52 protein-coding genes, 2 tRNA genes, 2 pseudogenes, 1 riboswitch and 1 other annotated feature (2 of these 58 running past the window's edge) are annotated in these 57671 nt (G+C 48.0%); of the genes and pseudogenes, 48 read left to right on the top strand and 8 right to left on the bottom strand.

Translation table 11 applies throughout. The features are described from left to right. From araB to cstA, 9 genes and pseudogenes are all read left to right on the top strand, one after another. Window positions 1–834 carry the end of a ribulokinase gene (gene araB / locus ACW5MY_RS13165; protein ID WP_013353130.1) on the top strand. It extends 852 nt beyond the left edge of the window, so only the last 834 of its 1686 coding nucleotides appear in the window; the start codon falls outside the window, past its left edge; it ends in the stop codon at window positions 832–834. Next, entirely contained in the window at window positions 827–1516 is a 690-nt protein-coding gene (gene araD, locus ACW5MY_RS13160; protein ID WP_013353129.1) for an L-ribulose-5-phosphate 4-epimerase, read from the top strand. Before araB ends, araD begins: the two co-directional genes overlap by 8 nt. Continuing rightward, window positions 1494–2300 carry an HAD-IIA family hydrolase gene (locus ACW5MY_RS13155; protein WP_373419132.1) on the top strand — a complete coding sequence of 269 codons (807 nt, stop codon included), beginning with the start codon at window positions 1494–1496 and terminating at the stop codon, window positions 2298–2300. Before araD ends, ACW5MY_RS13155 begins: the two co-directional genes overlap by 23 nt. Further along, complete coding sequence (locus ACW5MY_RS13150) at window positions 2297–3481, top strand: sn-glycerol-1-phosphate dehydrogenase (RefSeq protein WP_289393812.1); 1185 nt, start codon at window positions 2297–2299, stop codon at window positions 3479–3481. The genes ACW5MY_RS13155 and ACW5MY_RS13150 overlap by 4 nt, the downstream gene beginning before the upstream one ends. Window positions 3482–3511: 30 nt before the next feature. Beyond that, window positions 3512–4807: an ABC transporter substrate-binding protein gene (locus tag ACW5MY_RS13145; RefSeq protein ID WP_013353126.1), complete on the top strand. Its 1296-nt coding sequence runs from the start codon at window positions 3512–3514 to the stop codon at window positions 4805–4807. A 39-nt stretch (window positions 4808–4846) separates the two neighbouring features. After that, window positions 4847–5788 carry a carbohydrate ABC transporter permease gene (locus tag ACW5MY_RS13140; RefSeq protein ID WP_013353125.1) on the top strand — a complete coding sequence of 314 codons (942 nt, stop codon included), beginning with the start codon at window positions 4847–4849 and terminating at the stop codon, window positions 5786–5788. 18 nt (window positions 5789–5806) lie between these two features. Then, window positions 5807–6634: a carbohydrate ABC transporter permease gene (locus tag ACW5MY_RS13135; protein WP_434534076.1), complete on the top strand. Its 828-nt coding sequence runs from the start codon at window positions 5807–5809 to the stop codon at window positions 6632–6634. A gap of 16 nt (window positions 6635–6650) precedes the next feature. Next, window positions 6651–8150: pseudogene (gene arfA / locus ACW5MY_RS13130) on the top strand (arabinosylfuranosidase ArfA). A gap of 110 nt (window positions 8151–8260) precedes the next feature. Then, the gene (gene cstA, locus ACW5MY_RS13125; RefSeq protein WP_013353122.1) at window positions 8261–10057 is read left to right on the top strand and encodes a carbon starvation protein CstA; all 1797 of its coding nucleotides are present in this window, start codon (window positions 8261–8263) and stop codon (window positions 10055–10057) included. A 68-nt stretch (window positions 10058–10125) separates the two neighbouring features. Here the strand turns inward: cstA and ACW5MY_RS13120 are convergent, their stop codons facing one another. The 4 genes from ACW5MY_RS13120 to sspI all read right to left on the bottom strand — a co-directional run bounded on the left by ACW5MY_RS13120 (window position 10126) and on the right by sspI (window position 14324). Beyond that, window positions 10126–11454: a (Fe-S)-binding protein gene (locus ACW5MY_RS13120; protein ID WP_289393809.1), complete on the bottom strand. Its 1329-nt coding sequence runs from the start codon at window positions 11452–11454 to the stop codon at window positions 10126–10128. Beyond that, window positions 11451–12863, bottom strand: coding sequence for a glycolate oxidase subunit GlcD (gene glcD, locus ACW5MY_RS13115; protein WP_013353120.1), 1413 nt, complete (start codon window positions 12861–12863; stop codon window positions 11451–11453). Before glcD ends, ACW5MY_RS13120 begins: the two co-directional genes overlap by 4 nt. 99 nt (window positions 12864–12962) lie before the next feature. Next, a complete protein-coding gene (locus tag ACW5MY_RS13110) occupies window positions 12963–14048 on the bottom strand; it encodes a CdaR family transcriptional regulator (protein WP_013353119.1) in 1086 nt (361 codons plus the stop codon). Window positions 14049–14108: 60 nt separating this feature from the next. Continuing rightward, the gene (gene sspI, locus ACW5MY_RS13105; RefSeq protein WP_013353118.1) at window positions 14109–14324 is read right to left on the bottom strand and encodes a small acid-soluble spore protein SspI; all 216 of its coding nucleotides are present in this window, start codon (window positions 14322–14324) and stop codon (window positions 14109–14111) included. 120 nt (window positions 14325–14444) lie between these two features. Here sspI and ACW5MY_RS13100 point away from each other — a divergent pair, with 120 nt between their 5' ends. The 3 genes from ACW5MY_RS13100 to pheT all read left to right on the top strand — a co-directional run bounded on the left by ACW5MY_RS13100 (window position 14445) and on the right by pheT (window position 19014). Next, the gene (locus ACW5MY_RS13100) at window positions 14445–15191 is read left to right on the top strand and encodes a TrmH family RNA methyltransferase (RefSeq protein WP_289393807.1); all 747 of its coding nucleotides are present in this window, start codon (window positions 14445–14447) and stop codon (window positions 15189–15191) included. 360 nt (window positions 15192–15551) lie between these two features. Then, window positions 15552–16586 (top strand): phenylalanine--tRNA ligase subunit alpha, encoded by a 1035-nt coding sequence (pheS, locus tag ACW5MY_RS13095; RefSeq protein WP_014470804.1) that lies wholly within the window; start codon window positions 15552–15554, stop codon window positions 16584–16586. Window positions 16587–16599: 13 nt separating this feature from the next. Next, on the top strand, window positions 16600–19014 hold the full coding sequence (pheT, locus tag ACW5MY_RS13090) for a phenylalanine--tRNA ligase subunit beta (protein WP_289393806.1): 2415 nt from the start codon (window positions 16600–16602) through the stop codon (window positions 19012–19014). A 39-nt stretch (window positions 19015–19053) separates the two neighbouring features. Here pheT and rnhC read toward each other — a convergent pair whose 3' ends face one another. Continuing rightward, window positions 19054–19995, bottom strand: a complete 942-nt coding sequence (gene rnhC, locus ACW5MY_RS13085; RefSeq protein WP_013353114.1) for a ribonuclease HIII — start codon at window positions 19993–19995, stop codon at window positions 19054–19056. 133 nt (window positions 19996–20128) lie between these two features. On the opposite strand from rnhC, the gene zapA reads away from it, so the two are divergent. The 5 genes from zapA (at window position 20129) to ACW5MY_RS13060 (ending at window position 25544) form a co-directional block, all read left to right on the top strand. Then, the gene (zapA, locus tag ACW5MY_RS13080; RefSeq protein ID WP_003152533.1) at window positions 20129–20386 is read left to right on the top strand and encodes a cell division protein ZapA; all 258 of its coding nucleotides are present in this window, start codon (window positions 20129–20131) and stop codon (window positions 20384–20386) included. A 7-nt stretch (window positions 20387–20393) separates the two neighbouring features. Continuing rightward, a complete protein-coding gene (locus tag ACW5MY_RS13075) occupies window positions 20394–20927 on the top strand; it encodes a CvpA family protein (protein WP_013353113.1) in 534 nt (177 codons plus the stop codon). A gap of 105 nt (window positions 20928–21032) precedes the next feature. Beyond that, window positions 21033–22745, top strand: coding sequence for a DNA polymerase/3'-5' exonuclease PolX (gene polX / locus ACW5MY_RS13070; protein WP_038463272.1), 1713 nt, complete (start codon window positions 21033–21035; stop codon window positions 22743–22745). A 20-nt stretch (window positions 22746–22765) separates the two neighbouring features. Next, window positions 22766–25123 carry an endonuclease MutS2 gene (locus tag ACW5MY_RS13065; protein WP_061573714.1) on the top strand — a complete coding sequence of 786 codons (2358 nt, stop codon included), beginning with the start codon at window positions 22766–22768 and terminating at the stop codon, window positions 25121–25123. A gap of 16 nt (window positions 25124–25139) precedes the next feature. Then, a complete protein-coding gene (locus ACW5MY_RS13060) occupies window positions 25140–25544 on the top strand; it encodes a DUF350 domain-containing protein (protein ID WP_003152541.1) in 405 nt (134 codons plus the stop codon). A gap of 138 nt (window positions 25545–25682) precedes the next feature. Here the strand turns inward: ACW5MY_RS13060 and ACW5MY_RS13055 are convergent, their stop codons facing one another. Beyond that, window positions 25683–26360, bottom strand: coding sequence for a DUF2711 family protein (locus tag ACW5MY_RS13055; RefSeq protein WP_041481662.1), 678 nt, complete (start codon window positions 26358–26360; stop codon window positions 25683–25685). A 105-nt stretch (window positions 26361–26465) separates the two neighbouring features. Here ACW5MY_RS13055 and ACW5MY_RS13050 point away from each other — a divergent pair, with 105 nt between their 5' ends. The 9 genes and pseudogenes from ACW5MY_RS13050 (at window position 26466) to ACW5MY_RS13010 (ending at window position 37101) form a co-directional block, all read left to right on the top strand. Next, window positions 26466–28154, top strand: coding sequence for an AMP-binding protein (locus ACW5MY_RS13050; RefSeq protein WP_013353109.1), 1689 nt, complete (start codon window positions 26466–26468; stop codon window positions 28152–28154). Window positions 28155–28244: 90 nt separating this feature from the next. Next, a complete protein-coding gene (locus ACW5MY_RS13045; protein WP_014470798.1) occupies window positions 28245–28829 on the top strand; it encodes a TetR/AcrR family transcriptional regulator in 585 nt (194 codons plus the stop codon). A gap of 13 nt (window positions 28830–28842) precedes the next feature. Then, window positions 28843–29622 (top strand): enoyl-CoA hydratase, encoded by a 780-nt coding sequence (locus ACW5MY_RS13040; RefSeq protein ID WP_013353107.1) that lies wholly within the window; start codon window positions 28843–28845, stop codon window positions 29620–29622. Between the two features lie 13 nt (window positions 29623–29635). Then, a complete protein-coding gene (locus tag ACW5MY_RS13035) occupies window positions 29636–30409 on the top strand; it encodes an electron transfer flavoprotein subunit beta/FixA family protein (protein WP_013353106.1) in 774 nt (257 codons plus the stop codon). Between the two features lie 31 nt (window positions 30410–30440). After that, entirely contained in the window at window positions 30441–31418 is a 978-nt protein-coding gene (locus tag ACW5MY_RS13030; protein WP_014470796.1) for an electron transfer flavoprotein subunit alpha/FixB family protein, read from the top strand. A gap of 213 nt (window positions 31419–31631) precedes the next feature. After that, window positions 31632–33121, top strand: a pseudogene (locus ACW5MY_RS13025) (alpha-N-arabinofuranosidase). Window positions 33122–33272: 151 nt separating this feature from the next. Continuing rightward, on the top strand, window positions 33273–33587 hold the full coding sequence (gene trxA, locus ACW5MY_RS13020) for a thioredoxin (protein WP_003152560.1): 315 nt from the start codon (window positions 33273–33275) through the stop codon (window positions 33585–33587). Between the two features lie 145 nt (window positions 33588–33732). Continuing rightward, entirely contained in the window at window positions 33733–35505 is a 1773-nt protein-coding gene (uvrC, locus tag ACW5MY_RS13015; protein WP_013353103.1) for an excinuclease ABC subunit UvrC, read from the top strand. A 61-nt stretch (window positions 35506–35566) separates the two neighbouring features. Then, a riboswitch (Lysine riboswitch) is annotated at window positions 35567–35746 on the top strand. A 125-nt stretch (window positions 35747–35871) separates the two neighbouring features. Then, a complete protein-coding gene (locus tag ACW5MY_RS13010; protein WP_013353102.1) occupies window positions 35872–37101 on the top strand; it encodes an aspartate kinase in 1230 nt (409 codons plus the stop codon). Window positions 37102–37147: 46 nt separating this feature from the next. On the opposite strand, the gene ACW5MY_RS13005 is transcribed toward ACW5MY_RS13010, so the two are convergent. Further along, complete coding sequence (locus tag ACW5MY_RS13005; RefSeq protein WP_013353101.1) at window positions 37148–37594, bottom strand: YslB family protein; 447 nt, start codon at window positions 37592–37594, stop codon at window positions 37148–37150. 296 nt (window positions 37595–37890) lie between these two features. Between ACW5MY_RS13005 and sdhC the strand changes: the two genes are divergently transcribed. The 14 genes from sdhC (at window position 37891) to ACW5MY_RS12935 (ending at window position 47343) form a co-directional block, all read left to right on the top strand. Next, window positions 37891–38499 (top strand): succinate dehydrogenase cytochrome B558, encoded by a 609-nt coding sequence (sdhC, locus tag ACW5MY_RS13000; RefSeq protein WP_003152571.1) that lies wholly within the window; start codon window positions 37891–37893, stop codon window positions 38497–38499. A 33-nt stretch (window positions 38500–38532) separates the two neighbouring features. After that, a complete protein-coding gene (gene sdhA / locus ACW5MY_RS12995) occupies window positions 38533–40293 on the top strand; it encodes a succinate dehydrogenase flavoprotein subunit (protein ID WP_013353100.1) in 1761 nt (586 codons plus the stop codon). A gap of 2 nt (window positions 40294–40295) precedes the next feature. Further along, a complete protein-coding gene (sdhB, locus tag ACW5MY_RS12990; RefSeq protein ID WP_013353099.1) occupies window positions 40296–41054 on the top strand; it encodes a succinate dehydrogenase iron-sulfur subunit in 759 nt (252 codons plus the stop codon). A gap of 59 nt (window positions 41055–41113) precedes the next feature. After that, window positions 41114–41551: an acyl-CoA thioesterase gene (locus ACW5MY_RS12985; protein ID WP_013353098.1), complete on the top strand. Its 438-nt coding sequence runs from the start codon at window positions 41114–41116 to the stop codon at window positions 41549–41551. A 120-nt stretch (window positions 41552–41671) separates the two neighbouring features. After that, window positions 41672–41896: a spore germination transcription factor GerE gene (gene gerE, locus ACW5MY_RS12980; protein ID WP_003152579.1), complete on the top strand. Its 225-nt coding sequence runs from the start codon at window positions 41672–41674 to the stop codon at window positions 41894–41896. A 186-nt stretch (window positions 41897–42082) separates the two neighbouring features. Further along, window positions 42083–42523, top strand: a complete 441-nt coding sequence (locus tag ACW5MY_RS12975) for a MarR family winged helix-turn-helix transcriptional regulator (RefSeq protein ID WP_013353097.1) — start codon at window positions 42083–42085, stop codon at window positions 42521–42523. 7 nt (window positions 42524–42530) lie between these two features. Continuing rightward, entirely contained in the window at window positions 42531–43349 is an 819-nt protein-coding gene (racE, locus tag ACW5MY_RS12970; RefSeq protein ID WP_013353096.1) for a glutamate racemase, read from the top strand. Between the two features lie 105 nt (window positions 43350–43454). After that, entirely contained in the window at window positions 43455–44540 is a 1086-nt protein-coding gene (locus ACW5MY_RS12965; RefSeq protein WP_013353095.1) for a GerMN domain-containing protein, read from the top strand. A 109-nt stretch (window positions 44541–44649) separates the two neighbouring features. After that, the gene (rph, locus tag ACW5MY_RS12960) at window positions 44650–45387 is read left to right on the top strand and encodes a ribonuclease PH (RefSeq protein WP_289393788.1); all 738 of its coding nucleotides are present in this window, start codon (window positions 44650–44652) and stop codon (window positions 45385–45387) included. Window positions 45388–45399: 12 nt separating this feature from the next. After that, complete coding sequence (locus ACW5MY_RS12955) at window positions 45400–45996, top strand: XTP/dITP diphosphatase (RefSeq protein ID WP_088030569.1); 597 nt, start codon at window positions 45400–45402, stop codon at window positions 45994–45996. A gap of 16 nt (window positions 45997–46012) precedes the next feature. Next, window positions 46013–46522 (top strand): YfcE family phosphodiesterase, encoded by a 510-nt coding sequence (locus ACW5MY_RS12950; RefSeq protein WP_013353092.1) that lies wholly within the window; start codon window positions 46013–46015, stop codon window positions 46520–46522. Window positions 46523–46636: 114 nt separating this feature from the next. Continuing rightward, window positions 46637–46710 (top strand) — tRNA-Arg (locus tag ACW5MY_RS12945). 124 nt (window positions 46711–46834) lie between these two features. Next, window positions 46835–46908, top strand: a tRNA-Arg gene (locus ACW5MY_RS12940). Between the two features lie 249 nt (window positions 46909–47157). Further along, on the top strand, window positions 47158–47343 hold the full coding sequence (locus ACW5MY_RS12935) for a hypothetical protein (protein WP_013353091.1): 186 nt from the start codon (window positions 47158–47160) through the stop codon (window positions 47341–47343). 38 nt (window positions 47344–47381) lie between these two features. Here ACW5MY_RS12935 and ACW5MY_RS12930 read toward each other — a convergent pair whose 3' ends face one another. After that, window positions 47382–47732 (bottom strand): hypothetical protein, encoded by a 351-nt coding sequence (locus ACW5MY_RS12930; RefSeq protein WP_014472150.1) that lies wholly within the window; start codon window positions 47730–47732, stop codon window positions 47382–47384. Window positions 47733–48157: 425 nt separating this feature from the next. After that, window positions 48158–48409 (top strand) — a binding site (T-box leader). Between the two features lie 119 nt (window positions 48410–48528). Here ACW5MY_RS12930 and ilvB point away from each other — a divergent pair. The 8 genes from ilvB to ddcA form a co-directional block, all read left to right on the top strand. Beyond that, window positions 48529–50253, top strand: a complete 1725-nt coding sequence (ilvB, locus tag ACW5MY_RS12925; protein ID WP_289394465.1) for an acetolactate synthase large subunit — start codon at window positions 48529–48531, stop codon at window positions 50251–50253. Then, window positions 50250–50768: an acetolactate synthase small subunit gene (gene ilvN / locus ACW5MY_RS12920; protein WP_013353088.1), complete on the top strand. Its 519-nt coding sequence runs from the start codon at window positions 50250–50252 to the stop codon at window positions 50766–50768. Before ilvB ends, ilvN begins: the two co-directional genes overlap by 4 nt. A gap of 22 nt (window positions 50769–50790) precedes the next feature. Beyond that, window positions 50791–51819, top strand: a complete 1029-nt coding sequence (gene ilvC, locus ACW5MY_RS12915; protein WP_289393786.1) for a ketol-acid reductoisomerase — start codon at window positions 50791–50793, stop codon at window positions 51817–51819. After that, window positions 51806–53362: a 2-isopropylmalate synthase gene (locus ACW5MY_RS12910; RefSeq protein WP_014470787.1), complete on the top strand. Its 1557-nt coding sequence runs from the start codon at window positions 51806–51808 to the stop codon at window positions 53360–53362. The genes ilvC and ACW5MY_RS12910 overlap by 14 nt, the downstream gene beginning before the upstream one ends. A 20-nt stretch (window positions 53363–53382) precedes the next feature. Continuing rightward, window positions 53383–54480 carry a 3-isopropylmalate dehydrogenase gene (leuB, locus tag ACW5MY_RS12905; protein WP_462061616.1) on the top strand — a complete coding sequence of 366 codons (1098 nt, stop codon included), beginning with the start codon at window positions 53383–53385 and terminating at the stop codon, window positions 54478–54480. Between the two features lie 49 nt (window positions 54481–54529). Then, entirely contained in the window at window positions 54530–55948 is a 1419-nt protein-coding gene (gene leuC, locus ACW5MY_RS12900; protein WP_013353085.1) for a 3-isopropylmalate dehydratase large subunit, read from the top strand. 14 nt (window positions 55949–55962) lie between these two features. Beyond that, window positions 55963–56562, top strand: a complete 600-nt coding sequence (gene leuD, locus ACW5MY_RS12895) for a 3-isopropylmalate dehydratase small subunit (RefSeq protein ID WP_013353084.1) — start codon at window positions 55963–55965, stop codon at window positions 56560–56562. A 118-nt stretch (window positions 56563–56680) separates the two neighbouring features. Further along, window positions 56681–57671: the 5' portion of a DNA damage checkpoint antagonist DdcA gene (ddcA, locus tag ACW5MY_RS12890; RefSeq protein ID WP_013353083.1), read on the top strand. 14 nt of this gene lie beyond the right edge of the window; the window shows 991 of its 1005 coding nt (coding positions 1–991); its start codon is at window positions 56681–56683; its stop codon lies beyond the right edge, outside the window.

The raw sequence follows: 57671 nt of genomic DNA, 5'->3' as shown, positions 1-57671 counted from the left end.
GGGAAAATGCTGATGATCATGGGAACGTCCACCTGTCACGTGCTGCTTGGCGAGGAAGAACATATCGTCCCCGGTATGTGCGGAGTCGTAAATAACGGCATCTTGCCCGGATATGCGGGATATGAAGCGGGGCAGTCCTGTGTCGGCGACCACTTTGAATGGTTTGTCAAAACGTGTGTTCCGAGGGACTATGAGAAGGAAGCGGAGGATAAACACATAGACATTCACGAGCTTTTAAGCTTAAAAGCGGCTGAGCTTATTCCGGGGGAAAGCGGCCTTCTCGCGCTTGACTGGTGGAACGGAAACCGGTCAACCTTAGTGGACGCCGATTTGACGGGTATGATGCTTGGCATGACGCTGCACACGAAGCCGGAAGAAATCTACAGGGCATTGATTGAAGCGACGGCTTTCGGAACGAGGATGATTATCGAAACGTTCCGGGATAACGGTGTTCCGGTCGAAGAGCTTTACGCAGCCGGAGGAATCGCTGAAAAAAATCCTTTTATCATGCAGATTTATGCAGATATCACAAATATGGAGATTAAATTATCCGGGTCTCCGCAGGCGCCTGCACTGGGTTCCGCGATTTTCGGAGCGCTCGCTGCGGGACGGGAAAACGGAGGTTTCTCCAATATTGCTGAAGCCTGCGCACATATGGGGAAATTAAAAGACGCCTCTTATGTCCCGAATCGCGAAAGAGCTGAGATTTATGACAGCTTATATGCGGAATATAAAGAGCTCGTTCACTACTTCGGCAAAGAAAACAATGTCATGAAACGCCTGAAAGCCATTAAAAACCGTGAGTTCGTGAAAGGGGAGAGCCGCTATGCTTGAAGCGTTAAAAGAAGAAGTGCTCGCCGCCAATCTGAAGCTTGAGGAACATAACCTTGTCACGTTTACATGGGGAAATGTCAGCGGCATCGACCGAGAGAGCGGGAGAATCGTCATTAAACCGAGCGGTGTCGATTACAGTGAGCTGACCGCAGACAAACTGGTCGTCCTGAATGAGGACGGAGACATTCTGGAAGGCTCGCTGAAGCCGTCTTCTGACACGCCGACTCATCTTTATCTGTATAAAGCTTTTCCGGCTATCGGCGGAATCGTTCATACACATTCCCGCTGGGCGACGAGCTGGGCACAGTCAGGCAGGGACATTCCCGCGCTCGGAACGACTCACGCGGATTATTTTGAAAGCGCTATACCTTGCACGAGGGAAATGTATGAAGAAGAGATTGTAAAAGATTACGAATATCATACAGGCAAAGTCATAGCTGAAACCTTTCAAAATGAACCGTATGAACAAAATCCGGGTGTCCTCGTCCACAGTCACGGTCCGTTCTGCTGGGGAAAGGACGCGTTGAATGCCCTGCATAACGCCGTAGTGCTCGAAACAGTGGCGGAAATGGCCTACCATTCGCTCATGCTGAACAAACAGCTCAGTCCGATCGACAGAGTGCTGCATGATAAGCACTTTTACAGAAAACACGGGGCGAATGCTTATTATGGCCAAACTTGACGCATCCGGGTTTCTGATTGATTTAGACGGAACCGTATTCAGGGGGCAGGAGCTGATTGACGGCGCAGCAGAAGCCATTCACACCCTTCAGTCACTGGGCAAATCCGTTGTCTTTTTAAGCAACCGCGGCAATTTATCAAGGGCAATGTGCCGGAAGAAACTTCTCGGTGCCGGCATCCGGACGGATGAACGGAGCATCGTGCTGTCCTCCAGTGTGACGGCATCATTTTTAAAGAAGCATTATCCTTTGTCAAAGGTGTGGGTGTTAGGAGAGAAAGGGCTGACTGATGAACTCGCTTTAGCTGGTGTCGCCATGGCGCAAAAACCGCAGGCGGCAGACTGGCTTGTCATCTCCCTGCATGAAACCGTCACCTATGAGGATCTGAATCTCGCTTTTAAAGCAGCTTCCTCCGGCGCGCGCATCATCGCCACGAATCGGGACAGATCCTTTCCGAATGAAGGCGGCCATGCCATGGATGTCGCGGGAATGATCGGGGCCATTGAAGCATCTGCCGGAGCAAAAACGGAGCTTGTCATCGGCAAACCGTCTTGGCTGATGGCTGAAGCAGCATGTAAAGCGCTCGGGCTTCCTCCGGGAGAATGCGCCATTATCGGAGACAGTCTCGAATCAGATATCGCAATGGGCAGGCTGTACGGAATGAAAAGCGTACTGGTTCTGACTGGATCGGCCAAACTCGGGGAGCCCCGTCTTTATGAACCTGACATCGTACTCGGTTCTATTAAAGATCTGACAGAATTAGCGAAGGAGGGAATCCTTTTATGAAACTTTCTCCGGCGGACATTCAATCCGAGTTTGACAGAGAAGGGGGCAGCCGCTCGCCTATTCAAATAGAAGATATCGTGATCGGAGCGACTGCAAAAGAAGAACTTCTCAGATTTCTGCAAAAAAAATGCTGGAAACATCCGGTGATCGTCTGTGATCGGAACACTTACGAGGCAGCGGGACGGGTGCTTGCTGACGAATTGAAGGCCGGCGGGGTTAAAGCGGCAAAGCTCATCATTCCGGAGCATGAAGCCGGGACCGCTGCGGCTGATGAGAGGACACTGGTCTATACGCTGATCAATATCGCGGAAGAGACGGATGTAATCATTGCGGCCGGTTCAGGGACGATTCACGATATTACACGGTTTGCCGCCTATCAGCGCGGTTTGCCGTTTATATCATTCCCCACCGCTCCGTCAGTCGACGGTTTTACATCGGCGGGAGCGCCGCTCATATTAAACGGAATCAAAACGACGATTCAAACGAAAGCGCCGATCGCCCTCTTTGCGGATACGAATCTTTTAAAAGACGCGCCCCGTTCAATGACAGCCGCGGGATTCGGCGACATGCTCGGAAAAATAACATCGCTGGCAGATTGGGAGATATCCCGCAGGCTTGCAGATGAGCCATACTCAGAAGCAGGGGCGAAGCTTGTGAAAGACGCGCTTTGGCAGTGCATTGATCACCGCGCTGGCATTGCCGCGGGGACAGAGACCGGCATTGAGATACTGATGGAAGCGCTGATCGTTTCGGGCCTTGTCATGCTTGCCCTTGATCACTCCCGTCCCGCCTCAGGAGGAGAGCATCACATCTCGCATTGGATTGAGATGGAAATGCTGAAGACAAAACAGCCTCCGATTCTCCACGGTGCGAAGGTGGGATGCGCCTGCGCGGTGCTGAGTGATATTTACAAAGAACTGGCTTGTCACGAAAAGCTTGCAGAACTGCCGCCGAACTTTCGCAAGGCGATTCAATCAGCATATGAGGGGCTTCCTGACGGCAAAACAATTGCCGGGTGTCTCACATCTGCGGGAGGTCCAGCCTGTTTCGATGAAATCGGTGTCAAGAAGGAACTTGTCTGCGACGCGCTTAAGCATGCGCACACACTGAGAGACCGTTATACCGGTTTGACCATCATAAATGAACATGCAGCGCTCTTTGCACATCATTTGCTTCAATAGCCGCGCGGCCTAAAGTGGAGGGGGGATGACATGAAAAAAACGACCGCTGTATGTTTGGTGGTGATGATGCTCTTATTGTTTACCGCCGGCTGTTCAAAAGAACGGGCTGCCGGCCGGCCGGGAGAAACGGAGCTGACTTTTTGGACGTTTAACGGACTGCACGAACAGTTCTATCAGGAAATGGTCAAAGAATGGAATCAAAAATACCCGGAGCGCAAAATTAAGCTGAATACCGTTGTTTATCCTTATGGACAAATGCATGATAATCTATCTGTTTCGCTGATCGCGGGTGAGGGGCTTCCCGATATAGCTGACGTGGAATTAAGCCGGTTCTCGAACTTTCTGAAAGGAAAGGATATCCCGCTTGCCGATCTGACTCCGCTGATTGAAAAAGACCGCGATAAGTTTGTGGAGGCGCGTCTTGCCCTATACAGCAAAAACGGCAAATTGTACGGCCTTGATACACATGTGGGGACGACCGTCATGTTTTACAACATGGATATCATGAAAAAAGCGGGCGTTGATCCTGCCTCCATTAAGACATGGGAGGATTACCGGCGGGCAGGGAAAAAAGTGCGCGAAATTACGGGAAAACCGATGGGAACGGTTGAAACAAATGACTCCGCCACATTCCTTTCCATGATTTCGCAGCAGGGATCAGGCTACTTCAGCAAAAACGGCAAATTGATTCTGAACAGTAAAACGAATATAGACACATTGAATTACTTAAAGGACATGGTAAATGATAAAACCCTTCTGCCGGCTCCCGGCGGCGGCCATCACAGCGAAGAATACTACGGTTTTATGAATCAGAGCGGGGCGGCGTCAGTGCTGATGCCCATTTGGTACATGGGGCGGTTTATCGATTATATGCCTGACTTAAAAGGGAAAATGGCGATTTACCCTATGCCGGCCTGGAAAGAAGGCGGTGACCGATCAGCGGGCTTGGGCGGAACAGCCACCGTCGTGCCGAAACAGGCTGAACATCTGGAGCTCGCGAAAGAATTTCTCGGATTTGCGAAAGGTTCAAAGGAAGGAAATATTAAGCTGTGGACGGTGCTCGGCTTTGATCCGCTCCGCTGGGACGTGTGGAATTCAAAAGAATTGAAGGAGAAAAACAAGTACACTGATTTCTTCCGGAACGGTACGTCCATTTTTTCCTCACTCCTTGAGATAAAAGATGAGATCAATCCGATTTATCTGCATGAAGACTTCTCTAAAGCGGCTGATCTCGTAGTCAGACAGGTGCTGTTCGATGCGCTTAAGACGCAGGAAAAAACACCTGAGGAAGCCTTGGACGAGGCGGCACAGCAATTGGAAAAATAAGAAGCCGCCCAATTTAACAGAGAAAGCGGGGGAGCTTTTATGAGACCTGTAAAGACAGAGTCAGCGCAAACCGTTTCTGCAGTCCGGAGAGAGCCGCGCCGGCGCAATGTGCTGTATTCAAAAAAAGCGGCGCCTTATCTATTTACGGCGCCTTTTATCATTTCGTTTCTCGTCTTCTTTTTGTATCCGATCATCAGTGTGTTTATCATGAGTTTTCAGCGGATACTGCCGGGAGAAGTTACATTTGTCGGGTTTTCCAATTATACCGCTCTTCTTAATCCAACCTTTTATACCGCATTATTCAATACATTGGAATATACCTTCTGGACGCTCGTCGTGCTGATTCCGGTGCCGCTTCTTTTAGCGGTGTTTCTGAATTCGAAGCTCGTCATGTTCAGAAATGTATTTAAATCGGCACTGTTTATACCGGCTTTAACATCGACAATCGTAGCGGGCATTATATTCCGGCTGATGTTCGGAGAAATGAATACATCGCTGGCAAATGAGCTGATGATCAAGCTCGGCGCATCGCCCCAAAACTGGCTCAACAACAAAGGAACCGGGATGTTTTTAATGGTGCTCCTTGCATCATGGAGATGGATGGGCATTAACATTCTTTATTTTTTGGCCGGATTGCAGAACGTGCCGAAAGAATTATATGAAGCCGCTGAAATTGACGGGGCGAGTACGTGGAAAAAGTTCCGGCATATTACCCTCCCGTTTTTAAAGCCGGTGTCCGTTTATGTGTTAACGATCAGTATTATTGGCGGGTTCAGAATGTTTGAGGAAAGCTATGTGCTTTGGCAGAATAATTCCCCGGGCAATATCGGCCTCACGCTTGTCGGTTATTTATATCAGCAGGGGCTTGCGTATAACGAAATGGGGTACGGTGCCGCAATCGGAATTGTCCTTTTGCTCATCATCTTACTGGTCAGCCTTGTCTCGCTGAAACTGTCCGGTTCGTTTAAAGGGGAGGGATAAGTGGTGCGTCACAATCACATGTCTCTTGTGTACAGAGTTGCGTTTACCTTGTTTTTTATCATGCTGAGCCTGCTGTATATCTTTCCGTTGCTCTGCCTGCTGCTCGGTTCATTAAAGCCGTCATCTGAGCTGATGCGCATCGGGCTGAATCTGCGTCTTGATCCGGATGTGATGAGCCTTGATAACTACACGTATTTGTTCCACGGGGGAAGCATTTATTTTAAGTGGTTTTTTAACAGCCTGCTGCTCGGCGTTCTCACCACGGTTCTCACGCTGTTTTTTTCCTCTATGATCGGCTACGGACTCGGTGTCTATGAGTTTAAAGGCAGAAATGTTATTTTCGTTCTTGTGCTGATCATTATGATGGTGCCACTTGAAGTGATGATGCTTCCGTTATTTAAACTGACGGTGGGCCTTCATTTGATCGATTCTTATACGGGGGTGATTCTGCCGTTTATCGTGTCGCCTGTCGCTGTGTTCTTTTTCAGGCAATACGCGCTCGGCCTTCCGAAAGATCTGCTTGATTCAGCGAGAATGGACGGCTGCACGGAGTTCGGAATTTTCTTCAGAATTATGGCGCCGCTCATGAAACCGGCATTCGGAGCAATGATCATTCTCCAATCTTTAAACAGCTGGAATAACTTTTTATGGCCGCTAATCGTGCTTCGGTCGAAAGAAATGTTTACGCTTCCAATCGGGCTTTCGGGGCTGCTGAGTCCGTACGGCAATAACTATGACATGCTGATCTCCGGTTCCGTTTTTGCGATACTGCCGGTCATCATCATATTCTTGTTTTTCCAAAAATACTTCATTTCCGGCCTGACAGTCGGCGGAGTGATGGGATAGAGAGGGAGGAAACATAATGAAAAAAGCGGGAATTACGGCAGATAAAGAATATATCATCGGTGAAGTGGACAAACGGATTTACGGTTCATTTATAGAACATATGGGCCGGGCGGTGTATGAAGGCATTTATGAGCCCGGACACCCGAAAGCCGACCAGGACGGTTTCAGAACAGATGTACAGGAGCTGATCAAGGAATTGCAGGTGCCCTTCATCCGCTATCCGGGAGGGAATTTTCTCTCAGGCTATAATTGGGAAGACGGCGTCGGACCTGTGAAGGACCGCCCGCGAAGGCTTGATTTGGCATGGCAGACGACAGAAACGAACGAAGTCGGGACGAATGAATTTTTAACGTGGGCAAAAAAAGTGAACGCCGAAGTGAATATGGCGGTCAATCTAGGGACGAGAGGAATCGACGCCGCCAGGAACCTCGTCGAATACTGCAACCATCCTGAAGGGTCATACTGGAGCGATTTACGAAAATCGCACGGGTATGAGAAACCTTACGGCATAAAAACATGGTGCTTAGGAAATGAGATGGACGGCCCTTGGCAGATCGGGCATAAAACGGCGCACGAATACGGGCGGCTCGCCGCTGAAACGGCAAAGGTAATGAAATGGACGGACCCGACGATTGAATTGGTGGCTTGCGGAAGCTCAAACAGCGGCATGCCGACCTTTATCGAGTGGGAGGCGGAGGTGCTGGAGCATACGTACGAGCATGTGGATTACATCTCACTGCATACGTATTACGGCAACCATGAAAATGATCTTGAAAATTATTTGGCGAAGTCCATGGATTTAGACCATTTTATCAAATCTGTAACAGCCGTATGTGATTATATGAAAGCGAAAAAGCGCAGCAAAAAAACGATTCAGCTTTCATTAGATGAATGGAATGTGTGGTATCACTCAAATGAAGCGGATAAAAAAGTGGAACCGTGGATTACGGCCCGGCCGATCCTTGAAGACATCTACAATTTTGAAGATGCGCTGTTGATCGGTTCATTGCTGATTACGATGCTGCAGCATGCGGACAGACTAAAGATCGCCTGTCTCGCCCAGCTTGTCAACGTGATTGCGCCTATCATGACAGAAAAGGGCGGAGAAGCGTGGAGGCAGCCGATCTTTTACCCTTACATGCACGCCTCTGTCTATGGAAGAGGGACTTCAATGAAGCTGCTGGTGACCTCCCCGAAATACGACTCCGCGGATTTTACGGATGTGCCGTATGTTGATGCCGCGGCCGTTTACCATGAAGAGGATGAAACCCTGACCATTTTTGCCGTCAACAAAAGCAAGGAACTGATGGAAACGGAGATAAAACTGAGAGGGTTTGAAAATTACCGCATCATTGAGCATATCGTGCTCGAGCATCAGGATATGAAAGCGACCAATCAATAAAACAGAAAACAAGTCATTCCGCATGCGAACGGGACATCTTCCGCAAGCGCAGAAGGAATAACAGCTCATTTTACGCCGCTGTCCTGGAATGTCATCCGTTTATCAGGAAAATAATGTTCCGAAAAGCCGGCGACAAAGCCCGGCTTTTTTTACGCAAAAAATCATCTCCTGTTATTTGATAATTGTGATAATATTTAGAAAAAGAGAAAAGGGGCTGGGATTAAATGAATGCGATTACAATCGTCATAGCGTCTATATGTATTTTGGCGATCGCCTATCGGCTTTACGGTACTTTTATGATGGTCAAAGTATTAAAAATCAATGATCAGACACCGACTCCGGCCCATGTGCTTGAGGACGGGAAAGATTATGTGCCGACGAATAAATGGGTGTCATTCGGCCACCACTTTGCGGCAATCGCTGCCGCCGGCCCGCTTGTCGGACCGATTCTGGCGGCACAGTTCGGCTATCTGCCCGGGCTTTTATGGCTGTTAATCGGGGCGGTGATCGGAGGAGCCGTGCATGATATTGTCGTATTGTTTGCATCGATGCGTAAAAACGGAAAAACGCTTTCTGAAGTCGCCAAAGAAGAGCTTGGTCCGGTGGCGGGATTTTGCACTGGTCTTTCCATGCTGTTTATCATTACGATCACGATGGCGGGGCTGTCGATGGTTGTGCTCCATGCGCTTGAGCAAAACCCGTGGGGAACGTTTGCGGTAGGGATTACGATTCCGATCGCCATGGGGGTCGGCGTCTACTATAAAAAAACGGGCAATCTCAAACTTGCATCAACTGTCGGTTTTCTTTTGCTGATGGCCGGTGTTGTGATCGGGCCGTGGCTGCAAACAACGGCTCTCGGCGACATGCTGACATTGGATGCGAAAACACTCGCGGTGGCGCTTCCCGTCTATGCATTTTTCGCCGCGGCGCTTCCGGTTTGGCTTTTGCTTGCCCCGCGTGACTATTTAAGCAGTTTTATGAAAATCGGGGTTTTTGCCGCATTAATCGCAGGTGTCTTTTTCGTAAATCCAGCCGTTCAATTCCCGGCAGTGACAGAGTTTATTCACGGCGGCGGACCGGTGATCGCGGGTCCTGTCTGGCCGTTTATTTCAATAACGATTGCCTGCGGCGCCATTTCAGGCTTTCATGCATTTGTCGGTTCCGGCACAACCCCGAAAATGCTTGATAAATGGAGTGATATAAAGCCTGTTGCTTTCGGAGCGATGCTTGTTGAATGTCTCGTCGGAATCATGGCGCTTATTGCTGCTGCCGCTCTCGAGCCTGCCGACTATTTTGCCATTAACAGCACGCCTGAAATATTCCGCACGCTCGGGATGAATGTCATCCACCTGCCTGAATTGAGCAAAGGAATCGGGCTCAGTCTGGAAGGAAGGACGGGAGGCGCTGTTACACTTGCCGTCGGAATGACTTATATTTTTACGGAAATTCCTTTTTTTAGTCATTTGGCTTCATATTTCTTTCAATTTGTCATTATGTTTGAAGCGGTGTTTATTTTAACGGCGATTGATGCGGGAACCCGTGTCGCCCGCTATTTGATTCAGGAGTTTTTCGGAGAGGTATATAAGCCGCTGAAAAAAACAGATTGGCTGCCGGGCTCGATTTTCTCAAGCGCGCTCGCCTGCCTGCTGTGGGGCTATCTTCTGTATTCCGGCGACATCAGCTCCATTTGGGCGCTGTTCGGCGTGTCCAATCAGCTTATGGCTTCTGTCGGATTAATCATCGGTGCGACCGTCGTATTGAAAATAGCCGATAAGCGGCGCTATATGCTGACATGCCTGATTCCCCTCGCTTATTTGTACGTCACCGTCAACTATGCGGGGTATTGGATGGTGAGGTATGTGTATTTGAACCCCGAAGCGGCAGGATACAATGTGCTGAATGGTGTTTTATCCATTATCATGCTCATTCTCGGACTTGTGATTATCATTGCGGCTGTGAAGAAATGGGCAAACGTATGGCGTGATCCGAGTGCCAGACTGGAGGCTTCAATACCCGGATAAATCCGCCGCCGATCAGAACATTGCAGCATCATAAAAGCAGAGAGCCGATCGGTCTCTCTGCTTTCGGTTTAGGACAAATCCGCCGCTTCCAGAAGGTAATCCGCCAAATGTACCGCGCGGACACGGTCTGTTATGCCTTCACGCAAGATGCCGAGCTGCATTTGCAGAAGGCATCCGGGGTTGGCTGTCACGATGACGGCCGCTTCCGTTTTTCCGGCAGCTTTCATCTTGCTGTCTAATATTTTCATAGACATTTCTGATTCTGTTATATTATAAATTCCCGCCGACCCGCAGCAGCTGTCGGCCTTTTCCATTTCTCTGAACTCAGCCCCTTTAATGCTTTTCAAAAGCGTGCGCGGCTCTTCTGACGTATGCATCACATTGCGGAGATGGCAGGAGTCCTGATATGTGACGATATGAGGGGACCGCGCCCGTAGGTCCCTTTGATGGAACTTCAGTTCAACCAGTACGGATGAAAAATCTTTGAGCTTCCGGACGAATTGTTTTGCGCGCTCCGCCCATTCAGGTTCATCTTTTAGTAAATGCGGATATTCCTGAAGAAAGGCGCCGCATCCGCCGGCGTTTGTAATGATATAATCAGCGTCAAGCGCCTCAAAGGCCGCGATATTCCGCTTGGCGAGTTCTTTTCCCGTCTCTTTTTCTCCGCTGTGCCCGTGAAGCGCGCCGCAGCACGCCTGACCCTCCGGAACCGCGATTTCACATCCGGCCGCCTGTAACAGCGCAGTTGTCGCATGATTTGTCGCTAAAAACATCGTATCCATTAAGCAGCCCGAGAAAAAAGCGACCCGTTTTTTAACGGAGCCCGCGGCAGGAAGAAAACGCGGCCGTTCCTTCATGTCTTTCCGTTTCGGGACGGGCGGAAGCACTTGTTCCATTGTGCGCAGATGCTCAGGCAAAACGCACAGCATACCGGTTTTTCTGACGGCGGCCTGCAATCCCGACCTTTGATATATCCCGAGAAGGTTTGCCGCTGTCTGCATGCGGTTTTGATGAGGGAAAAGCCCGGTAAAGGCGGCTTTCCGCAAAAGGCGTACGCCCGGCTTATGTTTTTTATTTTGATGAATGATATCCCTTGCTTCTTCAAGCAGCTGTCCGTAATTAACCCCTGCGGGACAAACGGGTTCGCATGCCCGGCATCCGAGACACAGCGAAAGTGAGCGCTCGACATTTTCATCCGGCTCGATCAGTCCGTCTGTGACGGCTTTCATCAGGGCGATCCGGCCGCGCGGCGAATGGGATTCTTGAAATCCCGATTCTATATAGGTCGGACAGGAAGGAAGACAGAAGCCGCAGCGCATACAGTTCAGCAATTCACCTTCATCCATCCGGCTTTTGAATTCTTTTTGAATTTGCTTCTGTTCTTTAGCTGTTGTCATTTCATCACCACCACGCGTTTCCTTGATGAATTGGCGAATATTTTGCCCGGATTCAGCAGGTTTTGGGGATCGAGCGCTTGTTTGATGGCTTTCATTGCGGTGATGCCTTCTGTTTTCAGCTTCATTTCTAAATACGGCGCTTTCACGATGCCGACCCCGTGTTCACCCGTTATCGTTCCGCCCAGCTCAATCGCTTTCTCAAAAATGGCGGCAAAGGCTTTTTCGACACGTTCCATTTCCTCTTTATTTCTGATATCGGTGGTGCACGTCGGATGAAGGTTGCCGTCGCCTGCATGGCCGAAAGTACAGATGGACAAGCCGTATGTTTCTGCAATCTCGTTAATGGCTCTGACCATGCTGGCAATTTGTGACCTGGGCACGGTCGCATCTTCCAGAATTGTTGTCGGTTTCAGTCTGGCAAGAGCTGATAATGCGGATCTTCTGGCCTCTGTAAGGGCGAATGCCTCCTCCTCGGTTTCAGCCGTTTGGACCGATGCGGCGGCTCCGTTTTTACAGATGGCTTCGATTTTTTCCATATCGCGTCTGACCGTATCGCTGTCACCGTCCTGTTCGATCAGCAGGACGGCTTTTGCGTCGGTCGGAAGCCCGATCTTGACGTAATCTTCAATGACCTGCAGTGTCGGCTGATCCAGAAATTCGAGTGTCGCTGGAATGATTTTTTCAGCAATAATGGCAGAAACAGATTCCGCAGCCGCTTCAATATGTTCATAGAGTGCGAGCAGCGTTTTTTTCGTTTCCGGCTTCGGAACAAGCTTTAAAGTCGCTTCGGTCACAATGCCGAGCGTTCCCTCAGATCCGACAAAAAGCCTTGTCAGATCATAACCTGCAACATCCTTTGTCAGCTTTCCGCCTGTGCGGATGATATCGCCTGATGCCAGGACCGCTTCAAGGCCGAGCACATAATCCCGGGTGACGCCGTACTTCAGTCCGCGCAGCCCGCCGGAATTTTCATTAATATTCCCGCCGATGGTCGATATTTTCATGCTGCTCGGATCAGGCGGATAAAATAAACCTTTTCGTTCCACCGCATGGATCATATCTTGCGTAATCACACCAGGCTGTACGGTTGCCGTCAAATTTTCTTCATCAATTTCGAGAATGCGGTTCATATGTTTGAATAAAAGAACAAGACCGCCTTCAGACGGACATGTGCCGCCGCATAAGTTTGTGCCTGAACCCCTCGGCACGATCGGAATGTCATACCTGCTGCAAATCGTTAGTATACGTGATACGTCATCCGCGCAGCGGGGGGCTATTACCGCATCCGGCATGGCCTGCAGCTGAGGGGCCGCATCGTACGAATACACAAGACGCCCCGCCGCCGAATCATCATAATTCTCCTCTCCGACCGCCAGAATGAACTGTTCCTTTGCCTCTCGTGAAATCATATTCTCCCAACCTCCCTGATTAGAAAAGCGTTTTCATTTAATTGTAAAGAAAAATGATTCCGCGCACTATGGAGAAACATATGAAAAATGACGATGAGATTACGTGTTTTTTGTATGTTGGTCTAAAAAGCGAAGCGCCAAATAAAAAGCCGTAATGTCTTCAGGGCGGTCAAGCTTCATATTTGTCAATGATTCCAGTTTGGAAAGACGGTAGCGCAATGTATTAATATGAATGTGCATGTCGCTAGCGGTGCGCTTTAACGATAATTGCCGGTTGAAAAAGGCGCGCAGCGTATCCAGAAGTTCTTCACGGCCGAGCACATGCTTGAGAACACGGCGTGAAAATTCCGACCGTGTGCCGGGCGCAATTTCGGCAAGACACATATCCAGTTTTAAATCTTCTTCAAAGACGGCCTGCTTGTCAGCAATGCCTGCCGAAAGAGCTTTCTCCGCCTGTCCGTATGATTCCGTGAGGCGCTCTCCCGGAACAATCCGACCGATGCCGGCCGTGACAGGCTGCCCAAAAACAGCGCCGATTCTTTTGATCAGCTGCTGTTTGGAACTTGAATTTGTTTCATGATTAATGAGAATGCGTTCATTTCCCCAGCGGACAAACAGGTCTTCAGGGCATTCGTTCTGCCAGATTCGCCTGAGCTCTTCTGCTTTATATTGCTTATAACGGTCTTGAATGAGTATGATCCGGCGGTGTGAATGCAGATCTGCGCCGAGGAGCTTTGCTTTTTCTATAAAGCCCGGGGACCATTCTTTTAACTGCAGCCAATCAACCATAAAAGATTCAAGCATTCTCGCACGCCACTGCGCTTCTTCCATGTGGCGCGTTTCTTTAATAAACAGCTCTGTCATTTTTCTGAGCAATTCTCCGAAAGGCAGGATATCGTCAGGGTTTCCTGTCAGACCGAATACTCCGATCACCTCATGACCCGAAAAAACGGGGAGGTTCAGTCCTGCTTTTACGCCCTCGAGCCGTTTTTCATCTTCTTTCGTGATGATGACATTCCGTTTTTCGCGCGCGCAGATCAGTGCGCCTTCATGAAAACATCCGGCGCGCGCTTCGTTGGTGCCGGCGATGATCATTCCTTTTGTATCGGCAATAATCACTTCGCGGCTGTACATGTGTTTGACTTCGGCAATCAATTTCTTTGCCAGTTCCGGCTGTAACTGCATGGCGATCCCCCTCGCCGTTATTATACAAAAAAACCGGGTGTGCCATCACCCGGTTCATGCTTATTGCGCAGGCTTTAATCCGCCTTCAAGTGTTTTGAGCATTTCATTTTTTTCTGATTCTGACGCATGCTGCCAAAGAACTTCGAATAATACGCCGAGGCCCGGAAGCATTTTTTCTTCACCGCTTTGGATGGCGTCAACGATAGTGTGCTCCAGCTGGTCTTGGTTATTGCCGGTTACATTGGCAATAACGGCGTTGCGTAAATTAAGATCCATTACAACCGCTCCTTTTTCCTGATTGTGATACGCATATTCTTACCGCGCACGCGGTTTATTATGTGCTGTTCTTGAGATATAATAACAACATGCATGAAAAAAGGAGAGCACAGAAATAAAGTGAAACGAATCGACTCTGCAAAAAACCAAAAAGTGAAGGACTGGAAAAAACTTCACACAAAAAAAGAGAGACTTAAAACGAATACATTTCTGATAGAAGGAGAGCATCTGGCAGAAGAAGCGCTCAAATCAAAGGGAACGGTAAAAGAAATTCTCGTAAAAGATGAGAGCGCCATCCCAGCCGATCTGGACATGAGCATTCCTTGTTATGTGCTGAGCGAAGACGCGTTTTCAGCCGTGACGGAAACGGAAACGCCGCAGCGGATCGCCGCAGTCTGCCATATGCCGGAAGAGAAGCCTGATCCGCTGAAGCGGCTCCTTCTGATTGATGCCGTGCAGGACCCGGGGAATTTAGGAACAATGATCAGAACGGCGGATGCGGCGGGTATCGACGCCGTTGTCCTTGGTGACGGGACGGCAGATCCATACAGCGGAAAAACGCTGCGTTCTGCCCAAGGATCTCACTTTCATATTCCCATTTTGAAACGTCCGCTTGATGAGTTTACCGATGAGCTGAAATCACAAGGTGTCGCGATCTACGGCACGGCGCTTGAAAACGGTGCGGTTTATCAAAGCGTGAAGCCTGAAGAATCGTTCGCGTTAATCGTCGGGAACGAGGGAGCGGGAGTGGACGCCGGCCTTCTGCAAAAAACAGATCTCAACCTGTATGTTCCGTTGTACGGACAGGCGGAATCGCTGAATGTGGCGGTAGCGGCCGCAATCCTCGTATATCATCTTAGAGGATAGGTTGCGCAAAGCCGCGAATTTCACTATAATAGATAGCAATAATGTAAAAACCGTGACAGAGGACGTCAATTTTTGCACACACTGCCTTCCAGGGAGAAAATGCCGCTGACTGAAAGCATTTTTATCGCAGCACAGAAATTGATTTTCACCTCTCGAGTTGTCACCGGGACCGCGCCAAACGCGCGTAAAGGTGAACCGGAACGATCGTTTCCGTTATGTCAATGAAGCTTTCGGCAGATGAAGTCTGCCTTAAAAAGGGTGGTACCGCGGCCACAACTCGTCCCTTCTCTAAGGGGCGGGTTTTTTTGTTTTCTGAAAAAGGCATAGAACGGTTTGGTTTACATAAAAGGAGGATGCATGATGGAAGAGAAGCTTAAACAGCTCGAACTGGAAGCTGCAGAAAAAGTAGAAGCGGCTGGTTCATTAAAAGAAGTTAACGATATTCGGGTGCAATATCTCGGAAAAAAAGGGCCGATTACAGAAGTTCTCCGCGGCATGGGCAAACTGTCCGCCGAAGAGCGCCCGAAAATGGGAGCCCTCGCCAATGAAGTGAGAGAGCGCATTGCAGCAGCCATAACGGCGAAAAATGAACAGCTTGAACAAGAAGAGATGAATAAAAAACTCAGCAGTCAGACGATTGATGTCACATTGCCTGGCAGTCCGGTAAACATCGGCGGACGCCATCCGCTGACGGTCGTTATTGAAGAAATTGAAGATTTATTTATCGGTATGGGATATACCGTAGAAGAAGGCCCTGAAGTGGAAACGGATTATTATAACTTCGAAGCGCTGAATCTGCCGAAGGAACATCCGGCCCGCGACATGCAGGACAGCTTTTACATTACAGAAGAAATGCTGATGAGAACGCAGACGTCACCGGTGCAGACACGCACGATGGAAAAACATAAAGGAAAAGGCCCCGTCAAAATCATTTGTCCCGGTAAAGTGTATCGCCGTGACAACGATGACGCGACACATTCCCATCAGTTCATGCAGATCGAGGGTCTCGTCGTGGACCGCAAAATCAGCATGAGCGACCTGAAAGGCACGCTTGAATTGGTCGCGAAAAAAATGTTCGGCCAAGACCGTGAAATCAGGCTCCGTCCGAGCTTCTTCCCATTCACAGAGCCTTCTGTCGAAGTGGATGTGACCTGCTTTAAGTGCGGCGGACAAGGCTGCTCCGTCTGCAAAAAAACAGGCTGGATCGAAATTCTCGGCGCCGGCATGGTTCACCCGAACGTGCTGAAAATGGCCGGGTTCAATCCTGAAGAGTACCAGGGTTTTGCTTTCGGAATGGGTGTTGAACGTATCGCGATGCTGAAATACGGCATTGAAGATATCCGCCATTTCTATACCAATGATGTCAGATTCATTTCGCAGTTTAAACAGGCGTAAGAGGAGGATACACATGTTTGTTTCTTATAAATGGTTAGAAGATTACGTTGACTTGCAGGGAATCGACCCGGCCGTGCTTGCAGAAAAAATTACAAGAGCCGGTATTGAAGTTGAAGGTATCGAGTATAAAGGGGAAGGCGTAAAAGGCGTTGTCATCGGACACGTGCTTGAACGTGAACAGCACCCGAATGCCGACAAACTCAACAAATGCCTTGTCGATATCGGTGCGGAGGAACCCGTGCAGATTATCTGCGGCGCCCCGAATGTTGATAAAGGACAGAAGGTTGCCGTTGCAACGGTCGGAGCCGTGCTTCCCGGCAATTTCAAAATTAAAAAAGCCAAGCTTCGCGGCGAGGCATCTCACGGCATGATCTGTTCCCTTCAGGAGCTCGGCATTGAAAGCAAGCTCGTGGCGAAAGAATATGCGGAAGGCATTTTCGTGTTTCCGAATGATGCTGAAACGGGAGCTGACGCAATGGCGGCCCTTCAGCTTGACGATGCGATTTTAGAATTGGGCTTAACGCCGAACCGCGCCGACGCGATGAACATGCTTGGCGTAGCTTATGAAGTCGCGGCTATCCTTGGCGCAGAGGTAAAGCTTCCGGAGACTTCATATGAAACAGCGGCAGAAAAAGCGGCGGACGCTGTTTCCGTCAAGATTGAAGATACGCAGGCCAACCCGCATTACGCCGCGAAAATCATTAAAAACGTCAAAATCGGCCCGTCACCGCTTTGGATGCAGACGAAGCTGATGAATGCAGGCATCCGCCCGCATAATAACGTCGTGGACATTACAAACTTCGTCCTGCTTGAATACGGCCAGCCGCTTCACGCTTTCGATTACGACCGGTTCGGTTCAAAAGAGGTCGTTGTCAGAAAAGCGGCGGAAAACGAAACCATCGTGACGCTCGATGAACAGGAGCGCAAGCTGTCAAGCAGCCATTTGGTCATCACAAACGGAAAAAAGGGGCAAGCAGTCGCGGGAGTTATGGGCGGAGCCGAGTCTGAAGTCCGTGAAGACACCACCTCGATTTTACTGGAAGCCGCTTATTTCGACGGACAGACCGTCCGCAAAGCGTCGAGAGACCTCGGGCTGAGAAGCGAAGCGAGCGCCAGATATGAAAAAGGCATTGACCCGGCACGCGTTCTGCTTGCAGCTGAACGGGCCTGCAGCCTCATTCAGGCGTATGCAGGCGGAGAAGTGCTGTCAGGCACGGTTGAAGAAAACCATCTGAAAATCGAAGCGAACAACATTCACGTGTCAGTTGAAAAAGTGAACGCCGTGCTCGGCATGACAATCGCTAAGGAAGAAATCATCAGCATTTACAAGCGGCTCGGTTTTGCAGTCGGTGAAGCTGAAGACGTTCTCGTTGTAACGGTGCCGTCACGCCGCGGAGATATTAAAATCGAAGAAGACCTGATTGAAGAAGCGGCAAGATTATACGGGTATGACAATATTCCGTCCACGCTTCCGGAAACGGCCGGCACGACAGGCGGCTTGACCCCGTATCAGGCAAAACGCCGGAAAGTGAGACGTTTCCTTGAAGGAGCGGGTCTTTCTCAAGCGACCACTTATTCATTGACTAATGATAAAAAAGCGGCCGCTTTTGCGATCGAAAAATCATTCAACACGATGCTGGCTCTGCCGATGAGCGAAGAAAGAAGCATTCTCAGACACAGCCTCGTGCCGAATCTGCTTGAAGCTGTTTCATACAACCTGGCCAGACAGACTGATTCCGTTGCTTTATACGAAACGGGTTCTGTATTTCTGACGAAGGAAGAAAATACAAAACCTGTTGAAAAAGAACGGGTTGCCGGAGCTGTAACCGGATTATGGCGCAAAAACTTATGGCAGGGTGAGAAAAAGCCGGTTGATTTCTTCGTTGTCAAAGGTATCGTTGAAGGCCTGCTGCATCAATTGAATGTGTCAGACCGGATTGAATTTGTCCAGTCAGAACGCAAAAACATGCATCCCGGCCGGACCGCAAACATTCTTTTGAACGGCTCACTTGCCGGATTTATCGGACAGGTGCACCCGGCAATGGAAAAAGAGCTGGATATCAAAGAAACGTATGTGTTCGAGCTTGATCTGCACGCGCTTCTGACCGAAGAAACAGAACCTCTCGTGTACACGGCGATTCCGAAATACCCGTCCGTCACGCGTGACATCGCGCTTGTTGCAGATAAAACCGTTACAAGCGGACAGCTCGAAGCCGTTATCAAAGATGCCGGCGGCGCGCTGTTGAAAGAAGTCACCGTCTTCGATGTGTACGAAGGCGAGCATATGGAAGAGGGCAAAAAATCCGTCGCCTTCTCGCTTCAATATGTTAATCCTGAACAAACATTGACAGAAGAAGAAGTGACAAAAGTCCATGAAAACGTGCTGAAGGCGTTGGAAGAAACGTATCAGGCCGTATTAAGAGGCTAAAGAAAAAAGCTTGCAGATCACTCTGCAAGCTTTTTTTTATTATGACCGCTTCCGTTCGACAAGACGCTTCGCCTTTTGCGTATTGGCAAAATGAAGTTTGGTGAATGTTCTGAGCGCATCTTCTCCCTTATTGATGATCAGCTTGGCGGCAGCTTCATCGACGTGCGGCCCCGCGCCTTTGGGGATCGTCATCCCGGCTTCACGGGAAAGCTTATCCATTTCAAGTAAGAAAGAATATCGCGCGATGATAGAGGCTGCGGCGACGGAAAGGTGTATGCTTTCCGCCTTCGTGCTGAAAAACGTTTTTTCTTTTACGATATCCCGCCCGGAAAGATGCTTAAAATAAATGCCAGGCTCTGCGAATTGGTCAATCAGAATCGCTTCCGGTTTGACGCCGTTCATTTTTTTCAGCAGGTTGGAAATCGCCTGATTATGAAGGAGCGCCTTCATTTTTCCTTGACTCATGCCTTTTTCCTGCATCTGATTGTATTTTTCGTTTTTTAACACAAGCAGGCTGTAGGGAATGGTTTTAATTAACAGTTTGGCGATTTCAATAATCTGCGGATCTTTTAAATCCTTCGAATCCTTGACGCCCAGTTCTTTCATTAAAGAAAGCTTTGTTTTGTCGGCGTAGGCGCAGGCAACCGTTATCGGCCCGAAATAATCGCCTGTTCCGACCTCATCTGAGCCGATCACCGACATGGACGCAATGCCCGCCGGGGGAGCGTAGATCGGATCGGCCGCTTTTTTGACGGTTTTCTTTGCCTTCGGCGCCTCAGCCGTTCCCCAGCGGGCCGCTTCTGTGCCGGCGTTTCTTCCTTGAAAGAGAACCTTGCCCGAACGGTAGGCTGTAATGGTACAGCCCGGAGGCTTAGCCTGGAAGACGGCGCCCTGCGGAACGGCGGAAGTAAGGGAGCCGGCATAGGAATGTTTCATTTGTTCTATAGCGGAAGCGGATACTTTTATAACAGAATGGGACACGATATAATCTCCTTTTTTGGCACTTTTCACTGTATATACCAGTGTATCATAACAGCCCGAGGCTCGTCTTTCCATTCAAACGATAATCGTGGTATGATAGGAACTAGGATTCTCGCGGAATGGAGGAGAAACGTTGTCTGACGGCAAAAAAACCAAAACGACAGTTAACATTTACGGCCAGCACTTCACCATTATCGGGGAAGAAAGCAAAGCGCACATGCGTCATGTGGCCGGAATGGTTGATGATAAAATGAGAGAAATCAACGAGAAAAATCCATATCTTGATATAAATAAGCTCGCTGTTTTGACTGCGGTCAATGTCGTGCATGATTATATGAAACTGCAAGAAAAATATGAAATACTGGAGCGGCAGCTTAAAGAAAAGGAATGAACACCATATGATAGATATCATCATCTTAGTTTTGCTCTTGATGGGCACATTGCTTGGATTGAAGAGAGGATTTATCCTCCAATTTATATATTTAACGAGTTTTATCCTTTCGATTGCGTTTGCGGCGCTTTTTTACAAAAACCTTGCGCCGCATTTGAGCTTTATACCTGCGCCTGATTTTTCCGGCGGCCAGGCGGCTCTTTCTTTTATTAATGGAAACGTAGAGACGGCTTATTACAATGCGATCGCGTTTGTCATTTTGTTTATCATCGCAAAGATTCTGCTCCGGATTATCGGAGCGGCCCTTAATATCATCGCCAGCATTCCGGTCATTAAACAGATCAACAAACTGCTTGGCGGGGTGCTCGGGTTTCTGGAAGTCTATCTATTTGCGTTTATCCTGTTATACGTCGCATCCGTACTGCCTGTAAGCGCGCTTCAAGATATGCTCGCACAATCAACGCTTGCGGATATCATCACACATCATACGCCGTATCTGTCAGGGCTTCTGCAAGAACTGTGGGCCCAGTACGGGGCATAAAAAACTTCTCTTGACCGGAGAAGTTTTTTTCAAGCTCTGCGTCAGTTGTGCAGGAGGAGAAAAATTTGTATGATGAAAAGCAGGAAACGACTGGGGGTTAACAGTATGCATAAAAAAGATATTATCAGGCTGCTTGAAACGATTGCGGTCTATATGGAACTGAAAGGGGACAACCCGTTTAAAATATCAGCCTTCCGAAAAGCGGCAGCGGCGCTTGAGCAGGATGACCGCAGCCTGTCGGAAATCGACGACATGATGTCTTTATCCGGCATCGGAAAAGGCACTTATAGCGTCATTCGTGAATATATGCAGGAAGGCGTGTCCGGCACGCTTCTCCAATTGCAGAAAGAAGTCCCTGAAGGCTTGGTTCCTTTGTTGAAGCTTCCGGGCCTCGGCGGCAAGAAAATCGCCAAGCTGTATCAAGAGCTGGGCGTTCATGACGCGGAATCGCTGAAAGAAGCATGCGAGCAGCAAAAAGTACAGGGCCTCGCCGGTTTCGGCAAAAAAACAGAGGAGAAAATCCTCCAGGCTCTCGGAGAAGCCGGAAAACAGCCTGAACGTTTTCCGATCGGCTATGCGCTCAGCATTGCTTCAGTGATTGAAGAACATTTGGCCGGGCTGACGGATATTCAGAAATATTCCCGTGCCGGCAGTCTCAGAAGAGCGCGGGAAACCGTAAAAGATCTGGATTACATTATCGCCACAGATCACCCGGCGGCTGTCAGAGACCAGCTTCTGTCCCTGCCGAACGTAAAAGACGTGATAGCGAGCGGGGATACAAAGGTATCAGTCATCCTGACCTTTGAATATGAGACGAGTGTGGATTTCCGGCTTGTGACAGAGGAGCAGTTTGCGACCACACTGCATCATTTTACGGGCTCCAAAGATCACAACATTAGAATGCGCCAGCTGGCAAAAGAGCGCGGTGAACGGATCAGCGAATACGGGGTTGAAACGATAGAAACGGGAGAAGTCAAAACTTTCCCGAGCGAAGAAGCCTTTTACGCCCACTTCGGTCTGCCGTTTATTCCTCCGGAGCTCAGAGAAAGCGGGCAGGAGGTCGACACGTATCGGGAAGAAACGGACCTTGTGGAGCAAAAAGAGATAAAAGGCGATCTCCATATGCACTCAGCTTGGAGTGACGGCGCTTTTTCTATCAGGGAAATGGCAGAAGCGTGTATGGCAAAAGGTTATCAGTACATGGCGATCACCGATCATTCCCAATATTTAAAGGTGGCCAATGGGTTAACGGCCGAACGGCTCAGAAAACAAGCGGAAGAAATTGACGCGTTGAACGCCGAGTTTGAAAACTTCCATATCTTTAAAGGCGTGGAAATGGACATTCTCCCCGACGGCTCACTTGATTATGATGACAGTGTCCTGTCTGAAATGGATCTTGTCATCGCGTCTATTCATTCAAGCTTCAGCCAGCCGGAACATGTCATTATGAAACGGCTTGAACAGGCGCTGACGAATAAGCACGTGGATATTATCGCCCACCCGACGGGACGGCTGATCGGAAGACGGGCCGGCTATGAAGTCGACATCGACATGCTGATTGAACTCGCCGCCAAAACAAATACGGCGCTTGAACTGAATGCAAACCCCGCGCGCCTCGATTTACGGACTGAGCATCTGATCAAAGCAAACGAAAAAGGCGTGACTTTGGTCATTAATACGGATGCCCATAATATAGAGATGCTCGATGACATGAAAACGGGCGTGACCGCTGCGCGCAAAGGCTGGACAGAAACAAAGAATGTTTTAAACGCCCGGCCGCTACATGAGGTCAAAGCATTTCTGACGCGCAATGATTAAGTAAGGAGGACCACAAAACCGTGCAGCAAAAAGTGTTATCATCACTTGAATTTCATAAAGTAAAAGAACAGATTACCGCACATGCCGCCTCATCGCTCGGCCGGGAAAAGCTTCTGCAGCTGAAGCCTTTGACTGATCTCGCCGACATCCAAAAACAGCTGGATGAAGTCGAAGAAGCATCCGCGATCATGCGCTTAAGAGGCCATGCTCCGTTCGGCGGTCTGACCGATATAAGATCGGCTTTGCGTCGGGCGGAAATCGGCAGCGTGCTGACCCCGGCGGAATTCACCGAATTGTCCGGGCTGCTGTATGCCGTTAAGCAAATGAAGCACTTTATCAGTCAAATGACAGAAGACGGCGTCAGCATTCCGCTGATCCAGGCCCATGCAGAAGAGCTGATTACATTGGGCGATTTGGAAAGGGAGATTAATTCCTGCATTGATGATCACGGCGAAGTGCTTGATCATGCATCTCCCGCTTTAAGAGGAATCCGCACGCAGCTCAGAACGCTTGAATCAAGAGTGAGAGACCGGCTTGAATCGATGCTGCGTTCATCTTCCGCTTCAAAAATGCTGTCTGACACGATCGTTACGATTCGGAATGACCGCTTTGTCATTCCGGTCAAACAGGAATACAGATCAAGCTACGGCGGGATCGTGCATGATACTTCTTCATCAGGTGCGACGCTGTTTATTGAACCGCAGGCGATCGTCGATATGAACAACTCGCTTCAGCAGGCGAAGGTGAAAGAAAAACAGGAAATCGAACGGATTCTCCGGATGCTGACGGAGCATACGGCTGAACACACACAAGAGATTGTTCAAAATGTGGAAGTGCTGCAGACGCTGGATTTCATTTTCGCAAAAGCGAGATACGCAAAAGCGATGAAGGCGACAAAACCGTTTATGAACGGAGACGGCTTTATCCGTCTGAAAAAAGCGCGCCATCCGCTGCTGCCTCAAGATCAAGTCGTGGCCAACGACATTGAACTGGGCGGAGATTATACGACGATCGTTATCACGGGTCCGAATACGGGCGGTAAAACCGTTACGTTAAAAACGCTCGGGCTGCTGACGATAATGGCGCAGGCAGGACTGCACATACCGGCTGATGAAGGATCGGAAGCCGCCGTATTTGATCATGTTTTTGCCGATATCGGTGATGAACAGTCGATCGAACAAAGCCTGAGTACGTTCTCATCCCACATGGTCAATATCGTCAGTATTTTAAAAGACGTGTCCGAAAACAGTCTTGTGCTGTTTGATGAACTCGGTGCCGGAACAGACCCGCAGGAAGGGGCGGCGCTTGCCATGAGCATTCTTGACGAAGTCCACCGCACAAACGCCAGAGTGCTTGCGACAACCCATTATCCGGAGCTGAAAGCATACGGTTATAACAGACAAGGCGTCATGAATGCAAGCGTTGAATTTGATATTGAAACGCTTTCGCCGACCTACAAGCTCCTGATCGGAGTGCCGGGCCGAAGCAACGCTTTTGAAATCTCAAGACGCCTCGGCCTGCCGGAGCATATCATCGGCCAGGCGAAGTCAGAAATGACCGCCGAACACAATGAAGTCGATCTGATGATCGCGTCACTTGAAAAAAGTAAAAAAAGAGCGGATGAAGAGCTTTCTGAAACCGAATCAATCCGAAAAGAAGCAGAAAAACTGCATAAAGAGCTGCAGCAGCAAATCATTGAGCTGAATGCTCAGAAAGACAAACTGATGGAAGAAGCCGAACAAAAAGCAGCGGAAAAACTGGAAGACGCCGCAAAAGAAGCGGAACAGATCATTCGCGAGCTCCGGTCTATCAAGCAAGAACACAGATCCTTTAAGGAACACGAGCTGATTGATGCCAAAAAACGTCTCGGAGACGCGATGCCGGCTTTTGAAAAATCAAAGCAGCCGGAAAGAAAAACAGAGAAAAAACGCGAGCTGAAGCCGGGTGACGAAGTAAAGGTGCTCACATTCGGACAAAAAGGGGCGCTGCTTGAAAAAACCGGCGAGAAAGAATGGAATGTCCAAATCGGCATCCTTAAAATGAAGGTGAAGGAAAAAGATCTTGAGTTTCTCAAGTCCGCTCCTGAACCGAAAAAAGAAAAAGCCATCACCGCCGTAAAAGGGAAGGATTATCACGTGTCCCTTGAACTTGACCTGCGGGGAGAGCGTTACGAAAATGCCCTCAGCCGCGTCGAAAAGTATTTAGATGACGCGGTGCTTGCCGGCTATCCGAGAGTGTCCATCATTCACGGAAAAGGCACGGGCGCCCTCCGAAAAGGGGTGCAGGATCTTCTGAAAAACCACCGCAGCGTAAAAAGCTCGCGGTTCGGGGAAGCGGGAGAAGGAGGATCAGGCGTAACGATTGTCGAACTAAAATAAAAAGGGAGTAAACGTCATGAATGCTTTTTGGGAAAATGAGCTTGTTGAAATCGCGGCTTATTACAGTGTAGCCGTTTTGTGTCTTGTCATTTTTCTGACCGTGTTTGAATTGGTAACATCCTATAAAAACTGGGTGGAAATTCAAAAAGGCAATCTTGCGGTTGCAATGGCGACCGGAGGGAAAATTCTCGGGATCGCAAATGTCTTTCAGCACAGCATCGCCCAGCATAATTCGCTGCTGCAAATGATCGGCTGGGGCGTATACGGATTTATTATGCTTTTAATCAGCTATTTTATCTTTGAATTTCTGACGCCCCGGTTTAAAATTGATAAAGAAATTGAAAAAGATAACAGAGCTGTCGGCTTTATTTCATTTGTCATCTCAGTCGGCCTGTCATTTGTGGTGGCCGCCGGGATTTAAGGGGACGGGGAAAAATGGAGAAGCTTGCGAAAGTGCTGCTGTCGGCAGCGGGAATTTTTCTGTTCATCGGACTTATTTATCTGGTCATGACATCTTAATACTGAAAAAAGGCTGCCGAACTAAACCCGGCGGCCTTTTTTATTGAGAAAACCAGTTTATGCAGGTCGTATCAGAGCAAATGACGGCTTCCCAATTCATGGCGCGGACTACAGACGGCATGTCTTGATCTTCCATGAGAAAGAGTGTCGTGAAAGAATCATACATACTCAAAAAAGCGGCGCGGCGCTTTTCATCGGCAATGATCATGTCGGCCTGCAGCAGTCCGCATACATCCAAAGGCGCCGTTTGATTGAGCGAAAATATACCTTTCTCTTCGACCGGCTCATAATAAATGCAGCGCTCAATGCCTTTTGAACGGAACACGTCTAAGAGCCCCGGAATCAAAAATGGCGAAGTGACATCATCGCTCGGCAAGTACAGATCCGCAGGATAAAGCCGATTAAGCAGCTCGGCGGATTCAGGCTGTGCATATTCATCCCGCAGCGCCATGACAGCGGTCATAAGCGCAAGCGCGGTCTCTTTTTCAGAGCGCAGTCCGCAAATGGTCATGACGGTATTCCAGGAAACGGGTCTGCCCATTGTGATGATCTCCTCATCGCTCGGATAAATATGTTCAAAAGGCCGCTTGCGCTTTTGCTCTTCCCACCCATCCGGCATTCGGACAAAGGGATGAAACAAAAAGGCGGCTGAAGTAAACGGCTTCGGCAGCTGGCGCAGAATAGGAACTCCCTCTTCAAAATGCATCGTTTCCAGCAAAGACAACACCTCCTGAACGTCAAAATTCACATGAAACGCTTTCCAATTCCAATCAGCCTTCTGCTATAATAATAGCGTATAGGAAAAACAGAAGGGAGAGGTTTTATGCAGTCTGAAAAGCCATGGCTTTCTCAATATCCCGAAGAGATTCCGCATGAGCTTGAATTTACCGATCAAACCCTGCCATCCAATCTGACAAACTCCGCAGCTCAATTCCCAAACCATACCGCCATTTATTTTCTCGGAAAAAAACTCACATTCCAAGACGTTCTCACAGATTCATTAAAGCTTGCCGCTTTTTTACGCAAAACAGGTCTGAAAAAAGGTGACAGAGCGGCCATTATGCTGCCCAATTGTCCGCAGTCGGTCATCGCTTTTTACGGTGTATTGTTTGCCGGCGGCATTGTTGTTCAAACCAATCCTCTCTACACGGAACACGAGCTTGAGTATCAGCTGAAAGACAGTGCGCCGCGTGTGATCATCACCCTCGATATGCTGTTTCCGAAGGTGATAAAAATGAAAACGTTGTCAATCGTCGAGCGCATTATTACAACCAGTATCAAAGACTTTTTGCCGTTTCCGAAAAATATGCTTTATACGCTCACCCAAAAACAACAGGTGCATATTGATTATGACGGCCACGAACAGATTCACAGCTTAGCGGACATCTTAAAAGAAGAAAAAGCCGAGGAAGCGGAGCTATCGGATATTGACCCTGCGCATGACATTGCCGTGCTTCAATACACGGGCGGAACAACCGGCTATCCGAAAGGCGTCATGCTCACGCACCGGAACATTCAGGCCAATACAGAAATGTGCGCCGCCTGGATGTACAAAATGAAAAAGGGAGCCGAAAAGGTGCTCGGCATCGTACCTTTTTTTCATGTGTACGGATTAACCGCCGTGCTCAATTTTTCCATCATGCAGGGGTGTGAAATGATCCTTCTTCCTAAATTTAATCCCTTGGACACCCTAAAAACAATCGACAGGCTGAAGCCGACGGTTTTTCCGGGGGCACCGACGATTTACATCGGCATTTTGCATCATCCTGAACTGAACAAATATGATCTCTCGTCCATCAAAAGCTGTCCGAGCGGTTCTGCTGCTCTGCCGGTCGAAGTCAAACAGAAATTTGAAAAAGTGACCGGGGGAAAGCTTGTGGAAGGCTACGGGTTATCTGAGGCATCACCGGTTACTCATTCAAACTTCATTTGGGGAAAAAATAAACCCGGCAGCATCGGCTGTCCTTGGCCCAATACCGATGCCGGAATATATTCAGAAGAAAAAGACGGGCTTGCGGAGCCGTATGAACACGGCGAGCTGATCGTAAAAGGCCCGCAGGTTATGAAAGGCTATTGGAACAAACAAGAGGAGACGGCGCGTGTCATCAGAGACGGCTGGCTGTTTACCGGTGATATGGGTTACATGGATGAGGAAGGGTTTTTCTACATCGCCGACAGGAAAAAAGACATCATCATTGCCGGCGGATACAACATTTACCCGCGAGAGGTGGAAGAGGCGCTGTATGAGCACGAAGCCGTTCAGGAAATCGTCGTAGCGGGCGTGCCGGACTCCTACAGAGGGGAAACGGTGAAAGCATTTATCGTCTTGAAAAAAGGGGCCGAGACAGATGCCGATGAGCTTGACGCATTTGCAAGAGAGCGGCTTGCGCCGTACAAAGTCCCGAAGCTTTACGAATTCAGAAAAGAGCTTCCGAAAACGGCCGTAGGAAAAATATTGAGAAGACGCTTAGTCGAAGAGACAGATGCTTCCCGTGAAAACAAAGTGCCTTAAAAGAAAAACTTGACAAAACCCGGATTCCTTTTTATCATGAAGTTATGAATGAATAGTCATTCATTTTTATTGAAGGAAGGAACGATGACATTGAACCAAAAACGGCCAAAGTATATGCAGATCATTGATGCAGCAGTAGAAGTCATAGCGGAAAACGGCTATCACCAATCACAGGTATCCAAAATCGCCAAGCAGGCCGGCGTTGCGGACGGCACCATCTATTTATATTTCAAAAACAAAGAGGATATACTCATTTCTCTTTTTAAAGAAAAGATGGGCCAGTTCATTGAACGCATGGAAGAAGAAGTGAAAGAAAAAACGACGGCAAAAGAAAAACTCGCTCTCGTCATTAAGCAGCATTTCACACTGCTCGGCAATGACCGCCACCTCGCGATTGTGACCCAGCTTGAGCTCAGACAGTCGAATATCAAGCTGCGCCTGAAAATCAATGACATTTTAAAAGGTTATTTAAACATGCTCGACACCATTTTGACCGAAGGAATTGAGTCGGGCGAATGGAAAGACAATCTCGACGTCCGCCTCGCCCGGCAGATGATATTCGGGACGATAGATGAAACAGTGACAACGTGGGTGATGAACGATCAGAAATATGATCTTCCGGATTTGTCAGACAAGGTATTGGAACTGTTGGTGTCAGGGATTCATCAAAACTAAAGGGGGTTGACGGATGAACAGCCTTTCAGTGGCGGTAGAACAATCTATCGCGGTGATCACCATTGATCATCAGCCGGCCAACGCGCTGTCCGGTGCGATTTTAGACGAATTGTCCGGTCTGTTCGACCGGTATGAAACAGATGACAGCGTCAGAAGCATCATCATTCGCGGTGAGGGGAAATTTTTCTCGGCGGGCGCCGATATAAAGGAATTTACGTCGCTTGAAAATCTTGAGCAGTCTTCTGCCATGGCGGATAAAGGCCAGCAGCTGATGGAAAAAATTGAAGGGTTTCCGAAGCCTGTTATCGCAGCGATTCACGGCGCTGCGCTTGGCGGCGGTCTGGAGCTTGCCATGGCCTGTCATATCAGAATCGCTACATTGGATGCAAAGCTCGGCCTGCCCGAGCTGAATCTCGGCATTATCCCGGGCTTTGCCGGGACGCAGCGTCTGCCCCGGTACGTCGGCACGGCGAAAGCGCTTGAAATGATCGGCACGTCAGAACCTGTGACCGGAAAAGAAGCGCTCAGCCTCGGGCTTGTCACCATAGGCGCCGAAAATGAGGAAGAGCTGCTGCAAAAGGCGAAAACACTCGCAGGCAAGTTTGCGGAAAAAAGCCCGCAGTCGATGGCTTCCCTGCTTGAGCTCCTTTATACAAACAAGGTTTATTCTTATGACGGCGGCTTAAAGCTTGAAGCAAAGCGCTTTGGGGAAGCATTTGCATCAGATGACGCAAAAGAAGGCATTCAGGCATTTCTCGAAAAAAGAAAGCCTCAATTCGGTGGGCGAAGATAAAGGGGATAAGAATATGAATCTATTTGTACTGATGAAACGGACGTTTGACACAGAAGAGAAAATCGTCATTGAAGCAGGAAAGATTCAGGAGGACGGAGCCGAATTTATCATTAATCCGTATGATGAATACGCCATTGAAGAAGCCATTCAGCTGAAAGAAGAGCACGGCGGAACCGTTACCGCCGTAACCGTCGGCGGAGAGGACGCGGAGAAAGAACTGCGAACAGCTCTTGCGATGGGCTGCGACCAGGCGGTGTTAATCAATATTGAAGATGACCTGAGCGATCCTGACCAATATTCCATTTCAACGATCTTATATCACTATTTCAAAGATCAGGAATATGATCTGATTCTCGGCGGAAATGTGGCGATCGACGGCGGCTCCGGCCAAGTGGCGCCAAGACTTGCCGAACTGTTAAACATTCCTTGCATCACAACGATTACAAAATTGACAATCAGCGGCGATGAAGCTGTTGCAGAGAAAGACAATGAAGGGGATACCGAAATCATTAAAACTTCTCTTCCTTTGGTCATCACGGCGCAGCAAGGATTAAACGAGCCGCGTTATCCGTCGCTTCCGGGCATTATGAAGGCGAAGAAAAAACCGCTGGAAGAACTTGAGCTCGATGACCTTGACATTGATGAGGACGATGCTGCTCCGAAGCTCAAAACAATCGAACGTTTTCTGCCGCCGCAAAAAGAAGCGGGCAAACTGATCGAAGGAGAAGCCGCCGAGCAGGCGAAAGAGCTTGTATCATTGCTGAGAAAAGAAGCCAAAGTCGTATAAACTGATATTAAAGAAACTGGGGGATGTCAGAATGGGAAAAAAAGTGATCGTACTCGGAGAAATTCGTGACGGCGCCTTACGGAACGTCACCTTTGAAGCTATAGCCGCAGGCAAAACCATTTCCGGCGGAGGAGATGTAATCGGCGTGCTGATGGGAAAAGGCGCGGCTGATGCAGCACCAGAACTCATTCACTACGGCGCCGACAAAGTATTTACGGCTGATACACCGGGGCTTTCTCAGTATACAGCAGACGGATATGCCGCGGTTCTCGGGGATCTGATCGAAAATGAAAAGCCTGATGCGGTCATTTTCGGCCACACTTCTATGGGAAAAGATTTGTCACCGAAGCTTGCGGCCCGATTTGAAACGGGATTGATTTCAGACAGTACGGATGTAAGCGTTACCGGGGACAACATCGTTTTTACAAGACCGATCTATTCCGGCAAAGCCTTTGAACAGGTGATTTCAACCGATCCTTTCATCTTGGCGACAATCCGTCCGAATAACATTCAGGCGTTAGAAAAAGACGCGAGCCGCACGGGTGATATTGAAGAGCTTGCGGCGCCGGCGGCAGATTTGCGGACGGTCATTGAAGAAGTAGTCAAAAAAACAGCGGACGGCGTGGATCTGTCAGAAGCGAAAATTATCGTTGCGGGCGGCCGCGGCGTCAAAAGCAAAGACGGGTTTGAACCGTTAAAAGAACTTGCCGAAGTGCTGGGAGCAGCGGTAGGCGCTTCGCGCGGCGCTTGCGACGCGGACTATTGTGACTATTCTCTTCAGATCGGCCAGACGGGAAAAGTCGTCACACCGGATTTGTATATTGCCTGCGGAATTTCCGGAGCGATTCAGCACTTGGCGGGAATGTCAAACAGTAAAGTCATCGTTGCCATTAACAAAGACCCGGAAGCGGAAATATTCAAAATAGCGGACTACGGAATTGTCGGCGATTTGTTCGAAGTGGTTCCGCTTCTGACTCAGGAATTTAAAAATGCCAATATTCATTCATAATCAAAACCCTCTGGATCTTTTGTCAGAGGGTTTTGCTTTGGGATAATTGGTTCGTACAAATTATACATTGATAAAATAACAGATTGACATGTCCGAACCAATGTAATAAGCTTTCTGTAAAGCGCTTACAAACTTATCCTTTCAGCATACATCCCAGATACAAAGATTGACTGTAGTGCTTTCATTCTTATTATGGGAAAGGAATGATCAAGTTTGTCTCACAATACGGCAGTTATTCAAACCGATATCACTAGAGCAGCCATTAACAAAAATATATACGGACATTTCGCGGAACACTTAGGAAGAGGTATATATGAGGGCATCTGGGTCGGAAAAGATTCCGATATCCCGAATACCGGCGGGATCAGGACAGATGTCGCTTCCGCTCTCAAAAAGCTTCAGATCCCCGTTCTCAGATGGCCCGGCGGCTGTTTTGCTGATGAATACCATTGGGCAAACGGCGTAGGGAAACGCAAAACAATGCTGAATACCCATTGGGGCGGGACGATTGATTCCAATGAATTCGGCACGCACGAATTTATGATGCTTTGTGAACTGCTCGGCTGCGAACCGTACATCGCCGGAAACGTCGGCAGCGGAACGGTTAAGGAAATGGCTGATTGGATTGAATACATGACATTTGAAGCAGGCACGCCGATGTCCGACTGGAGAAAGGAAAACGGGCGGGAAAAACCATGGAAGCTGAAATATTTCGGAATAGGAAATGAGAACTGGGGCTGCGGCGGAAACATGCATCCTGAGTATTATGCCGACCTTTACAGAAATTTTCAAACCTATGTCCGCAATTACAGCGGTAATGAAATCTATAAAATTGCCGGCGGCGCGAATGTCGACGATTACCGCTGGACCGAAACCTTAATGAAAAAAGCCGCAGATCTTATGGATGGGCTGAGCCTCCATTATTACACAATACCGGGCGACTTCTGGAAGGGAAAAGGATCAGCGACGGAGTTTACGGAAGATGAATGGTTCATCACGATGAAAAAAGCGGCGCATATGGATGAATTGATCACAAGGCACAGCGCCATCATGGATCAGTATGATCCGGAAAAAAGAGTCGGTCTGATCATTGATGAATGGGGCACATGGCTTGATCCTGAGCCCGGCACGAATCCGGGCTTTCTGTATCAGCAGAATACGATCCGCGACGCGCTTGTCGCCGCCACGCATTTTCACATTTTTCATCAGCACGCAGACCGCGTACAAATGGCCAATATCGCGCAAACCGTCAACGTGCTCAGGCAATGATCCTGACAGAAGGGAAACAGATGCTGTTGACGCCGACATATCATGTGTTTGATATGTTTAAGGTTCATCATGACGCTTCTCTTTTGGCATCAGAAACAAAAGCAGCAGGGTACGAATGGAAAGACGGCCGGCTCCCGCAGGTCAGCATTTCAGCGTCCAAACAGCAAAACGGCGACATACATATCAGCATTTGCAATATCGATCATCTGCAAAAAGCCGACGTGAAGATTGAGCTGCGGGGCATGAAAAAGACAGGGAAGCCTTCGGGAACGATTCTGCATGCGGAAAAAATGAATGCCCGCAATACATTCAGCAGCCCGGAAAACGTCAAACCGAAGCCGTTTTCCGGATTTACTCAAAAGGGCGGAAACCTTGAGGCCGAGCTTCCTCCGATGGCGGTAGTTTTAATTACGCTGCCTGCTGATCCATCTTAAGTTTTGAATGCCTGCTGATCGGTTATCATACACCATATAAAGAAGATTATTTCAGAGGAGTTCGGGAGAAAATAATATAAGCATTAAATTAGCATGAACGAATGGGAGATGCTATACTAAAAATCATCATTTGACATTGGAGGAATAACAAATGGCTATCGTAAAAGCAACTGATCAATCGTTCTCAGCTGAAACAAGTGAAGGGGTCGTATTGGCGGATTTCTGGGCTCCTTGGTGCGGACCTTGTAAAATGATCGCGCCCGTTCTTGAAGAGCTTGATCAAGAAATGGGAGACAAACTGAAAATCGTCAAAATCGACGTTGATGAAAACCAAGAAACTGCCGGTAAATACGGCGTAATGAGCATCCCGACACTTCTTGTGTTAAAAGACGGAGAAGTCGTTGAAACATCTGTCGGCTTCAAACCGAAAGAAGCGCTTGAAGAGCTTGTAAACAAACATCTGTAAGCCAAAAGCGGCCGTTACGGCAGGGCGATTCCTTTTTAAAGAGGAATCGCCTTTTTTTGATCTGCCAAAAGCTGAGAATGGAGAAAAACAAATGTTCGTGATACACTGAATGGACACGAGAAATGAATATAAGGAAGGGTAACGTATGAATAAACAACTGAAAGAAAAGCTGGCCCTCCTTCCCGATCAGCCGGGCTGTTATTTAATGAAAGACCGTCAAAAAACAGTCATCTACGTGGGGAAAGCGAAGGTGCTGAAAAACAGGGTGCGATCCTATTTCACCGGTTCTCACGACGCAAAAACCCAAAGGCTTGTGACGGAGATTGAGGACTTTGAATATATCGTGACCTCCTCCAATCTTGAAGCGCTTATTTTGGAAATGAATCTGATTAAAAAATACGATCCGAAATACAATGTCATGCTGAAAGATGACAAAACCTATCCCTTTATTAAAATCACCCATGAACGCCATCCGCGGCTTATTGTCACCCGGAATGTCAAAAAAGACAAAGGGCGCTATTTCGGCCCGTACCCGAATGTGCAGGCGGCGCGGGAAACGAAAAAACTGCTGGACCGCCTATACCCGCTCAGGAAGTGCTCGAAGCTTCCGGACCGCGTCTGTCTTTATTATCATCTCGGACAATGCCTCGCTCCTTGTGTTAAAGATATTTCTGAGGAGACAAATCGCGAGCTGGTTGAAGATATCACCCGTTTTTTAAAGGGAGGGCATAACGAGGTCAAAAAAGAGCTTGAAGAGAAAATGACAGAGGCGGCGGAAAAGCTTGAATTTGAACGGGCTAAAGAATTCCGCGATCAGCTTGCTCACATCGAATCGACGATGGAGAAGCAGAAAATGACCATGAATGACCTTTTGGATCGCGATGTGTTTGCTTATGCCTACGATAAAGGCTGGATGTGCGTCCAGGTCTTTTTCATACGCCAGGGAAAGCTGATTGAACGCGATGTCAGCATGTTTCCGATGTATCAGGAAGCGGATGAAGAATTTCTGACCTACATCGGCCAGTTCTATTCTAAAAACAATCACTTTCTGCCTAAAGAAATTCTGGTGCCTGACAGCGTGGACAGGGACATGATCAGCGAGCTTTTGGAAACCGCCGTGCATCAGCCGAAAAAGGGCCCGAAAAAAGAGCTGCTTTTGCTTGCGCACAAAAATGCGAAAATCGCTCTGCGGGAAAAATTCTCATTAATCGAACGGGATGAGGAACGGTCAATCGGTGCTGCCGAACGGCTCGGTGAGGCGCTGAACATTTACACGCCGCATCGGATTGAAGCGTTTGACAACTCCAATATTCAAGGCACAAACCCTGTGTCGGCCATGATTGTCTTTATTGACGGTAAGCCCAATAAAAAGGAATACCGCAAATATAAAATTAAAACCGTAACAGGGCCTGATGATTACGGCTCTATGAGGGAAGTCGTCAGAAGAAGATATTCGAGGGTGCTCCGCGAAAATCTCCCGCTGCCGGATTTAATCATCATTGACGGCGGAAAAGGACAGATTAATGCGGCGCGCGACGTGCTCGAAAATGAGCTCGGCCTTGATGTCCCTGTAGCGGGATTGGCGAAGGATGATAAACACCGAACATCCAACCTTTTGATCGGCGATCCGCTTGAACCGATGTTTCTGGAGCGGAACAGCCAGGAATTTTACCTGCTTCAGCGCATTCAGGACGAAGTTCACCGCTTTGCGATCAGTTTTCACAGGCAGATCCGGGGAAAAAGCGCCTTTCAATCCGTTTTGGATGATATCCCGGGCATCGGCGAAAAACGCAAAAAAATGCTCTTAAAGCATTTCGGATCCGTCAAAAAGATGAAGGAAGCAAGCCTTGACGATATTAAAAAAGCCGGTGTGCCGGCTGCGGCGGCTCAGATGCTGTTTGAAAAATTGAAAAAATAGTATTGTGCTTTTCTGAAAAACCTGCTAGAATGTGAACTAATTTCATAAGATCGTGTTATAAGGTGAAGATAGAGGTGCGAACTTCAATAGTAAGCTTTTTGAGAATGATGGATTCTGCGAGAAAAGCTGAAAGGGGAGCGTCGCCGAAGTGAATCACATCCCATCGGTGTGTTTTGCTGGCCTTGCATTAAATAAATGTAAGGCTGTCAAGAATTCATTTTCTTGGAGGGCTATCTCGTTGTTCATAATCAGTCGTAATGATATGAAAAAGCAATGAGAGCTATTCCTCTCATTGCTTTTTTTATTGTGAACAAAACGCTCTTTTCTCCTCACCCGCACGAACCAAAATGTAAAGGGTGGTCTAGTATGGGTCTTATCGTACAAAAATTCGGAGGCACTTCCGTCGGCTCTGCCGAAAAAATTCAACATGCCGCAAATCGAGCCATTGCTGAAAAGCAAAAAGGCCATGACGTCGTAGTCGTCGTTTCGGCAATGGGAAAATCAACCGACGCGCTCGTTAACCTGGCGGCGGAAATCACATCTGAGCCAAGTAAACGTGAAATGGATATGCTTCTGTCTACGGGAGAGCAGGTCACGATTTCGCTTTTAGCCATGGCGCTTCAGGAAAAAGGATATGACGCCGTCTCTTATACGGGATGGCAGGCGGGTGTCCGCACAGAAGCCGTCCACGGCAATGCGAGAATTACGGATATTGATATCACGGCAATTCAGGCCCAGCTTGCTGAAGGCAGGATTACAGTCGTCGCCGGTTTTCAGGGCGTAACGGAAGACGGCGGCATTACGACGCTCGGACGGGGCGGTTCCGATACAACGGCGGTCGCTCTTGCCGCAGCATTAGGAGCGGATAAATGTGACATTTACACAGACGTTCCGGGCGTGTTTACGACAGATCCGCGGTACGTCCGGTCAGCGAGAAAACTGGCGGGGATTTCTTATGATGAAATGCTTGAGCTTGCAAATCTCGGAGCGGGTGTCCTTCACCCGCGGGCGGTTGAGTTCGCGAAAAACTATCAAGTGCCTTTGGAAGTGCGGTCAAGTACGGAACATGAAGCGGGAACGTTAATTGAGGAGGAATCATCAATGGAGCAGAATTTAATCGTCAGAGGAATTGCATTTGAAGACCAGATCACGAGGGTGTCCGTTACAGGCCTGACAAGCGGACTGACAACCCTTTCAACGATCTTCACCGCCTTGGCAAAACGAAACATCAACGTTGACATCATTATTCAGACACAGGCGGACGATGGGGAAGCGGACATTTCTTTCTCAGTGAAAACGGAAGATGCCGCTCAAACGGTCGCTGTGCTTGAAGAATATAAAAACGCGCTTGACTATGAAAAAATTGAAACTGAAAGAAAGCTGGCGAAAGTATCCATTGTCGGGTCAGGCATGGTCTCAAATCCCGGCGTCGCTGCAGACATGTTTGCCGTACTGGCGGAAAAAAATGTACAAGTAAAAATGGTCAGCACATCTGAAATAAAAGTATCAACGGTTGTCAGCGAAAATGATATGGTGAAAGCGGTCGAAGCGCTTCACGATGCGTTTGAGCTTTCTAAACAGCCGTCTGCCGTATAAACGGGCAGGCAAAAAGGCGGGACTTGGAGTCACCGCCTTTTTTCAATTATACAGGGTCCTTCATATCCCATTTTACAGTCAGGACGACTTTATCCGCTCTCTTTTTTACCTGTTCATAAGATTCTGCAATCTGATCGTTCATCAATTGAATCTGTTCGGCTATAAAACCGGCTTCAAGCTGAAAACACGGCTCTTTCTGATGTTTAAGCCTGCTGGATACGAGCGGTCCTTCCAGTTCAAATTCAAGCTCTTGCTTTTTTGATCCGGTGTTTGTCAAAGTTCCCCAGCCGGCTTTTTCAAAAAAGGCGGGGATTTCTTCCCACGATTGAAGAGGAAATTTGCGGGCGAGGCGTTTTCCCGCCCAATACATCATGGATGAATGTTCCGGGCCCAGGATATCCGGAAGCACGATTTCCCGGATTAATTCGTAGCCGTATGCGCTGACGTCGAGTTCAGTTAAAGGTTCTAAAGCTGCTTCATAATTATTCTTCATATTATGTATTCCCCTCTCTCCTTCGTTTATTATAGCTTAAACAGGGGGGAGGATTACAGGATGATCCTATAAAACACGTGAAAAAAAGTGAGAAAGATATCGCAGGAAAATAAAATTTTCCCGTCAGATAATCAATTCGGAAAATTATAATTTATGTACACGTTTTCTTGACGCTCATTTGAGGGAGGAGTAAAATGAAATTGTCAATAAATTTTAATAAAGTGCTTACAATTGAAACGAAGTGGGGGCAGAGATTTTAGCACATTTCGCACTTAAATCAAACAGGGGGTAAAGTAATGTCTGGGAACAGAGAGTTTTATTTTCGAAGATTGCATTCCTTGCTCGGTGTTATTCCGGTCGGCATCTTTTTGATCCAGCATTTAGTCGTCAACCAATTTGCCGCAAGGGGAGCAGATGCGTTTAACAAGGCGGCCGGCTTTATGGACAGTCTGCCGTTCAGGTATGCGTTAGAAATTTTTATTATTTTCTTACCTTTAATTTATCATGCGGTTTACGGTGTGTACATAGCATTTACTGCGAAAAACAACGCTGGCCACTACAGTTATTTCAGAAACTGGATGTTTGTGCTTCAGCGTGTCACTGGTATTCTCACCCTTATTTTCGTCAGCTGGCATGTGTGGCAGACGCGGATTGCCGCACAGATGGGCGCTGAAGTCAACTTTGATATGATGGCGAATATTTTGAGCTCGCCGTTCATGCTCGGTTTTTACATTGTAGGCGTTTTATCGGTCATTTTTCACTTTTCAAACGGCTTATGGTCTTTTGCGGTCACATGGGGGATCACGGTCACGCCGCGTTCTCAAAGAATTTCGACTTACGTGACGCTGATTATATTTTTAGCGCTTTCATACGTCGGTCTAAAAGCAATTTTTGCGTTTGTGTAAGAGAACTAGATTACTAGAGGGAGAGGGGCTATCATGAGTCAATCAAGCATTATTGTAGTCGGCGGGGGTCTTGCCGGCCTCATGGCGACAATTAAAGCAGCGGAATCAGGCACGGCCGTTAAATTGTTTTCCATCGTTCCGGTCAAACGCTCTCACTCGGTCTGCGCGCAGGGCGGGATAAACGGAGCTGTCAACACAAAAGGGGAAGGAGACTCTCCGTTCGAGCATTTTGATGACACGGTATACGGAGGCGACTTTTTGGCAAACCAGCCTCCTGTAAAAGCGATGTGTGAAGCAGCGCCGTCCATTATCCACTTATTGGACCGCATGGGGGTTATGTTTAACAGAACGCCGGAAGGGCTCTTGGACTTCCGCCGTTTCGGGGGTACACAGCACCACAGAACAGCATACGCGGGAGCGACGACGGGTCAGCAGCTTCTTTACGCTCTGGACGAGCAGGTGCGCAGATATGAAGTGGCGGGTCTCGTCACAAAATACGAAGGCTGGGAATTCCTCGGCGCCGTTCTTGACGATGAGCGCACGTGCCGCGGTATCGTAGCTCAAAATTTGACCAATATGCAAATCGAGTCATTCCGTTCTGACGCCGTTATTATGGCGACGGGAGGACCCGGAATCGTATTCGGCAAATCAACAAACAGCATGATCAACACGGGATCTGCCGCATCAATCGTTTATCAGCAGGGAGCTTACTACGCTAACGGCGAATTTATCCAAATTCACCCGACAGCAATTCCCGGAGACGATAAACTGCGTCTGATGAGTGAATCGGCGCGCGGTGAGGGCGGAAGAGTCTGGACGTATAAAGACGGAAAACCTTGGTACTTCCTTGAGGAAAAATATCCTGCTTACGGAAACCTCGTGCCGCGGGATATTGCGACACGTGAAATCTTTGACGTATGCGTGAATCAGAAACTCGGCATCAACGGAGAAAACATGGTGTATCTTGATCTTTCGCACAAAGATCCGAAAGAGCTTGATGTTAAGCTTGGCGGCATTATTGAAATCTATGAAAAATTCATGGGGGATGACCCGCGCAAGCTTCCGATGAAAATTTTCCCTGCTGTTCACTACTCAATGGGCGGCCTGTGGGTTGATTATGATCAGATGACAAGCATCCGCGGATTGTTCGCAGCGGGTGAATGTGATTATTCAATGCACGGAGGAAACCGTTTAGGGGCGAACTCTCTGCTTTCCGCCATCTACGGAGGAATGGTTGCCGGTCCGAATGCGGTGAAATATGTTTCAGGACTTGAAACATCAGCGGAAGACATGTCTTCTTCATTATTTGATTCCTATGTGAAAAAAGAAGAAGAAAAATGGGCCGATATCATGAAGATGGACGGCGATGAAAATGCTTACGTGCTTCACCGTGAGCTCGGAGAATGGATGACGGCTAACGTAACGGTGGTGCGCCACAACGACAAGCTTTTGAAAACGGATGACAAAATTCAAGAGCTGATGGAACGCTTTAAGAAAATCAATATCAACGATACGACTAAATGGAGCAACCAAGGGGCAATGTTCACCCGCCAGTTCTCCAACATGCTTCAGCTTGCCAGAGTCATCACGCTCGGCGCATACAACCGAAATGAAAGCCGGGGAGCGCACTATAAACCGGATTTCCCTGAAAGAAATGACGATGAGTGGCTCAAAACGACAATGGCTAAACATGCCGGTCCGTTTGAAGCTCCGGAATTTGAATATCAGGATGTCGATGTATCACTGATTGCGCCCCGTAAACGCGACTACTCGAAGAAGAAGGTGGCGAAATAATCATGAGTGAGAAAAAGATACGGTTTATCATTACACGCCAGGATACGCCCGAAAGCGCGCCATACGATGAAGAATTTGAAATCAATTACCGTCCGAATCTGAATGTGATTTCTGCCCTGATGGAAATCCGCAGAAATCCCGTTAATGCAAAAGGGGAGAAAACGACGCCGGTTGCATGGGACATGAACTGTCTTGAGGAAGTATGCGGCGCCTGCTCCATGGTCATCAACGGAAGACCGCGCCAGTCATGTACGGCGCTGGTTGATAAGCTGGAACAGCCGATCCGTCTGAAACCGATGAAAACATTCCCGGTTGTCCGTGACCTTCAGGTGGACCGCAGCAGAATGTTTGATTCACTGAAAAAAGTGAAAGCATGGGTGCCGATTGACGGGACTTACGATTTGGGACCGGGACCGAGAATGCCGGAAAAACGCCGCCAGTGGGCATATGAATTGTCTAAATGCATGACATGCGGCGTCTGCCTCGAAGCCTGCCCGAATGTCAACAGCAAATCGAAATTCATGGGGCCTGCCCCGATGTCGCAAGTGCGTCTGTTTAACGCCCATCCGACGGGCGCGATGAACAAGTCAGAACGTTTAGAAGCTTTAATGACAGACGGCGGCCTCGGAGATTGCGGGAATTCACAAAACTGTGTTCAATCCTGCCCGAAAGGCATTCCGCTCACGACTTCAATCGCTGCTTTGAACAGAGATACGAATTTACAAGCATTCCGCAATTTCTTCGGAAGCGACAGAGTATAAGAAAGAAAAAAAGAGCCTCTTCCGCACGGGAGAGGTTTTTTTATAAGGAGCTGAAGGTGATGAAACAACCGCAATATATTGACATCCCGTTTGAAGAGTGGAGACAGTCGTTTTCTTTCTTCACTGAAGTGACGGTTCGGTTTTCAGAAACGGATATGTTCGGCCATATGAATAATGTAATCCCTTTCATCTATTTTGAAGAAGCCCGGATCGCTTATTTTAAACAGCGGGGCATATCAGCGCAAAATTCGGAAACGATGACGGTCGTCGCAAGCCAGCAGTGCGACTATATGCGTCAGGTGATGCCGTATGAAAACCTGCGGATTCATGTCAAAGCAAGCTCTGTCGGAAATGCGTCCGTCACCCTTCATTACCTTGGAGAAAATGAGTCAGGCCTGCCGTGCTTTACCGGTTCCGTCGTTATGGTTCAAGTGTCAAAGACAAGCGGCAAAGCGGTCAGCTGGACGGAGCGGGAGAAAGGCATCCTGCTCTCCTGAGCAGATAACTATTTCTCTAAGTGACGTCACCTCCGAAGCGCCCTTTACATATGATATCTTGACTATATAAACCCATTCGTTTCAGATTCGCTCTCACCTTAGCAAGGAGGATTACAATACTTGAAGGAGAAAGATTTTCAATCAAAGCCGCTGCTGACCAAAAGAGAAAGAGAAGTATTCGAATTGCTCGTTCAAGACAAGACAACAAAGGAAATTGCAAGCGAGCTATTTATCAGTGAAAAAACTGTACGGAATCACATTTCAAATGCCATGCAGAAGTTAGGTGTGAAAGGGCGTTCGCAAGCTGTTGTCGAGCTTCTTAGAATGGGTGAGCTAGAGCTCTGATTCTTGCCGGTTTTCCTTCTTTACGAGAAGGAGCCGGTTATTTGTGTTGGCGCCCAGGAAAATGGGCATGCGGTGAAAATCCCGGCTTTCCCTTTTTCTCCGTCAGTCTTGCATTTTTTTAAAAAAAGAAGGAAAATAGACACGGAGCGCATAGCCCAGAAAGATCCTTGAGTGAGGGATGGACAAATGACATCAAAATCTGTAGAGCATGTTGCGGATATCGAAAAATCACTCCGCCATATCGCTGCGATCATTAAACAAAAAGGAAGAGAAATCCTTAACCAATATTCAATTACACCGCCGCAATTCGTGGGGCTTCAATGGCTTTATGAATTGGGGGATATGACAATAGGCGAATTATCAGGCAAAATGTATTTGGCTTGCAGCACGACGACGGATCTGATAGACCGCATGGAAAAAAATAAGCTTGTCGAGCGGGTTAAAGACCCAGCTGACAGACGTGTCGTCAGAATTCATCTTCTCGCTGAAGGAGAGCGTATTATCCAGGAAGTGATTTTGAAAAGGCAGGCTTATTTGCGGGACATGTTTGAGACATTTTCCGAAGAAGAAACAGCCCTCTTCGAAAAGTCATTATTGAAACTGCAGCATGAAATGAAAAGAAAATGAGGCGATTTTGTTGGAACAGCCGATAGGAGTCATTGATTCCGGGGTTGGCGGGTTAACCGTTGCCAAGGAAATCATGAGACAGCTACCGAAGGAAAATATCATCTATGTGGGAGATACAAAACGCTGCCCGTACGGCCCGCGTCCTGAAGAAGAAGTTCTTCAATACACGTGGGAAATGACCGATTACCTGCTGGAAAACCACCATATCAAAATGCTCGTGATCGCCTGTAATACGGCCACGGCCATTGCCTTGGAGGATATTCAGCGCAAAACGGATATACCGGTTGTCGGCGTCATTCAGCCGGGTGCGAGAACGGCGATCAAGGTCACGAAAAATCAGCATATCGGCGTCATCGGCACGATAAATACCATTAAAAGCCGAGCGTATGAGCAGGCGCTGCTCGGATTAAATGCAGACCTTCAAGTCGAGAACATGGCTTGCCCGCTGCTGGTGCCGTTTGTGGAAAGCGGACGGTTTCTTCAGGAATCGGCGGCGGAAGCGGTCGAAGCATCGCTTGAGCCTTTAAAAGGTACAGCAATTGACACCTTGATTTTAGGGTGCACGCATTATCCGATTTTAAAAGATCCGATTCAGGATTATATGGGAAAGCATGTGAAAATCATTTCCTCCGGAGACGAGACAGCGAGAGAAGTGAGCACCATTTTGTCTTATAAAGGTTTGTTAAACCAATCGAAACATGCACCGGAGCATCAGTTTCTAACAACGGGAGAGCGGAACGGCTTCGCAAAAATTGCCGAAGACTGGTTCGGTCATGAAATCGGCCATGTCGAGTGCATCTCCCTTCAAGAGCCGATCAGAAAATAAATCAAAAAACCCGCTGTTTACGGCGGGTTTTTTTGCGCATCCCGGTCTATTTCCCGCACAGGGCTCGTATACATCATAGTACAAACAGCCTTAGGAGGGAAAAGTATGCTGAAAAAAGGACCTGCAGTCATTGCTGCAACATGTCTTACTTCGGCTTTTGTATTATCAGGATGCGGTTTGTTTCAATCCGATAAAACAGCCGGGGAAATCGACCCGCCTCAAGACATTTCATATGTAAAAGATGAAGCGGGAATTCAGGCGAAATCAACGCAGTCAGAAAAAAACGGCACATCTAAAGCCGATCAGCCGGCCAATACAGTCATGAGAGAGCTGTATCTGATTGATAAAAACGGCTATGTCGCAGCACAGACACTGCCTCTTCCGAACAGTGAGGGAACCGCAAAGCAGGCCCTTGAGTATTTGGTTCAGGGAGGGCCTGTGTCAGAAATCCTGCCGAATGGCTTCAGAGCGGTGCTCCCTGCGGATACGACGGTAAATGTTGACATTAAAAAAGACGGTACCGCCGTCGCTGATTTTTCGAAGGAATTTAAAAACTACAAAAAAGAAGACGAACAAAAAATCCTGCAATCGATTACATGGACGCTTACCCAATTCAGCTCAATAGATAAAGTCAAAATCAGAATTAACGGGCATGAACTGAAAGAAATGCCTGTGGGCGGCACGCCGATTACGGGCGACTTAAGCAGAAAAGACGGGATTAATATTGAAACCGCCGGAGTGAATGATCTGACAGACACCCATCCGCTGACTGTGTATTATCTGGCGGAAACAGAGACCAGTGAATACTACGTGCCTGTCACAAAGCGGATTGACAATTCAGAAACAAACGACATCACCGCAGCCGTTGAGCAGCTCGCCGACGGACCGGGCAAAGCAAGCGGGCTTTTGACGGACTTTAATAACGATGTTAAGCTCCTCAGCAAGCCGAAAGTAAAAGACGGCCAGGTTACACTTGATTTTAACAGCTCTATTTACGGAAGCGCCGATGAAAAAACAAAAATGGTATCATCGGGCGTACTGGACAGCATCGTCCTCACATTAACAGAACAGCCGTCGATAAAAAGTGTTTCTATAAAAGTAAACGGAAAGTCAGAACTGGTGAATGAAAAAGGAGAATCCCTTTCAAAACCTGTTTCGAGGCCGTCCCAAGTGAATACGGGTAGTTTTTAATTTGCGATTTTTGATATACTAGTAAAAAAGAGGTTAGCGTTCCGGCTGCCTCTTTCTTTATTCACAATCCGGAACAAAAGGTTTATGTACATATAATCGGAGGTAAAATATGAGACACGACGGAAGACAGCACGATGAGCTGCGACCTATCACATTTGATTTGGATTTTATCACTCACCCGGAGGGCTCTGTTTTAATTACAGCGGGAAACACAAAGGTCATCTGTAATGCATCAGTGGAAGACCGGGTGCCGCCATTTTTACGCGGCGGAGGAAAAGGCTGGATCACAGCGGAATACAGCATGCTTCCCCGCGCCACGAATCAAAGAACGATAAGAGAATCTTCAAAAGGAAAGGTTTCCGGAAGAACGATGGAAATCCAGCGTCTGATCGGGCGCGCGCTCCGGGCCGTCGTTGATTTGGAGAAGCTCGGCGAACGGACGATCTGGATCGACTGTGACGTCATTCAAGCGGACGGCGGAACAAGAACGGCTTCCATTACCGGCGCTTTCTTGGCAATGGCCTTTGCGGCCGGCAAACTCGTAAAAAGCGGCGTTATCAAAACCTCTCCTGTGACAGACTATCTCGCGGCCATTTCTGTCGGGATGGATAAAGAAGAAGGCCTTCTTTTGGATCTGAATTATGAAGAGGACTCAGCGGCTGAAGTCGATATGAATATCATCATGACGGGAAGCGGACGTTTTGTGGAGCTTCAAGGGACGGGCGAAGAAGCCACATTCTCCCGTGAAGATTTAAACGGACTGTTAAGCCTTGCCGAAAAAGGAATCCAGACGCTTATTCAAAAACAAAAAGAAGTGCTTGGAGATACATTGCCTGAACTGAAATAAAGAAAGAGAGGCCTGATCAGCGTGAAAGAAGCCATTATTGCGACACACAATCCGGGAAAAGTGAAAGAATTTAAAGAAATACTCGAACCGAAAGGCTACAGTGTCTCTTCTTTGGCGGAAATCGGATTTACGGAAGAAATTGAAGAAACCGGACATACCTTTGAAGAAAACGCCATTTTAAAAGCGGAAGCGGTGGCAAAAGCCGTAAACAAAATGGTCATTGCGGACGACTCCGGTTTATCAGTGGACAACCTGGGAGGCAGACCGGGCGTTTATTCAGCCCGTTATGCAGGCGAAGCAAAAGATGATAAAGCGAATATGGACAAGGTGCTGTCAGAATTAAAAGGCATCGAAAAAGAGCAGCGTACGGCCCGTTTCCGCTGCGCCCTTGCCGTCAGCATGCCGGGGCAGGAAACCAAAACGGTCGAAGGCCATGTTGAAGGATATATTGCAGAAGAACCCGAGGGAGATAACGGGTTCGGCTATGATCCCATTTTTATTGTAAAGGATAAAGATAAAACCATGGCCCAGCTGACAAGCGCCGAGAAAAACAAAATCAGCCACAGGGCTGAAGCGCTCAAGAAACTGTCAAAGCTGCTTGATGCGTAAGGGGGAGCGTAATGCAATGAAAGTGCTGATGATAAGTGACAGTCACGGCCTTGAAGACGAACTGGAAACGATCGCGAAGCGGCACGAAGACGAAGTGGATCTGATGATTCATTGCGGTGATTCAGAGCTTGACGCCGCACATCCTGCGCTCACACCGTATCATACGGTGAAAGGCAACTGCGACTTTGGGGGCGGATTTCAGGACGAACTCCTGCTGGATGCCGGTTCAAAGAAAATCCTGGCCGTTCACGGACATCTTCACGGCATTAAACAGTCACTTTTAACTGTTTTTTACCGGGCGGAAGAGCTTGGAGCGGATATTGTCTGCTTCGGCCACTCGCATATTGCCGGAAGTGAAGTGCTTCGGGGCAAGCTTTTGATTAACCCGGGGAGCATCCGCCTTCCGAGAGTCCGCAATGTGAAAAGCTATGCCATTCTTACTCTCACAGAAAGTGAAGGCGCCATGGCTTTTTACGACGAAACAGGTCAGGAATTGAAGGACTTGAGGAATACAATCAGCTTTTAACATGTGATGGGGAAGATTTCTTTCTTCCCCATAAAAAGTTTCTGAAAAAATATTGACTTATGATATGAACCTGTATATAATAAATCTTGTCGCTGATACATAAAGCAAAATCTTGTCCCAGTAGCTCAGCTGGATAGAGCAACGGCCTTCTAAGCCGTCGGTCGGGAGTTCGAATCTCTCCTGGGACGTACAAAAAAAGAGCTGGTGACATCAGAGTGAAAACTGATGCCGCTGGCCTTTTTTATCGGATGACCATATTGTAAATTCGCTGACATCATGGTAAAATGATCAGCAGAACGATTTGATTTTCATGTCCCAGTAGCTCAGCCGGATAGAGCAACGGCCTTCTAAGCCGTCGGTCGGGAGTTCGAATCTCTCCTGGGACGTATAATTAAAAACCTCAAGCCCTGTCAATGGGTTTGAGGTTTTTTGTATTTTATTTTTTTTACGAAACAAAAGTTCCGTATTTTATGAAAATTGTAAAGTAATTTTAATATAAATGAAACTTAATGTAATATTTACCGTAATAAATATATGTATAAAGATACTTAAGGCGCCCTTGAGTGATAAATTATCTAATTTCTATCATACATTTTGTCAATAATCGATAGAAAGACAGCGGGAGGAATTAGCTTTTGAAGTACGCATTTGCATATAAGAATTACAATATAGAAACCATCTTTTGCGGAAAAGATGAGCTGTTTGAGGAGCTGAAACAATTTTTAATCACTCAATGCGGTTTAATTATTGTTGAGGTTTCAAGGGCTGATTACTATACGGAGCAGGAATTGAATCAATGGAATGACCGTTATACCCTGTAAGTAAGAAAAAACCGGCCGTGCGGGGCCGGTTTTTTATATCATCTGAATCCGCTTGGAGCGCTGAAGCCGGTATGGCCGCCGCTGAAACCGCCTCCGAGTGCGCCGGGATGTGTCCCGGTGCCGAGGCTTCCTCCGACGTCACTGAAGGTTTGGCCGTAGTACCCGGATGTATAAGGGTACGGGACGAATTGCTGTCCGGAGAATGCCAGCGTGCTTTGCGGGGTCTGCTGCCCGTAACCGGATGGCGGAAATCCCTGCTGAAAAGAAGGACCGGCCTGATATGGGGCTGTATGCATCGGAGCCGGAGGATAATAAGACTGCGGCGGTAAAACCGGTAAAGGCGGAAATCCAGGAGGCAGGCCCTGCATGCCTGATAACATCTTATTCATGACATCACTCATTTCTTCACGAGATAAGAATAGTGTATGCGTATGTCTGTATAAAGAGCCTGTTCAATCTGAACTGAATATCTGACAGGCGGGACGGAAAGACCGTGAAAAATCTTGGAATAAAATGTGACATATTCGTATATGAACGGAAAAATTTCATGTAATCTTAAGAGATTAACAAAAAAATTATAAAAACTTTTAACATTTACCGATCCTTTTGTATCAGTAATGAAAGCGTATACAAAGTAGATTGATTAATCTAAATTGTCTAATAATTATAAAAATGCTGTTGACACTGCCTGTAAACGAGCGTAATATGAGTTCAAACAAAAATAATTAAATGATTCACACTAAAAAGAAAAATCATAAAACACTGAAAAAACAAACAAATGAAGGTTCTTTTTTAAATAAAAGAGCCGCCATAATAAAAAGCGCAGAAGAGGATAAGTAGCTTTGCTGAAGTTTTTCACAGAGAGCCGGTAACGCTGAGAGCCGGCAAAAACAAACCAAAGTGAACTCGCCTCAGAGTGCCGGTCTGAAATGTGAAGAGTAGGACTCGGCCGAGTGAACGTCAATGTTTACTCGTTATCAAAACGGATAGTAATTATCCATGAGACGGTCTCATATGACCGTAAACAAGGGTGGTACCGCGGAAAGCAAGCCTTTTCGCCCCTTTTGGCTATCGCATAAAATGCTTGGCTGAATGTGGGTGGGAAGGCTTTTTTATTTGCGTCAGCCGGCGCTTCGTTTTATGAATTGGATTTTAGAAGGGAACATTGAAAAGGAGGAACTGAAAATGGGCACAAATGTACAGGCGGATACTCTGTCTGCCGATTGTACAAAGACAATGAACGGGGCTTTAATGCTGATTGAATCATTAAAGAAAGAAAATGTCGAAATGATCTTCGGCTATCCGGGGGGAGCCGTTCTTCCGATTTACGATAAGCTGTATCAATCAGGATTGGTTCACATCCTGCCCCGCCATGAGCAAGGCGCGATTCATGCGGCGGAAGGGTATGCGAGAGTCTCCGGGAAGCCGGGGGTTGTGATCGCTACTTCGGGACCGGGAGCGACAAACTTAGTTACCGGTCTTGCGGATGCGATGATTGATTCACTCCCGCTCGTGGTGTTTACCGGTCAGGTGGCCACTTCGGTCATCGGCAGCGACGCTTTCCAGGAAGCCGACATTTTAGGAATTACGATGCCGATTACGAAACACAGTTATCAGGTTCGCCGTCCGGAAGATCTTCCCCGTGTGATTAAAGAGGCGTTCCATATCGCCACAACAGGAAGACCGGGGCCGGTATTAATTGATATACCGAAGGATGTCGCATCATTTGAAGGGGAATTCAGGTATGATCACGAGATCAGCCTTCCGGGGTATCAGCCGGTAAAAGAGCCTAACTATCTGCAGATCCGAAAGCTTGTGGAAGCTGTCAGCAGTGCGCAAAAGCCGGTTATTTTAGCCGGAGCGGGTGTTTTGCACGGTAAAGCTTCAGAAGATTTAAAAAATTATGTCGAACAGCAGCAGATTCCCGTAGCACACACGCTTCTCGGTCTGGGCGGTTTCCCGGCAGACCATCCGCTTTTTCTGGGGATGGCGGGGATGCACGGCACATACACAGCGAATATGGCGCTTTACCACTGTGACTTGCTGATCAGCATCGGAGCGCGGTTCGATGATCGCGTGACGGGGAACCTGAAGCATTTTGCAAAGTCTGCCAAGGTGGCGCATATCGATATTGACCCTGCCGAAATCGGAAAAATTATTGAAACGCAGATTCCGGTGGTCGGCGACAGTAAAATCGTCCTTCAGGAATTATTGAAGCAAAACGGAAAACAGGGACAGTCAGAGGAATGGAAGCAGCAGCTTTCCGAATGGAAAGAAGAATATCCGCTTTGGTATACAGACAACAGAGAAGAGGGCTTTAAACCCCAAAAGCTGATTGAGTATATTCACCAATTCACAAACGGTGAGGCGATTGTGGCGACGGATGTCGGCCAGCACCAGATGTGGGCGGCTCAGTTTTATCCTTTCCGAAAGGCGGATAAGTGGGTGACCTCGGGAGGTCTCGGCACAATGGGCTTCGGCCTTCCGGCGGCTATCGGAGCGCAGCTGGCTGATCGTAATGCCACGGTCGTTGCCATCCTCGGAGACGGCGGTTTCCAGATGACTCTGCAGGAATTAGATGTCATCCGGCAGCTGAATCTTCCGGTCAAAGTGGTTATCCTGAACAACGAATGTCTGGGCATGGTCAGACAGTGGCAGGAAATCTTCTATGAAGAACGCTATTCTGAATCCAAATTCTCGGCGCAGCCTGACTTTGTCAAATTGTCAGAAGCCTACGGCATTACAGGCGTCCGGATTTCATCGGAAGAAGAGGCGGAAGAAGAGCTGCAAAAGGCGCTTTCATCAAAAGAGCCGGTCGTTATTGACGTCCGGGTCGCCAAAAGCGAAAAAGTATTCCCGATGATTGCGCCCGGTAAAGGACTTCATGAAATGGTGGGGGTGAAACCTTGAAACGCATTATCACATTAACGGTGGTCAACCGCTCGGGAGTATTAAACCGGATCACCGGACTGTTTACAAAAAGACACTATAATATCGAAAGCATTACTGTAGGCCACACGGAAACTAGCGGTGTTTCAAGGATCACATTTGTCGTCCATGTGGAAGGCGAAAATGACGTAGAGCAGCTGACAAAGCAGCTGAACAAACAAATTGACGTCTTGAAAGTGACGGATATCACAAACCAATCGATCGTACAGCGTGAGCTTGCATTAATTAAAGTTGTTTCCGCACCGTCGGCCAGAACGGAAATGAACGGAATTATTGAACCGTTCAGGGCTTCCGTCGTTGATGTGTCAAGAGACAGCATCGTCGTTCAGGTCACCGGCGAATCCAATAAAATCGAAGCGCTTATAGAGCTTCTCAAACCTTATGGCATTAAAGAAATCGCGAGAACAGGCACAACGGCTTTTGCGAGGGGAACCCAGCAGAAGGCGTCATCCAATAAAACAATTTCAATTGTATAACACAAAAAAGGGAGAGATTAAAATGGTAAAAGTATATTATAACGGTGATATCAAAGAGAACGTATTGGCAGGTAAAAAAGTAGCGATTATCGGTTACGGTTCACAAGGTCATGCACATGCGCTGAACTTAAAAGAAAGCGGAATTGATGTTATTGTCGGCGTCAGACAAGGCAAATCATTTACACAGGCCCAAGAAGACGGTCATCAAGTATTTTCTGTAAGAGAAGCGGCTGCCCAGGCTGATATCATTATGGTTCTGCTTCCGGATGAACAGCAGCAAAAAGTATATGAAGCTGAAATCAAAGATGAAATGACAGCGGGCAAATCACTGGTATTCGCACACGGATTTAACGTCCATTTCCATCAGATCGTGCCTCCTGCTGATGTAGATGTATTCCTTGTCGCTCCAAAAGGGCCGGGACACCTTGTCAGAAGAACATATGAACAAGGCGCAGGCGTACCGGCATTGTTTGCCATCTATCAGGACGTATCAGGCGAAGCGAAAGACACGGCGCTTGCTTATGCAAAAGGCATCGGCGGAGCGCGTGCGGGGGTTCTTGAAACAACATTTAAAGAAGAAACGGAAACGGATCTGTTCGGTGAGCAGGCTGTTCTCTGCGGAGGTTTAACGGCGCTTGTCAAAGCAGGTTTTGAAACGCTGACAGAAGCCGGATACCAGCCTGAACTTGCATATTTTGAGTGTCTGCATGAACTGAAGCTGATCGTAGACTTAATGTATGAAGAAGGATTGGCAGGCATGAGATACTCAATCTCCGATACGGCTCAATGGGGAGATTTTGTATCAGGACCGCGCGTAGTCGACGCGAAGGTAAAAGAATCTATGAAACAAGTATTAACTGATATTCAAAACGGTACATTCGCAAAAGAATGGATCGTGGAAAACCAAGTGAACCGTCCTCGTTTCAATGCGATCAATGCAAGTGAAAACGAGCATCAGATTGAAAAAGTCGGCAGACAGCTTCGTGAAATGATGCCGTTTGTCAAACAAGGCAAAAAGAAGGAAGCGGTGGTCTCCGTTGCGCAAAATTAATGTCTTCGACACGACTCTTCGTGACGGTGAACAATCTCCCGGAGTCAACCTTAATGCACGGGAGAAACTGGCGATAGCCAAGCAGCTTGAGAGACTCGGGGTGGACATTATTGAAGCGGGATTTCCCGCTTCATCCCGAGGTGATTTTTTAGCCGTGCAGGAAATCGCAAGAACGATTAAAAATTGTTCGGTAACAGGGCTTGCCCGCTCTGTCAAAGGTGACATCGATGCAGCCTGGGAAGCGCTGAAAGACGGAGTCAGCCCGCGGATTCACGTCTTTATCGCCACCTCTGACATTCATCTGAAGCATAAGCTGAAAATGACGCGGGAAGAGGTTAAGGAAAAAGCGGTTGAAATGGTGAAGTATGCAAAAGAACGCTTTCCGCTCGTTCAATGGTCAGCGGAAGATGCATGCCGAACTGAACTTCCGTTTCTGTCTGAAATCGTAGAAAAAGTGATTGATGCCGGCGCGAGCGTCATCAACCTCCCGGACACTGTAGGTTACCTGACGCCTGCTGAATACGGAAATATCTTTAAATATATGAAGGAACACGTTCCGAATATCAGCCGGGCAAAACTCTCAGCCCATTGCCACGATGACCTCGGAATGGCGGTTGCCAACTCACTTTCGGCAATTGAAAACGGGGCTGATCAAATTGAATGCGCCATTAACGGAATAGGAGAAAGAGCCGGTAACGCCGCGCTTGAGGAAATCGCCGTTGCGCTTCATGTCAGAAATGACGCGTATCAGGCTGATTCATCTCTCACCCTTCATGAGTTAAAGCGGACGAGTGATCTTGTCAGCAAACTGACGGGAATGGCCGTTCCCCGCAATAAAGCGATCGTCGGAGATAATGCTTTCGCACATGAGTCAGGTATTCACCAAGACGGTTTCCTGAAAGAGAAATCAACATATGAAATCATTTCACCGGAACTTGTAGGTGTGACTGCTGAGGCGCTCGTGCTCGGAAAGCATTCCGGACGCCACGCGTTCAAAGACCGCCTGAATGCGCTTGGATTCCAGTTTGACAGTGATGAAATCAATAAATTTTTTACGATGTTTAAAGAACTGACTGAAAAGAAGAAAGAAATCACCGATGATGACCTGATTTCTCTTATTTTAGAAGAAAAAGTGACGGACAAAAAAATCGGCTATGAATTTTTGTCTCTGCAAGTGCATTACGGGACGTCTCAGGTGCCGACTGCAACAGTCTCTTTGCGAAATCAGGAAAACGAACAGCTAATTCAAGAGGCGGCAACAGGAGCGGGCAGCGTAGAAGCCGTTTATAACACGCTCGGGCGCTGCATCGATAAAAATATTGAACTGTTGGATTACCGCATCCAGTCCAACCGGAAAGGCGAAGACGCGCTGGCTCAAGTTTATGTCAGAGTCACCGTGAACGGAAAAGAATCATCAGGGCGGGGAATCGCGCATGATGTTCTGGAAGCTTCTGCAAAAGCTTATCTGAATGCAGTGAACCGGCAATTGGTGCTGGATTGCAATATAGACGGATTAAAGAGACAGACTGCGGTCGGCTCGTAATAGAAAGGAGAACGTTTGATTTGAAAAAACGCATTGCTTTGCTTCCCGGTGACGGAATCGGGCCGGAAGTGGCGGAATCAGCGGCAGATGTACTGAAAAGCGTTGCCGAACAATTCGGACATGAATTTGAATTTGAAAACGGGCTGATCGGGGGAGCAGCCATTGACGCTCATCAAAATCCCCTCCCTGAGGAGACTGTTGCTCTTTGTGAAAGATCCGACGCCATTTTGCTCGGTGCAGTCGGCGGACCGAAATGGGACCAAAATTCTCCTGAGCTCAGGCCGGAAAAAGGCTTGCTCGGCATCAGAAAAAAACTCGGCCTGTTTGCCAATCTGCGTCCCGTGACCGTATTTGAAAGCCTGTCTGAGGCATCTCCGTTGAAAAAAGAATATATCAGCGGGGTCGACTTTGTGATCGTCCGGGAACTGACGGGCGGCCTCTACTTCGGAGAGCCAAGCAGACAGTATGTCAATGAAGCGGGAGAAAAAGAAGCGGTCGATACCCTTTTTTATAAGAAAGAAGAAATCGAACGCGTTGTCAGAGAAGCCTTTAAGATGGCTGCCGGCAGTAAAGGGAAAGTGACGTCAGTTGATAAGGCGAATGTGCTTTCTTCAAGCAGGCTGTGGCGTGAAACAGCAGATGAAATCGCAAAAGAATTTCCTGATGTGACGCTTGAGCATATGCTTGTCGATAATGCCGCGATGCAGCTCATTTACGCTCCGAATCAATTTGACGTCATCGTAACTGAAAATATGTTCGGCGATATTTTAAGCGATGAAGCCTCTATGCTGACAGGCTCGCTCGGCATGCTGCCGTCAGCCAGTTTATCAAGTTCAGGTCTTCACTTGTTTGAACCCGTGCATGGATCGGCGCCTGACATTGCAGGTAAAGGGATGGCCAATCCGTTTGCGGCGATTTTATCAGCGGCGATGCTCTTGAGAACATCTTTCGGACTTGAAACAGAAGCGCAAGCCATAGAAAAAGCGGTCGCAAAGGTGCTTGCAGACGGCAGCCGCACACGTGATATCGCCCGGGGCGGCCAATATGCCGGAACGCATGATATTACTGAAAAAGTAAAAGCCGCATTAGTCGGCGCGAATACAAAATCTATAGTGTGACGCTTAAAAGAGAGCGGTCTTAGTTCATAGGTAGAGGGAGGAAACAAAGATGATGCCTCGAACAATCATCGAAAAGATTTGGGATCGGCATGTTGTAAAAAGCGGTGAAGGAAAACCCGATCTTCTCTATATTGATCTGCACTTAATTCATGAGGTGACGTCTCCTCAGGCGTTTGAAGGATTAAGGCAAAAGGGAAGAAAGGTCAGACGGCCGCAGAACACATTCGCGACGATGGACCACAATATCCCGACTGTCAACCGTTTTGACATAAAAGATGAAGTCGCAAAGCGCCAAGTAACCGCGCTTGAACGAAATTGTGAGGAGTTCGGCGTCCGTCTTGCGGATCTTCACAGCGCGGATCAGGGAATCGTTCACGTGGTCGGGCCTGAGCTTGGTCTGACACTTCCGGGGAAAACGATCGTTTGCGGAGACAGCCATACATCGACTCACGGCGCATTCGGGGCGCTTGCCTTCGGTATCGGCACAAGTGAGGTGGAACATGTTCTTTCCACACAGACATTATGGCAGCAGCGGCCGAAAACGCTTGAAATCCGCGTTGACGGAACGCTCCAAAAAGGAGTGACCGCGAAGGATGTCATCTTATCGGTTATCGGAAAATACGGGGTGAAATTCGGTACGGGATATGTCATTGAATACACCGGGGAAGTATTCAGAAACATGTCTATGGACGAACGCATGACCGTCTGCAATATGTCAATAGAAGCGGGAGCGCGCGCGGGACTGATCGCTCCTGATGAAACGACGATCGAATACTGCAGAAACCGTAAATACGCGCCAAAAGGCGAAGAGTTTGAAAAAGCGGCTGCAGAATGGAAAGCGTTAAAAACCGATCCGGGCGCCGTCTACGATCGTTCCATCGTGTTAGACGGCAGCGAGATTTCTCCAATGGTCACATGGGGCATCAACCCCGGCATGGTTCTTCCGGTAGATGCTCAAATACCGGCGCCGGAAAGCATTGATTCTGACGACGGTAAAAAAGAAGCCATCCGCGCGTACGAATACATGGGGATTGAACCGAATCAAAAAATTGAAGATATAAAAGTCGAACATGTATTTATCGGCTCCTGTACAAATTCGCGGATGACCGACCTTCGCCAGGCTGCTGATATGATTAAAGGCCGAAAAGTCGCCGACAGCGTCAGAGCGATTGTGGTGCCGGGCTCTCAAAGCGTGAAACAGCAGGCTGAGAAAGAAGGGCTGCACCGTGTGTTTCTTGAAGCGGGCTTTGAATGGAGAGAATCAGGCTGCAGCATGTGCCTCAGTATGAACAATGATGTCGTGCCTGAAGGGGAACGATGCGCCTCCACATCCAACCGCAACTTCGAAGGCAGACAGGGAAAAGGCGCGAGAACACACCTTGTCAGTCCTGCCATGGCGGCAATGGCGGCCATTCACGGGCATTTCGTCGATGTAAGAAAGTTTTATCAAGAAAAAACAGTTGTGTAAGGAGTGCGCGAAAGATGGAACCTTTAAAAACGCATACAGGAAAAGCGGCCGTCTTAAACCGGATCAACGTCGACACGGACCAGATTATTCCGAAGCAGTTTCTGAAAAGAATTGAAAGAACCGGATACGGCAGATTCGCGTTTTTTGATTGGAGATACCTTGAGAACGGTGAGCCTGATCCTGAGTTTGAATTAAACCGCCAAGTCTATGAAGGCGCGTCTATATTAATTGCCGGAGAGAATTTCGGCTGCGGATCATCCCGTGAGCACGCTCCTTGGGCGCTGGATGATTACGGATTCAAAATCATCATCGCCCCGTCATTTGCCGATATTTTTCATCAAAACTGCTTTAAAAACGGTATGCTTCCCATCCGTATGCCGTATGATCAGTGGAAAAAACTCGCCTGTCAATATGAAAATCAGTCCCTTAATATGACGGTTGACTTGGAAAACCAGCTCATTCACGACAGCGAAGGAAGAGAGATTTCGTTTGAAGTCGATCCTCACTGGAAGGAAATGCTGATTAACGGCTATGATGAAATTTCATTAACGCTTCTGCTGGAGGACGACATTCAGCAGTTTGAATCGAAAAGAAGTTCTTGGCTTCGAGCCTGAAAAAAGCCGTCCGGCATCTGTCCGGCGGCTTTTTTGGCCGTGCGCGTCATCCTTTCTTGTGTTTCCTGACGCGTGTTGATACACTTGAACAAAATAAGCGCCTGAAAGGAAATAAAGTATGACGCATGACAAGAAAAAAGCTGATATCATTCCTTTCCCCCGTCTGAAAGAACGCTTGGTTGATAAAGGGATGGCCGCCATGAAGGATAAACAGTATCAGGAGGCCCTCGAACTGTTTTCAGAAGCGGTAAGCCACGGTGATACCGAGTCCGATGTACATTTAGGCATGGCGATTTGTTTTCTGGAACTCGGGGAATTGGAAGAAGCAAAACAAGTTTGCGAGAAAATGCTGAATGAAGGGTACGGCCATTATTTTACCGTGCTGCAGGTGTATATGACCATTTTAATTCAGCTGAAACAATATGAAGAAGTCAAAAGCACAATTGAAGCTGTACTGGAGGAAAACCAGCTGCCAGCAGAAAGTGCGGAACAATTCTACCGGCTGCTCGAATTCAGCCGCAAAATGACCGATCCCGATCAGCAGGATGAGGCGTGGGAGGAGGAATATGAAGACGTTCTTGATGCGGAAAAAGTGCTGAACAGCCCCGCAGAACAAATGAATCTGATTCATTCTCTCAAAGACCGCAATATTGCGAAATACACGGGCCTTTTAAAAACGATTCTTCAAGATCCGGGCGCGCATCCGCTGATCAAAACGATGATTTTGACGCTTATGTCGGAGCACGACTACAGCAAACCGGTCCATATTACAAAATTCGGTGATTCAATGACCGCGATCCCGAGTGAAACGATTCAGCCTGATGCGGCCCCGATTTTGCATCGTGTTCTCCGGGTGCTTGATGAAACGCTCGGCAATGAAAATCCTACATTATACGCCGCCGTTGAGGAGCTGTGGAGAAGGCATCTGACCGTATTGCACCCTTTTATGCCGAAGTTTTTGAACGCAGATTTATGGGCCGCGGCGCTTCATAAGGTCGGTTACGAGATGCACGGCATTGACATTGAGCCGGAGGAACTTCATATGATGTACGAGTTTGACAGCCGTGAACTCGAAGAAGCCTGCACGATGATTAAGGATATTGAAGAAA

Source organism: Bacillus sp. Bwzl_19, from assembly GCF_054900515.1.
This window is presented reverse-complemented; position numbering and strand designations above follow the sequence as displayed.

What these genes read in the sequence shown, in the direction of transcription:
- araD (WP_013353129.1), top strand. Translation starts at nt 827, where the DNA reads ATGCTTGAAGCGTTAAAAGAAGAAGTGCTCGCCGCCAATCTGAAGCTT.
- ACW5MY_RS13155 (WP_373419132.1), top strand. Translation starts at nt 1,494, where the DNA reads ATGCTTATTATGGCCAAACTTGACGCATCCGGGTTTCTGATTGATTTA.
- ACW5MY_RS13150 (WP_289393812.1), top strand. Translation starts at nt 2,297, where the DNA reads ATGAAACTTTCTCCGGCGGACATTCAATCCGAGTTTGACAGAGAAGGG.
- ACW5MY_RS13145 (WP_013353126.1), top strand. Translation starts at nt 3,512, where the DNA reads ATGAAAAAAACGACCGCTGTATGTTTGGTGGTGATGATGCTCTTATTG.
- ACW5MY_RS13140 (WP_013353125.1), top strand. Translation starts at nt 4,847, where the DNA reads ATGAGACCTGTAAAGACAGAGTCAGCGCAAACCGTTTCTGCAGTCCGG.
- ACW5MY_RS13135 (WP_434534076.1), top strand. Translation starts at nt 5,807, where the DNA reads ATGTCTCTTGTGTACAGAGTTGCGTTTACCTTGTTTTTTATCATGCTG.
- cstA (WP_013353122.1), top strand. Translation starts at nt 8,261, where the DNA reads ATGAATGCGATTACAATCGTCATAGCGTCTATATGTATTTTGGCGATC.
- ACW5MY_RS13120 (WP_289393809.1), bottom strand. Translation starts at nt 11,454, where the DNA reads ATGACAACAGCTAAAGAACAGAAGCAAATTCAAAAAGAATTCAAAAGC.
- glcD (WP_013353120.1), bottom strand. Translation starts at nt 12,863, where the DNA reads ATGATTTCACGAGAGGCAAAGGAACAGTTCATTCTGGCGGTCGGAGAG.
- ACW5MY_RS13110 (WP_013353119.1), bottom strand. Translation starts at nt 14,048, where the DNA reads ATGCAGTTACAGCCGGAACTGGCAAAGAAATTGATTGCCGAAGTCAAA.
- sspI (WP_013353118.1), bottom strand. Translation starts at nt 14,324, where the DNA reads ATGGATCTTAATTTACGCAACGCCGTTATTGCCAATGTAACCGGCAAT.
- pheS (WP_014470804.1), top strand. Translation starts at nt 15,552, where the DNA reads ATGGAAGAGAAGCTTAAACAGCTCGAACTGGAAGCTGCAGAAAAAGTA.
- pheT (WP_289393806.1), top strand. Translation starts at nt 16,600, where the DNA reads ATGTTTGTTTCTTATAAATGGTTAGAAGATTACGTTGACTTGCAGGGA.
- ACW5MY_RS13075 (WP_013353113.1), top strand. Translation starts at nt 20,394, where the DNA reads ATGATAGATATCATCATCTTAGTTTTGCTCTTGATGGGCACATTGCTT.
- polX (WP_038463272.1), top strand. Translation starts at nt 21,033, where the DNA reads ATGCATAAAAAAGATATTATCAGGCTGCTTGAAACGATTGCGGTCTAT.
- ACW5MY_RS13060 (WP_003152541.1), top strand. Translation starts at nt 25,140, where the DNA reads ATGAATGCTTTTTGGGAAAATGAGCTTGTTGAAATCGCGGCTTATTAC.
- ACW5MY_RS13050 (WP_013353109.1), top strand. Translation starts at nt 26,466, where the DNA reads ATGCAGTCTGAAAAGCCATGGCTTTCTCAATATCCCGAAGAGATTCCG.
- ACW5MY_RS13040 (WP_013353107.1), top strand. Translation starts at nt 28,843, where the DNA reads ATGAACAGCCTTTCAGTGGCGGTAGAACAATCTATCGCGGTGATCACC.
- ACW5MY_RS13035 (WP_013353106.1), top strand. Translation starts at nt 29,636, where the DNA reads ATGAATCTATTTGTACTGATGAAACGGACGTTTGACACAGAAGAGAAA.
- ACW5MY_RS13030 (WP_014470796.1), top strand. Translation starts at nt 30,441, where the DNA reads ATGGGAAAAAAAGTGATCGTACTCGGAGAAATTCGTGACGGCGCCTTA.
- trxA (WP_003152560.1), top strand. Translation starts at nt 33,273, where the DNA reads ATGGCTATCGTAAAAGCAACTGATCAATCGTTCTCAGCTGAAACAAGT.
- uvrC (WP_013353103.1), top strand. Translation starts at nt 33,733, where the DNA reads ATGAATAAACAACTGAAAGAAAAGCTGGCCCTCCTTCCCGATCAGCCG.
- ACW5MY_RS13010 (WP_013353102.1), top strand. Translation starts at nt 35,872, where the DNA reads ATGGGTCTTATCGTACAAAAATTCGGAGGCACTTCCGTCGGCTCTGCC.
- ACW5MY_RS13005 (WP_013353101.1), bottom strand. Translation starts at nt 37,594, where the DNA reads ATGAAGAATAATTATGAAGCAGCTTTAGAACCTTTAACTGAACTCGAC.
- sdhC (WP_003152571.1), top strand. Translation starts at nt 37,891, where the DNA reads ATGTCTGGGAACAGAGAGTTTTATTTTCGAAGATTGCATTCCTTGCTC.
- sdhA (WP_013353100.1), top strand. Translation starts at nt 38,533, where the DNA reads ATGAGTCAATCAAGCATTATTGTAGTCGGCGGGGGTCTTGCCGGCCTC.
- sdhB (WP_013353099.1), top strand. Translation starts at nt 40,296, where the DNA reads ATGAGTGAGAAAAAGATACGGTTTATCATTACACGCCAGGATACGCCC.
- ACW5MY_RS12985 (WP_013353098.1), top strand. Translation starts at nt 41,114, where the DNA reads ATGAAACAACCGCAATATATTGACATCCCGTTTGAAGAGTGGAGACAG.
- ACW5MY_RS12975 (WP_013353097.1), top strand. Translation starts at nt 42,083, where the DNA reads ATGACATCAAAATCTGTAGAGCATGTTGCGGATATCGAAAAATCACTC.
- ACW5MY_RS12965 (WP_013353095.1), top strand. Translation starts at nt 43,455, where the DNA reads ATGCTGAAAAAAGGACCTGCAGTCATTGCTGCAACATGTCTTACTTCG.
- rph (WP_289393788.1), top strand. Translation starts at nt 44,650, where the DNA reads ATGAGACACGACGGAAGACAGCACGATGAGCTGCGACCTATCACATTT.
- ACW5MY_RS12950 (WP_013353092.1), top strand. Translation starts at nt 46,013, where the DNA reads ATGAAAGTGCTGATGATAAGTGACAGTCACGGCCTTGAAGACGAACTG.
- ACW5MY_RS12930 (WP_014472150.1), bottom strand. Translation starts at nt 47,732, where the DNA reads ATGAATAAGATGTTATCAGGCATGCAGGGCCTGCCTCCTGGATTTCCG.
- ilvB (WP_289394465.1), top strand. Translation starts at nt 48,529, where the DNA reads ATGGGCACAAATGTACAGGCGGATACTCTGTCTGCCGATTGTACAAAG.
- ilvC (WP_289393786.1), top strand. Translation starts at nt 50,791, where the DNA reads ATGGTAAAAGTATATTATAACGGTGATATCAAAGAGAACGTATTGGCA.
- leuC (WP_013353085.1), top strand. Translation starts at nt 54,530, where the DNA reads ATGATGCCTCGAACAATCATCGAAAAGATTTGGGATCGGCATGTTGTA.
- leuD (WP_013353084.1), top strand. Translation starts at nt 55,963, where the DNA reads ATGGAACCTTTAAAAACGCATACAGGAAAAGCGGCCGTCTTAAACCGG.